This is a genomic window from Streptomyces sp. NPDC042638, assembly GCF_040647235.1.
GTDB classification, from domain to species: domain Bacteria; phylum Actinomycetota; class Actinomycetes; order Streptomycetales; family Streptomycetaceae; genus Streptomyces; species Streptomyces rameus.
In genome coordinates, this window is record NZ_JBEZBT010000025.1 from 1 (window position 1) to 43,847 (window position 43,847).

39 protein-coding genes are annotated in these 43,847 nt (G+C 72.7%); 12 read left to right on the top strand and 27 right to left on the bottom strand.

Going from position 1 to position 43,847, the window contains the following annotated elements; all coding sequences use genetic code 11:
- Positions 1-424 precede the first annotated feature (424 nt).
- Positions 425-601: a hypothetical protein gene (locus tag AB0B40_RS20750; protein ID WP_345056534.1), complete on the bottom strand. Its 177-nt coding sequence runs from the start codon at positions 599-601 to the stop codon at positions 425-427.
- A 627-nt stretch (positions 602-1,228) separates the two neighbouring features.
- On the opposite strand from AB0B40_RS20750, the gene AB0B40_RS20755 reads away from it, so the two are divergent.
- Positions 1,229-2,677, top strand: a complete 1,449-nt coding sequence (locus tag AB0B40_RS20755) for a protein kinase (protein WP_362264881.1) — start codon at positions 1,229-1,231, stop codon at positions 2,675-2,677.
- A gap of 173 nt (positions 2,678-2,850) precedes the next feature.
- Here the strand turns inward: AB0B40_RS20755 and AB0B40_RS20760 are convergent, their stop codons facing one another.
- The 9 genes from AB0B40_RS20760 to AB0B40_RS20800 all read right to left on the bottom strand — a co-directional run bounded on the left by AB0B40_RS20760 (position 2,851) and on the right by AB0B40_RS20800 (position 16,037).
- Entirely contained in the window at positions 2,851-3,669 is an 819-nt protein-coding gene (locus AB0B40_RS20760; protein ID WP_345056538.1) for an RNA methyltransferase, read from the bottom strand.
- Between the two features lie 73 nt (positions 3,670-3,742).
- Positions 3,743-4,975, bottom strand: a complete 1,233-nt coding sequence (gene cobA, locus AB0B40_RS20765) for a uroporphyrinogen-III C-methyltransferase (RefSeq protein WP_345056540.1) — start codon at positions 4,973-4,975, stop codon at positions 3,743-3,745.
- A 143-nt stretch (positions 4,976-5,118) separates the two neighbouring features.
- Complete coding sequence (cobT, locus tag AB0B40_RS20770) at positions 5,119-9,816, bottom strand: nicotinate-nucleotide--dimethylbenzimidazole phosphoribosyltransferase (protein WP_362264883.1); 4,698 nt, start codon at positions 9,814-9,816, stop codon at positions 5,119-5,121.
- 343 nt (positions 9,817-10,159) lie between these two features.
- On the bottom strand, positions 10,160-11,380 hold the full coding sequence (gene cbiE / locus AB0B40_RS20775) for a precorrin-6y C5,15-methyltransferase (decarboxylating) subunit CbiE (protein WP_345049489.1): 1,221 nt from the start codon (positions 11,378-11,380) through the stop codon (positions 10,160-10,162).
- A gap of 102 nt (positions 11,381-11,482) precedes the next feature.
- The gene (locus AB0B40_RS20780; protein WP_345049487.1) at positions 11,483-12,121 is read right to left on the bottom strand and encodes a GNAT family N-acetyltransferase; all 639 of its coding nucleotides are present in this window, start codon (positions 12,119-12,121) and stop codon (positions 11,483-11,485) included.
- Positions 12,122-12,326: 205 nt separating this feature from the next.
- Complete coding sequence (locus AB0B40_RS20785) at positions 12,327-13,157, bottom strand: MetQ/NlpA family ABC transporter substrate-binding protein (protein WP_345049484.1); 831 nt, start codon at positions 13,155-13,157, stop codon at positions 12,327-12,329.
- A 65-nt stretch (positions 13,158-13,222) separates the two neighbouring features.
- Positions 13,223-13,960 (bottom strand): methionine ABC transporter permease, encoded by a 738-nt coding sequence (locus tag AB0B40_RS20790; RefSeq protein WP_345049483.1) that lies wholly within the window; start codon positions 13,958-13,960, stop codon positions 13,223-13,225.
- Positions 13,957-14,991 (bottom strand): ATP-binding cassette domain-containing protein, encoded by a 1,035-nt coding sequence (locus tag AB0B40_RS20795; protein ID WP_345049480.1) that lies wholly within the window; start codon positions 14,989-14,991, stop codon positions 13,957-13,959. The genes AB0B40_RS20790 and AB0B40_RS20795 overlap by 4 nt, the downstream gene beginning before the upstream one ends.
- Before the next feature lie 395 nt (positions 14,992-15,386).
- Positions 15,387-16,037 (bottom strand): HAD family hydrolase, encoded by a 651-nt coding sequence (locus tag AB0B40_RS20800; protein ID WP_362264886.1) that lies wholly within the window; start codon positions 16,035-16,037, stop codon positions 15,387-15,389.
- 69 nt (positions 16,038-16,106) lie between these two features.
- On the opposite strand from AB0B40_RS20800, the gene AB0B40_RS20805 reads away from it, so the two are divergent.
- Complete coding sequence (locus tag AB0B40_RS20805) at positions 16,107-16,466, top strand: hypothetical protein (RefSeq protein ID WP_362264888.1); 360 nt, start codon at positions 16,107-16,109, stop codon at positions 16,464-16,466.
- A gap of 1 nt (position 16,467) precedes the next feature.
- Positions 16,468-16,887, top strand: a complete 420-nt coding sequence (locus tag AB0B40_RS20810) for a hypothetical protein (RefSeq protein WP_345049471.1) — start codon at positions 16,468-16,470, stop codon at positions 16,885-16,887.
- 69 nt (positions 16,888-16,956) lie between these two features.
- On the opposite strand, the gene AB0B40_RS20815 is transcribed toward AB0B40_RS20810, so the two are convergent.
- The 3 genes from AB0B40_RS20815 to AB0B40_RS20825 all read right to left on the bottom strand — a co-directional run bounded on the left by AB0B40_RS20815 (position 16,957) and on the right by AB0B40_RS20825 (position 19,273).
- Positions 16,957-17,454, bottom strand: coding sequence for a GNAT family N-acetyltransferase (locus AB0B40_RS20815; protein ID WP_362264961.1), 498 nt, complete (start codon positions 17,452-17,454; stop codon positions 16,957-16,959).
- 44 nt (positions 17,455-17,498) lie between these two features.
- Positions 17,499-18,005, bottom strand: coding sequence for a sigma-70 family RNA polymerase sigma factor (locus AB0B40_RS20820; protein WP_345049468.1), 507 nt, complete (start codon positions 18,003-18,005; stop codon positions 17,499-17,501).
- 92 nt (positions 18,006-18,097) lie between these two features.
- Positions 18,098-19,273, bottom strand: a complete 1,176-nt coding sequence (locus tag AB0B40_RS20825; protein WP_362264891.1) for a glycerophosphodiester phosphodiesterase — start codon at positions 19,271-19,273, stop codon at positions 18,098-18,100.
- 351 nt (positions 19,274-19,624) lie between these two features.
- Here AB0B40_RS20825 and AB0B40_RS20830 point away from each other — a divergent pair, with 351 nt between their 5' ends.
- Both AB0B40_RS20830 and AB0B40_RS20835 read left to right on the top strand, forming a co-directional pair.
- Positions 19,625-20,296, top strand: a complete 672-nt coding sequence (locus AB0B40_RS20830; RefSeq protein ID WP_345049502.1) for a lysophospholipid acyltransferase family protein — start codon at positions 19,625-19,627, stop codon at positions 20,294-20,296.
- A gap of 124 nt (positions 20,297-20,420) precedes the next feature.
- Positions 20,421-22,049 (top strand): multicopper oxidase family protein, encoded by a 1,629-nt coding sequence (locus AB0B40_RS20835; RefSeq protein ID WP_362264892.1) that lies wholly within the window; start codon positions 20,421-20,423, stop codon positions 22,047-22,049.
- A gap of 195 nt (positions 22,050-22,244) precedes the next feature.
- On the opposite strand, the gene AB0B40_RS20840 is transcribed toward AB0B40_RS20835, so the two are convergent.
- The 5 genes from AB0B40_RS20840 to AB0B40_RS20860 form a co-directional block, all read right to left on the bottom strand.
- Positions 22,245-23,768 (bottom strand): MFS transporter, encoded by a 1,524-nt coding sequence (locus AB0B40_RS20840; RefSeq protein ID WP_362264894.1) that lies wholly within the window; start codon positions 23,766-23,768, stop codon positions 22,245-22,247.
- Positions 23,769-23,782: 14 nt separating this feature from the next.
- On the bottom strand, positions 23,783-24,331 hold the full coding sequence (locus AB0B40_RS20845) for a TetR/AcrR family transcriptional regulator (RefSeq protein ID WP_345049456.1): 549 nt from the start codon (positions 24,329-24,331) through the stop codon (positions 23,783-23,785).
- An 82-nt stretch (positions 24,332-24,413) separates the two neighbouring features.
- Positions 24,414-25,385, bottom strand: a complete 972-nt coding sequence (locus AB0B40_RS20850) for an aldo/keto reductase (protein WP_345049451.1) — start codon at positions 25,383-25,385, stop codon at positions 24,414-24,416.
- A gap of 160 nt (positions 25,386-25,545) precedes the next feature.
- Positions 25,546-26,979 carry an argininosuccinate lyase gene (argH, locus tag AB0B40_RS20855; RefSeq protein WP_345049447.1) on the bottom strand — a complete coding sequence of 478 codons (1,434 nt, stop codon included), beginning with the start codon at positions 26,977-26,979 and terminating at the stop codon, positions 25,546-25,548.
- A 140-nt stretch (positions 26,980-27,119) separates the two neighbouring features.
- Positions 27,120-28,313, bottom strand: a complete 1,194-nt coding sequence (locus AB0B40_RS20860; RefSeq protein WP_345049445.1) for an argininosuccinate synthase — start codon at positions 28,311-28,313, stop codon at positions 27,120-27,122.
- 124 nt (positions 28,314-28,437) lie between these two features.
- Here AB0B40_RS20860 and AB0B40_RS20865 point away from each other — a divergent pair, with 124 nt between their 5' ends.
- The 5 genes from AB0B40_RS20865 to AB0B40_RS20885 all read left to right on the top strand — a co-directional run bounded on the left by AB0B40_RS20865 (position 28,438) and on the right by AB0B40_RS20885 (position 32,824).
- Positions 28,438-29,025: a pyridoxamine 5'-phosphate oxidase family protein gene (locus tag AB0B40_RS20865; protein ID WP_345049442.1), complete on the top strand. Its 588-nt coding sequence runs from the start codon at positions 28,438-28,440 to the stop codon at positions 29,023-29,025.
- Between the two features lie 3 nt (positions 29,026-29,028).
- Positions 29,029-29,733 (top strand): L,D-transpeptidase family protein, encoded by a 705-nt coding sequence (locus AB0B40_RS20870; protein ID WP_345049439.1) that lies wholly within the window; start codon positions 29,029-29,031, stop codon positions 29,731-29,733.
- A gap of 121 nt (positions 29,734-29,854) precedes the next feature.
- Complete coding sequence (locus AB0B40_RS20875; RefSeq protein WP_345049437.1) at positions 29,855-31,237, top strand: ferredoxin reductase family protein; 1,383 nt, start codon at positions 29,855-29,857, stop codon at positions 31,235-31,237.
- 17 nt (positions 31,238-31,254) lie between these two features.
- The gene (locus AB0B40_RS20880) at positions 31,255-32,028 is read left to right on the top strand and encodes an FMN-binding protein (protein WP_362264898.1); all 774 of its coding nucleotides are present in this window, start codon (positions 31,255-31,257) and stop codon (positions 32,026-32,028) included.
- Complete coding sequence (locus tag AB0B40_RS20885) at positions 32,021-32,824, top strand: FAD:protein FMN transferase (RefSeq protein WP_345049430.1); 804 nt, start codon at positions 32,021-32,023, stop codon at positions 32,822-32,824. Before AB0B40_RS20880 ends, AB0B40_RS20885 begins: the two co-directional genes overlap by 8 nt.
- Before the next feature lie 78 nt (positions 32,825-32,902).
- Here AB0B40_RS20885 and AB0B40_RS20890 read toward each other — a convergent pair whose 3' ends face one another.
- From AB0B40_RS20890 to AB0B40_RS20925, 8 genes are read right to left on the bottom strand one after another with little or no spacing between them, the layout of a single operon-like run.
- Entirely contained in the window at positions 32,903-33,448 is a 546-nt protein-coding gene (locus AB0B40_RS20890; protein WP_345049427.1) for an arginine repressor, read from the bottom strand.
- Between the two features lie 7 nt (positions 33,449-33,455).
- Entirely contained in the window at positions 33,456-34,655 is a 1,200-nt protein-coding gene (locus AB0B40_RS20895) for an acetylornithine transaminase (RefSeq protein WP_345049424.1), read from the bottom strand.
- Positions 34,652-35,578 (bottom strand): acetylglutamate kinase, encoded by a 927-nt coding sequence (gene argB, locus AB0B40_RS20900; protein ID WP_345049420.1) that lies wholly within the window; start codon positions 35,576-35,578, stop codon positions 34,652-34,654. Before argB ends, AB0B40_RS20895 begins: the two co-directional genes overlap by 4 nt.
- Positions 35,575-36,750 (bottom strand): bifunctional glutamate N-acetyltransferase/amino-acid acetyltransferase ArgJ, encoded by a 1,176-nt coding sequence (gene argJ / locus AB0B40_RS20905; RefSeq protein WP_362264901.1) that lies wholly within the window; start codon positions 36,748-36,750, stop codon positions 35,575-35,577. The genes argB and argJ overlap by 4 nt, the downstream gene beginning before the upstream one ends.
- Complete coding sequence (gene argC / locus AB0B40_RS20910; RefSeq protein ID WP_345049415.1) at positions 36,747-37,775, bottom strand: N-acetyl-gamma-glutamyl-phosphate reductase; 1,029 nt, start codon at positions 37,773-37,775, stop codon at positions 36,747-36,749. The genes argJ and argC overlap by 4 nt, the downstream gene beginning before the upstream one ends.
- 45 nt (positions 37,776-37,820) lie before the next feature.
- Positions 37,821-38,201 (bottom strand): GtrA family protein, encoded by a 381-nt coding sequence (locus AB0B40_RS20915; protein WP_345049412.1) that lies wholly within the window; start codon positions 38,199-38,201, stop codon positions 37,821-37,823.
- Complete coding sequence (locus AB0B40_RS20920; protein ID WP_362264903.1) at positions 38,201-39,151, bottom strand: glycosyltransferase family 2 protein; 951 nt, start codon at positions 39,149-39,151, stop codon at positions 38,201-38,203. Before AB0B40_RS20920 ends, AB0B40_RS20915 begins: the two co-directional genes overlap by 1 nt.
- Before the next feature lie 21 nt (positions 39,152-39,172).
- A complete protein-coding gene (locus AB0B40_RS20925; RefSeq protein ID WP_362264905.1) occupies positions 39,173-41,722 on the bottom strand; it encodes a YfhO family protein in 2,550 nt (849 codons plus the stop codon).
- Positions 41,723-42,047: 325 nt separating this feature from the next.
- On the opposite strand from AB0B40_RS20925, the gene AB0B40_RS20930 reads away from it, so the two are divergent.
- Together AB0B40_RS20930 and AB0B40_RS20935 are read left to right on the top strand one after the other, a co-directional pair.
- A complete protein-coding gene (locus AB0B40_RS20930; protein ID WP_345049403.1) occupies positions 42,048-42,500 on the top strand; it encodes a carboxymuconolactone decarboxylase family protein in 453 nt (150 codons plus the stop codon).
- A 237-nt stretch (positions 42,501-42,737) separates the two neighbouring features.
- Positions 42,738-43,181, top strand: a complete 444-nt coding sequence (locus tag AB0B40_RS20935; RefSeq protein ID WP_345049401.1) for a DUF6314 family protein — start codon at positions 42,738-42,740, stop codon at positions 43,179-43,181.
- Here AB0B40_RS20935 and AB0B40_RS20940 read toward each other — a convergent pair.
- Complete coding sequence (locus AB0B40_RS20940; protein ID WP_345049399.1) at positions 43,163-43,756, bottom strand: histidine phosphatase family protein; 594 nt, start codon at positions 43,754-43,756, stop codon at positions 43,163-43,165. The two genes, AB0B40_RS20935 and AB0B40_RS20940, sit on opposite strands and share 19 nt — an antisense overlap.
- Between the last annotated feature and the right edge of the window lie 91 nt (positions 43,757-43,847).

Below are 43,847 nucleotides of genomic sequence, written 5' to 3' on the forward strand. Positions count from 1 at the left end.
CCGCCCGCGGTGGTGCGGGGTCGGGGCCGCTCGTCCGCCGGGCAGGACCGCCCGCCGTGGTGCGGGGTCGGGCACCGCGCGGCGCGGCCGCATCCCGGCGCGGCCGTTTCGGGGTGGGTGACGGCGGTACGACGCACGGACGCACGGCTGCCCCCTCGGCCACGACGGCCGGGGGCTCCCGGTGCCGCTCCCGGCGCACGTGCCGCAACGACTGACGCCTGGTAGGGACACTGCTCTCGACGCACGTACCGGAACGGCCGACCCGATGCGGGCACTGCTCTCGACAGACGCGCCGGAACGGCTAATGCCGGCGCAGCTCCCCAGCTGCGCCGGCATTGTTGCCGTCCGCCGCACCCCCGTCCCCACGGGGTTTCATGGACCGATGTCCCCGCCCGGACCGCTCTTCCGGGCCTGGGGTCGCCGCTCAGCGCCCCAGCATCGCACCCACGGACGACGCCTGTGTGGCCACCGTCTCCCAGCCGTCGAAGACGAGCAGGAGCAGGGCCGCCAGGGGAAGGGCCATGAGCGTCGCCACCAAGGGGTGGCGACGGCCTGTCCGGCGGGTGGCGAACGCGGTGCGTCGCGATGCCGTCCGGGCCATGGTCCCTCTCCTGACCGATTCGGTTGTCATGGGCAAGCGGCGGGTGTCTGACCTCGGGGGACGAGTGCTGTCACCCGCCGCTTGCCCTCAAATCTAGGCGCGCGGGCCACCAGGGGCGTCATGCCCTCGTACCGATTGCCGGGCCTCCGCGAGGATGAGCCATGACCTGCGGACTACTCCCCTGGGTGGAGACGCGGGCCCGCCTCTCGGGGTCTTCCCTGAGGGGGCGCCCGCTCTGTCCGCCCTTGTCCGGCGTGTCCCGCGGGCATGTCCGGCGTGTCCCGCGGGCCGGACGGAGTGACTTCGATCACTCCGGGCGGGTCCGGCGGGGGGCCCGCGGGTGGCACGCGCTCCCTGGCACGACCGGGCCCGCGGGCCGACGGCGACCGCCGGGCAACGGACGTACGCCCCCGCGCGCCGCGCCCTCATCCCGGCCCAACCCCCTTGCCATGATGGCTGGTTGACGCCCCTGTCGGCCTGAAGTAGCCGTACGGCAGGGCTTCCTGACCGCGTTTCACCTCCCCCGGACGGCCCACACAATCCGTCCGGCCGAGAGGGCGCGGCCTCTGCGCGCAGGCGGCCGTGGAAACGTAAGCTGTGCCTCGTCACAGGGACCGGGCAGCGGGGATGAACATGGCGATGATGCGCCTGAGGCGCGAGGACCCGCGCGTCGTCGGCTCGTTCAGGCTTCACCGACGGCTCGGCGCGGGCGGGATGGGCGTGGTCTACCTCGGCTCCGACAAGAAGGGGCAGCGGGTCGCGCTGAAGGTGATCCGGCCGGACCTGGCGGAGGACCAGGAGTTCCGGTCGCGGTTCGCGCGCGAGGTGTCCGCGGCCCGGCGGATCCGGGGCGGGTGCACGGCCCGGCTGGTCGCGGCCGACCTGGAGGCCGAGCGGCCCTGGTTCGCCACCCAGTACGTGCCCGGCCCCTCCCTGCACGACAAGGTCGCCGACCAGGGTGCTCTCGGCGCGGCGGACACGGCGGCGGTCGGCGCGGCCCTGTCCGAGGGGCTGGTCGCCGTGCACGAGGCCGGTGTCGTCCACCGGGACCTGAAGCCCTCCAACATCCTGCTGTCCCCCAAGGGGCCGCGGATCATCGACTTCGGTATCGCCTGGGCCACCGGCGCGTCCACCCTCACACACGTGGGCACCGCGGTCGGTTCCCCCGGTTTCCTCGCTCCGGAGCAGGTGCGCGGGGCAGCGGTCACCCCGGCCACCGACGTCTTCTCGCTGGGCGCGACCCTGGCGTACGCCTCGACCGGTGACTCGCCCTTCGGGCACGGCAGTTCCGAGGTGATGCTGTACCGGGTGGTGCACGAGGAGCCGCAGCTGTCCGGCGTACCGGACGCGCTCGCCCCGCTGATCCGGGCCTGTCTGGCGAAGGACCCCGACGAGCGGCCCAGCACCCTTCAGCTGTCGCTGCGGCTCAAGGAGATCGCGGCCCGGGAGGCGCAGGGGCTGGACGGCGTACGGCCGCCCGCGCCACGTGCCGCCGAGGCGGACCGGCCCACCGGCCGGCTCGTCGACACCTACCCCGAACAGCAGCGCACCCAGCGGCGTACCGCCCCCGGTACGCCGCTGCCGCGCGGGGGCACGCCGGCCCGGGGCGGCGTGCCGTCCAGGGGCGGGGTCCCGGCGCGCGGCGACATGCCGTCCCGTGGCGGGCTCTCCCCGCGTGGCGGCAGCGGCGCACGGGGCAACGGTGCCGCCTCCTCCCGGCCGGGTACGGCACGGCCCACTCCGGCCCCGCGGGGCGGCGGCGCCCGCTCCAGCGGCGGCCGGCCCGCTCCGCGCGGCGGTTCCGGGCGACCGGGGCAGCGCCCCACGGGGTTCGGGCGGCGGCCGGCCAATCCGCGGCTGCTGCGGCAGCGCCTGTTCGTTTTCGTGGTGGTGACGCTGCTGGTGGCGCTCGGCATCGCGGTGGCCCAGGGCTGCCAGGGGCCGGCGCGCGGACTCGGCGACGACCGCGGCGTCCAGCAGCACCTGCACACGCGGCCGGGCTATCCGCCGCCGGGCGACGGCGGGCTCCCGTCGGACCCGCGTCCGTCGGTGCTGAGCAACGACGCCGGTAACTGAGCGACGGACCCGACCCGGAGACCGGGAAGCGCGGAAGGTGCCGCGCTCCCGCCCGCTCAGGTTTCCGGCCGGTCAGGGGTCCGCCCGCTCAGGCTTCCGGCCGGTCAGGGGTCCGGTCGGTCAGGTTGCCGGTCGGCCCGCTCAGGCTTCCGCCCGCTCCGGTTTCCGGTCGGTCAGGTTGCCGGTCGGCCCGTGGCCACCGCGTAGAACGCGACCGCGGCCGCCGCCCCCACGTTGAGCGAGTCGACGCCGTGGGACATCGGGATGCGGACCCACTCGTCGGCGGCGACCAGGGCCTGCGTGGACAGCCCGCCGCCCTCCGCGCCGAGCATGAGCGCCACCCGCTCCATCCGGTGCGGGGCGGCCTCGTCCAGGCTGCTGGCCTTCTCGTCAGGAGTCAGCGCGAGCAGGGTGAAGCCCGCCTCGCGCACCGAGTCCAGGTCCCGCGGCCAGGTCTCCAGACGGGCGTACGGCACCGAGAACACCGCCCCCATGGAGACCTTGACGCTCCGCCGGTACAGCGGGTCGGCGCAGTCGGGCGACAGCAGCACCGCGTCCATGCCGAGGGCCGCGGCGGAGCGGAAGATCGCGCCGATGTTGGTGTGGTCGTTCACCGACTCCATGACCACCACGCGGCGGGCGGAGCGCAGCAGTTCGCCGGCCGTCGGCAGCGGCTTGCGCTGCATGGACGCGAGAGCACCGCGGTGCACGTGGTAGCCGGTGACCCGTTCGGCGAGTTCGGGGGTGACGGCGTACACCGGTGCCGGGAGTTCGTCGATGACGTCGCGCATGACGTCGATCCACTTGGCCGACAGCAGCATCGACCGCATCTCGTAGCCGGCTTCCTTGGCTCTGCGGATGACCTTCTCGCCCTCGGCGATGAACAGGCCCTCGGCGGGCTCCCGCTTGCGTCGCAGCTCGACGTCGGTCAGGCCTGTGTAGTCGGCCAGGCGCGGGTCGTCGGGGTCCTCGACGGTGATGAGATCGGCCACAGGGTGATACTGCCTTGTCCTGGGTGTGGTGCCAACGGCTCGGAAGGGGTGCGTTACCCCGGGTTACTGGTGATCAAGCGGCCGGCTCGGGGCCGACCCGTACGACCTCGCCGACGACGATGACCGCCGGCGGCCTCACGTCCTCGGCCCGTACGGTCTCGGCGACCGTCGCCAGGGTGGCGTCCACACGGCGCTGGGCGGCCGTCGTCCCCTCCTGGACCAGGGCCACCGGCGTCTGCGGCGACCTGCCGTGTGCGACGAGCGCCTCGGCGATCTTGCCGATCTTGTCGACGCCCATCAGGATCACCAGGGTGCCGGTGAGCCTGGCCAGCGCGGGCCAGTCGACCAGGGACCGCTCGTCGTCGGGCGCCACATGCCCGCTGACCACGGTGAACTCATGGGCGACCCCCCGGTGTGTGACCGGGATGCCGGCCGCGCCGGGCACCGAGATCGAGCTGGAGATGCCGGGGACCACCGTGCACGCGATGCCCGCCTCGGCGAGCGCCTGGACCTCCTCCATGCCCCGGCCGAAGACGAACGGGTCGCCGCCCTTGAGCCGGACGACCGCCTTGCCCTGCTTGGCGTGCTCGATGAGCGCGTCGTTGATGGCCTCCTGGGCCATGAACCGGCCGTAGGGGATCTTCGCCGCGTCGATCACCTCGACGTGCGAGGGCAGCTCGGCGAGCAGATCGCGCGGGCCCAGCCGGTCGGCGATGACGACGTCCGCCTCGGCGAGGAGGCGCCGGCCGCGGACCGTGATCAGGTCGGGGTCGCCGGGGCCGCCGCCGACCAGGGCCACCCCGGGTGTGCGGGGGCGGTGGTGCGGGACGACGAGGGTGCCGTCGCGCAGGCCCGCCACCACCGCGTCCCGGATGGCGGCGGTGTGGCGCGGGTCGCGGCCACGCGGGTCCCGGGAGAGTACGGCTACGGTGACGCCCTCGCTGTGGCCGGTCGCCGGGGTCCATGCCGTGGCCTGGTCGGCGTCGTCGGAGCGGACGCACCAGACGCGGTGCCGCTCCGCCTCCGCGGAGGCCCGGGTGTTCGCCTCGGGGTCGCTGGTGGCGACGAGGGCGTACCAGGCGCCGGTGAGGTCACCGTCCTCGTATCCGCGCCGGACCCAGGTGATCTCGCCCGCGTCCGCCATGGCCTCGACGGAGGGGGTCGCCTCGGGGGAGACCAGCACGATGTCCGCACCCGCGGCGATGAGCGCGGGCAGACGCCGCTGGGCCACCTGACCGCCGCCGACGACGACCACGCGGCGGCCGGAGAGGCGAAGACCTACGGGGTAGGCGGGGTGTTCGGCCATGAGGTACGGCTCCTCGTGCAGCTGTGAGCTGGGCGCGCTGCACCTTCGGAGCGGCCCTGACGTGCGGATTTTATGCCGTGGACGCGGCAGGGGGCACGGGAGGTCCGGCAGTCGGGCACCGGACCTTCCCGCCCCCGCTGCGGCTACTTCTCGGTGACCCCGGCCGAGTCGAACGTCGCCACCTCGTGCATGGCGCGCGCGGTGCTCTGCACCAGCGGCAGCGCGAGCAGCGCGCCGGTGCCCTCGCCGAGACGCAGGTCGAGGTCGACCAGCGGGCGCAGCCCGAGCTTGTTGAGGGCCGCCACATGGCCGGGCTCGGCGCTGCGGTGACCGGCGATGCAAGCCGCGAGCACCTCGGGGGCGATGGCCCGGGCGACGAGGGCCGCGGCACCGGCGCTGACCCCGTCCAGGATCACCGGCGTACGCAGCGAGGCGCCGCCGAGCAGCAGGCCGACCATGGCCGCGTGCTCGAAGCCGCCGATCGCGGCGAGGACGCCGATCGGGTCGGCCGGGTCCGGCTGGTGGAGTTCGAGGGCGCGGCGGACCACCTCGGTCTTGCGGGCCAAGGTCTCGTCGTTGATGCCGGTGCCGCGGCCGGTCACCTCGGCCGGGTCGGCGCCGGTGAAGACGGAGATCAGCGCGGCGGAGGCGGTGGTGTTGGCGATGCCCATCTCACCGGTGAGCAGCGCCTTGTTACCGGCCGCCACCAGGTCGCGGGCGGTCTCGATGCCCACCTCGATGGCCGCCTTGGCCTCCTCGCGGGTCATGGCGGGCCCGGTGGTCATGTCGGACGTGCCACCGCGGATCTTGCGCGGCAGCAGGCCCGGGGTGGCCGGCAGGTCGGCGACCACGCCCACGTCCACGACGCACACCTCGGCGCCGACCTGGGCGGCGAAGGCGTTGCAGACGGCTCCCCCACCGAGGAAGTTGGCCACCATCTGGGCCGTCACCTCCTGCGGCCAGGGGGTGACGCCCTGGGCGTGCACACCGTGGTCGCCGGCGAAGATCGCGACGGCGGCGGGTTCCGGGATCGGCGGCGGGCACTGCCGGGACAGCCCGGACAGCTGTGCGGAGATGATCTCCAGCATGCCGAGCGCGCCGGCCGGCTTGGTCATGCGCTTCTGGCGCTCCCATGCCTCGCCGAGCGCCTTGGCGTCGAGCGGGCGGATCTGTGCGACGGTCTCGGCGAGCAGGTCGTGGGGTTCCTCTCCGGGCAGGGCGCGGCGGCCGTACGTCTCCTCGTGCACCACCCAGGACAGGGGGCGTCGCTTGGACCAGCCGGCCTGCATCAGCTCCGGCTCGTCCGGGAACTCGTCGACGTACCCGACACACAGGTAGGCGACGACTTCCAGGTGCTCGGGCAGGCCGAGCGCGCGGACCATCTCCCGCTCGTCGAAGAAGCTGACCCAGCCGACGCCGAGTCCTTCGGCGCGGGCGGCGAGCCAGAGGTTCTCCACCGCGAGCGCCGAGGAGTAGGGCGCCATCTGCGGCTGGGTGTGACGGCCGAGCGTGTGCCGGCCGCCGCGGGTGGGGTCGGCGGTGACGACGATGTTGACCGGGGTGTCGAGGATGGCCTCGATCTTCAGTTCCTTGAACTGCTTCGCCCGGCCCTTCGGCAGCGACTTGGCGTACGCCTCGCGCTGCCGCATCGACAGTTCGTGCATCGTCCGCCGGGTCTCGGCGGACCGGATGACGACGAAGTCCCAGGGCTGCGAGTGGCCCACGGACGGCGCGGTGTGCGCCGCCTCCAGGACCCTGAGCAGCACCTCGTGCGGGATGGGGTCGCTGCGGAAGCCGTTGCGGATGTCACGGCGTTCGCGCATCACCCTCAGGACGGCCTCGCGCTCCGCGTCGGCGTATCCGGGCGCGGCTGGGCCGGCGGACTGTCGTGCTTCCGCCATCGCGGCCGTGCTCTCTTCCTGGTCGGCGACCCTGGTGCGCAGGTCCTCCGCGTGCTGTACGACGCCGGGGATGTGCTCGGCGTCCGGTGCGGCCGGTACTCCGGCCGGCTCGCCCTCGCGCGGCGCGGGCACGGTGGCCACCGGCTCCGGCTGCTCCTGCGGGCCCTGCGGAACCTGCGGAACCTGCGGGCCCTGCGGGACCTGGGTGTCCGGGCCGGGGCCCTCCAGGGGCAGGACGAGTGGCTGTGGCGGGGTGGGCGCCAGGTGCGGGCTGGTGGGCACCTGTCCCTCCACCGGCACGAACTGCCCGAGCGGCTGCTCCGGGTGCGGCTCTCCCGGCAGGCCGGAGGGCAGGAACTGCTCAGCGTGGTGGGCCTGCGGGTGCTGCGGGGCCACCGCGGGGCCCGCCGCGGCGGCGTCCGGCACCTGCGGCTGGAGCTGCGGGCCGTCGGCCTGGCCGGCCGCGCCCGGGTCACCGTCGTCCGCCGCCTGCGGCTGCGTCTGGGCCGCGGCGGGCACGGCCGGGACACCGGCGTCGTCGGGTGCGTTCTCCGCGGGCTGCGGTCCCGGCGCCCGGAGCACGGCCGGCTCGGACGCCTCCAACGCCTCGGGGCTTTCAGCGGCGGGCGGCGCGGGGACGGCGTCGGGGGTCAGGGGCTGGGGGTGGGGCTGCGGCTGGGACTGGAGCTGAGGCGCCTCCGGCGCGGGGGCGCCGGGCTGCTGGGCCTGCGCGGCGGCGGGGTCCTGCGGGGCGGCGGGCTGGGCGGCCGGTACGACATCGCCCGCGCCGGAGGGGTCCACACCCGGCTGAACCGGAACGCCGGCGTCGGCGGTCCCGGCGGTGGCCTGCAGGGCACCAGCCTCGGCGACGGCAGCGGGCGGCACCTCGGCGGGGACCGGACCGGCGGTCGCGGAAGCGGCGGCATCCTGGACGGCTGCCGGGTCGACGGCCTGCGGCACACCCTGGACGGCAGCCTGGCCAACAGGCTGGACCGCGCCCACGGCGGGGGCCGCGTCTACGGCGGGGGCCGCGTCTACGGCGGGGGCCGCGTCTACGGCGGGGGCCACGTCTACAGGCTGGGGCACGCCCTGGACGGCAGCCGGGTCGACAAACTGGACCGCACCCACGGCGGGGGCCGGGTCGACAGGCTGCGGTACGCCCTGGACGGCGGCCGGGTCGGTCGCCCGGGCCGCGTCCTGGGCGGAAGCCGGATCGCCGGGCGCGACCGCGGCCTGGGCGGCGGACGTGTCAACAGCCTGGACCGCACCCACGGCGGGGGCCGCGTCGACGGCCTGGGCCACACCCTGGACCGCGGACGGGTCAGTGGGCTGGACCACACCCTGGACCGCGGACGGGTCAGTGGGCTGGACCACACCCTGGACCGCGGACGGGTCGACGGGCTGGACCGCACCCTCGGCGGAAGCCGGGGCGGCGGACGCGACCGCGGCCTGGGCGGCCGTGGGGTCCGTGGCCTCGACGGGAACCTGCGCCTGCGCGGAGTCGGCGACCTGCGCGGGGGCGGCGAGGTGCGCGGCGTCGCCCGTCTGCCCGGCGTCGGCGACCTGCCCGGCGTCGGCGGCCTGCGGGACGTCGACGGCCGACGCGACCGCGTCCGGCTGCGCGCCTTGCGCGGCCTGCACGCCTTGGACGGGGTCGCCGGGAGCGGTCGGCCGGCCCGTCTCGGCGACCGCCGCCTGCGCCACGACCGGCTCCGCCGCCACCGGGGCGGCCTCGGCCGATTCCACGGGACCGGCGGTCTCCGCGCTCCGCGCGGTCGCCTCGGCCGGCTCCGCCTGCGCGTCGTCCGGCGTCCGGGCGGGTACGGCCTGGGCCGGCGCCGAGGCGTCCGGTACGGCCTGTGCCACCGCCTCCGCCACGCCCTGGGCGGCGTCGGCCTCGGATCCCCGGCCGGCGGCGGCGACGGTTCCGTCGGCGAGTGTCGCGTCCTGGGCTCCGGCCGGCACCTCGGCGCCTCCGGCGGCCTCGGCGGGCGCCCGCCCGGGCTCCCCGCCCTCGGGTACGACGGCCAGGGCATCCTCGGCGGCGGGTACGGCCATGGCACCGCCGTCACCGGCGGCCACGGAAGCCTGCGCGTCGTCGGCGACCCACGCGCCCTCGGCGCCTTCGCCCGGCGGAACCGGCGCGCCCTCGCCGGCGGCGCCGTCCTGTGCCGCCGGGGCCGGAACGCCCTCGGCGCCCTGATCCGGCGACGGGGAGTACACCCCGTCGTGGCCGTGTACCGGCTGCATCCCGTCGTGGCCGTGCACGACGTGCACCTGGCCGGTGTCGCCTGCCGCGCCCGGGGCCGCCGCCTGGTGCGCGAGGCGGGCCATGGCGGCCTGGGCGGCGTCGGCCGACTCGGTGTTCAGGGACGGACCAACCGTTTCGGCGGCCGGCGCCGCGCCCCAGGGGGCCGCGCTCTGCGGTGTCATCTCGCCCAGCGGCTGGACGTCGAGGTACTCGGGGCCGGTGACCGGCGGTCCGGGCTGGCGCACCGGCGCTCCGGCGGGGCCGCGGTCGGCGAGGGAGCGGACCGGGCTCGCGGAGGCGTCGGGGATCGGCGGGCCGAGGTGCAGCGGGCGACGGGGCGGCTGGGGGGCGGCCGCCGGGTCGTGCGGCGCGGAGAGGATGGGGGACGGCGGTACCGATGCCGGACCGGTGTCGGGCAGGCGGACGCCGCTGAGGTCGACCGAGCCGCTGTCGCGGCCGGCCGTCTCGTGCGGGCCGGGCTCGTGCACGGCTTCCACCACCGGTTCCGGAGCGGGTGGCGGCACCTCGTTGCCCCACGCTCCCTGGGCACCCGGCAGCAGCAGGTCTTCGTCCTCGGCGGGCGCCTCGGAGAGGTAGGTGTACGCGCCGTGCGCGGAGGCGCCCGGCTGCTCCACCATGCCTGCGCTCTCCGGCAGCCCCTCGCCCGGGACCTGGCCGGTGTCGGTCATGCGTACCCCTCGCCCATCGGTTAGTGCTCCTACGACCAGCTCACCCGGAACGGCGCACCGACCGCCCCGCAGTGAAGAACGAGCGTCCGTGCCCAGCGGCACGAACGACCCGCCGGAAAAGGCGACAAAGCCATTCAGTGGCATTGTCCCGGCCGTTGCGCCGTCGCGACAGCGTGATCCGCGACAGCCCGCTGTGGACTGCGCCACGTTGCGCGTCCTCAGGTTCCGCCGTACCACACCCACCCCAAAACGGGCGTGCGTTCCGGACATTGGCGAACGAAGTTCGGGCCACCGGTGCGGTACAACGATCGGCCAGCCTACCGCGCGCGGTACGACAACCGGATCACGGGGCGCGATCGGGCAGTACCCCGCTGAGCAGGAACGCTACGTTCCGCTCGGTCTCGGTCCAGGCCCTGGTGTCGAGTTCGACGGATTGGAGCAGGGCGCACTCGACCCGGTAGCCGTGCTCGGTCAGGTCGCGGCCGACGCGTTCGGCCGCGTCCCGGGTCGCGGCGTGGGTGACGATGCGCTGCGGGCGCCGGTCGGCGACCGCGGAGACGACGGCCGCTCCCCCGCCGCCGACCCGTACGACGTCCGGCTCCGGCAGGTATTCGAGGACGTGCGGGGCACTGCCGTGGACGACCTGGAGCTGGACGCCGGAGCGGCGCGCGGCCCCCTCGGCGCGGGCGCAGGCGGCCGGGTCGTGGTCGACGGCGATGACGGCCGCGCCCGCGAGCGCGGACTCGGCGGCGAACGCGCCCGAGCCGCAGCCGATGTCCCACACGAGGTCGCCGACCCGGGGGCCGAGACGGGCGAGTTGGGCGGCGCGCAGCAGTTCCGTCTCGCCCTCGCCGAGCCCGCCGCCCGGCCCGGCCTCGTAGGTCTCGTCGGGCTGCACCCAGCCGCGCGGTCCGGCCGGGTCGCGTCCGGCGATCCAGCCGCCGCCCTCGGCCGCGCCGGCCGGCCCGCCGATGACGATCACCACGTTGGGGTCGCGCCAGGTGTGGTCGGCGGCCTTGTCGGAGGTGACGACGGCGACCTGTTCGTGTTCGGTGCCCAGTTCCTCGCAGATGACGAAGGTGCGGTGGACGCCTTCCAGGAGGAGGCCGAGTTCGGCGGGGCCGGCGCCCGGCGAGGTGAGGACGGCGACCTTGGTGTGGGCGCGGCAGACGTTCACGGCCCGGCGCAGGGTGCGCGGGTGGGCGACGACGACCTGGGCGTCGTCCCAGGGCATCCCGGCGCGGGCGAAGGCGGCGGCGACGGCGGAGACGGCGGGGACGACCTCGACCTCCAGACCGAACTCGGGGGCCCGCAGGGTCCGTACGACGCCGAAGAAGCCGGGGTCACCGTCGGCGAACACGACGGCGGTGCCGCGGTGGGCGGCGATGCGGCGGGCGGCCAGGGCCACACTGCCGAGGCGGATGCGTTCGGCGGTGGGCGGCACCTCGGGCAGCGCCAGATGGTGGGCGGCACCGGCCACGAGGGTGGCGGCGCCGAGAGCGGCCCGTGCCGCGTCGGTCAGCGGCGAGCCGTCCCAGCCGATCACCGTGACCCGGTCGGCCATCGTCGTCAGTCTCCAGGGGTTCTGCTCAGGTCTTCGGGGGGAAAGCCCGAGGCGGGCACCGTGAGGGTACCCGGTGAGGCTGGGGGCTTCTCGCCCGCGGGCTCAGTTCCAGTCCGAGTACGAGGTGAAACCGTCCGTGTCCGCCAGTTGCTCGCTGACTCCGGCCAGGTCCTCCGGCAGCAGGCTCCAGACGATGACGTCCGTGCGCACCTCGGTCCAGGACTCGTCATCGGTCCTGGCGCGCGCTATCCAGGCGTTGCGCAGCACGCCCTCACTGATGCAGCCGATCTTCTGCGCCACCTGCTGGGAGGCGGTGTTGTCGGCGGCGGTGCGCAGTTCGAGCCGCTCGAACTTCTGGTCGTGGAAGAGCCACTGGGCGATGGCCAGGGCCGCTTCGGAGGCGTAGCCCTCGCCGCGGGCCCAGGGGGCGATGACGTAGGCGAGCTCGCTGGAGCGGACACGCCAGTCCGTGTTCCTCAGATGCACGACGCCGACGAGCCGCTGGGTGAGGAACTCGGTGACGGCGAGGACGATGCCGCGGCCCCCGGTGCGTTCGTCCGGGGCGAGCCGGGTGATCCAGTGGCGGGCGTCGGCCTCTGTGTAGGGGTGGGCCACGGTGGTCCAGGCGACGACCTGTTCGTCGTTCATCATGTCGGCCAGGGCGGGCACGTCGTCCTCGTCGAGGGGACGCAGCACCAACCGCTCCGTGCTGATGGAGATGTTGGGGAAGGTGCTCGTCATGCGCCGCTCCGTAACCTTCGGAAAGTGCTCGAAAGACCGTCAGGGCCGTCAGGCCTGCTGAACTGCCCAGCATGCAGCATGAAACCACCGGACCGCACAACGGGGTCCACAGCCGGTGATGGTGTGGACCCCGTGCGTCGCGAAACGCCGTATACGTGCCGCCGGGCACCGGCAGGGCGCGGGCCGTGACGGCGGTGCGTGCGGATCAGAAGGAGGGGATGACGGATCCCTGGTACTTGTCCTCGATGAACTTCTTGACCTCGGGCGAGGTGAGGAGCTTGGCGAGCTTCTTGACCCGCGGGTCGTTCTCGTCGCCCTTCTTCACGGCGAGGAAGTTGCCGTAGGGGTTGTTCTTCGGGGACTCCAGGACCAGGGCGTCCTTGGCCGGCTTCAGGCCCGCGGAGATGGCGTAGTTGCCGTTGACCACGGCCGCGTCCACGTCGTCCAGGGAGCGCGGGGTCTGGGCCGCCTCGACCTCCTTGAACTTGAGGTCCCTGGGGTTCTTGGTGATGTCCCGCGGGGTGGCCTCGTTGCCGGCGCCGTCCTTGAGGGTGATCAGCCCGTTGGCGGCGAGCAGCTTCAGGGCGCGGGCCTCGTTGACGGCGTCGTTGGGGACGGCGACGGTCGCACCGCTCTTGAGGGCGTCGGCCTTCTTGACCTTGTGGGAGTACAGGCCGAGCGGTTCCAGGTGCACCGTGACGACGGGCACGATGTGGGTGCCGCGCTTGGCGTTGAAGTCGTCGAGGTACGGCTGGTTCTGGAAGTAGTTGGCACCGACCGAGCCGTCTTCGGTCGCCGTGTTCGGCGTGATGTAGTCGGTGAACTCCTTGACCTCCAGGTCGAGGCCCGCCTTCTTCGCCAGCTTGTCCTTGACGAAGTTGAGGATCTCGGCGTGCGGGGTCGGGCTGGCGGCGACGACGAGCGGGCCGCTGGTGTCGGAGGAGGCGGAGTCCTTGCCGGAGCCGCAGGCGGTCAGCCCGAGGGTGAGGGCTCCGGCGGCGAGGACGGCGGTGGTGAGCTTGGCGGTGTTACGCACGAAAAGTGCCTTTCCTTAAGGGTGGTGCGACCCCGTGTACGGGTGGACGGGGTGTCTTGGGGTGCTTACGCGACCTTGCTGATGTCGGCCGCCGCGGGTTCCCCGGCCTTGAGCAGGCGGAGCTTGGGTGCGGGGCCGGAGCGTGCGCCGCGGCCGTGCAGGGCGCGGGCGGCGAAGTCGCCGGCGAACTGGATGAGGGAGATGACGACGGCGAGGATCGCCACCGTGATCCACATCAGCTGGGTCTCGAAGCGCTGGTAGCCGTAGCGGACGGCGAGGTCGCCGAGGCCGCCGCCGCCGACCGTGCCGGCCATGGCGGAGTAGCCGATGAGGGCGATGATCGTGGTGGTGGTGCTGGCGATCAGCGAGGGCAGGGCCTCGGGGACGAGGACCTTGCGGACGATCGTCCAGGTGTTGCCGCCCATGGACTGCACGGCCTCGACGAGCCCGTGGTCGACTTCCCGGACGGCCGTCTCGACCAGGCGGGCGAAGAAGGGGATGCCGCCGATGGCGAGCGGCACGATCGCCGCGGTGGTTCCGATCGTCGTCCCGGTGACCCAGCGGGTGAAGGTCATCAGCGCGACCATCAGGATGATGAACGGCATGGACCGGCCGATGTTCACGACCTGGCCGATCACCTTGTTGGCGACGACGTTCTGGAGCAGGCCGCCGCGGTCCGTGAGGACGAGGAGGATGCCGAGCGGAAGGCCGGCGACAACGGCGATCAGGGTGGACCAGAGCACCATGGTGAACGTCTCGGAACACGCCTGCGACAGCAGTGGCTGCATCTCCGACCAGGTCACTTGGCACCTTCCTTCACCAGCGGGGCCTCCTGGCCCAGTACGTCGATCTGCAGGCCCTGCTCGCGCAGGAATCCGACCGGCACCACGTTGTCCTCGTACCGGCCGGGCAGTTCGATGCGCATCCGGCCGACCTGGAGTCCGCCGACGGTGTCGATGGCGGCGCCGAGGATCGAGATGTCGATGTTGTAGGTGCGCGCGAGCTGGGAGATGACCGGCTGGGTGGCGGCCTCGCCGTGGAAGGTGACGTCGAGGACGGTCCGGTCGGCGCCGGTGGCCTCGCCGCCCACCGGGAACAGCGCGGCGGCCAGCTCCGAGCCCGGGGTGGCCAGCAGCTCGCTGACCGTGCCGGACTCCACGATCCGGCCCCGCTCCATGAGGGCGGCGGAGTCGCAGACCGACTTCACGACGTCCATCTCGTGGGTGATGAGCAGGACGGTCAGGCCCAGCTGCCGGTTCAGGTCGCGCAGCAGCTGGAGGATGGAGCGGGTGGTCTCCGGGTCGAGGGCGCTGGTGGCCTCGTCGGAGAGCAGCACCTTGGGGTCGCCGGCGAGGGCGCGGGCGATGCCGACGCGCTGCTTCTGACCGCCGGAGAGCTGGGCGGGGTATGCCCCGGCCTTGTCGGCGAGGCCGACGAGGTCCAGCAGTTCCAGCGCCTTGCGGGAGCGCGCCTTGCCGGACTTGCCGAGGATCTCCAGCGGCAGCTCGACATTGTCCTGGACGGTCCGCGTGGACAGCAGGTTGAAGTGCTGGAAGACCATGCCGATCCGGCTGCGGGCCCGGCGCAGTTCCCGCCCGGCGCGCGGGGACCGGCCGGCCAGGGCGGTGAGGTCCTGCCCGGCGACGGTCACGGTGCCGGCGGTGGGGCGCTCCAGCAGGTTGACGCAGCGGATCAGGGAGGACTTGCCGGCACCGGACTGGCCGATGACGCCGTAGACCTCGCCTTCGCGGACGTGCAGATCGACGCCGTCGAGGGCGGTGACCTCACGGCCGCGGGAGCGGTAGACCTTGGTCAGGCCCGAGGTGGTGATCACGTGGGTTTCCGTCACTGTCGAGTGCGCGGGCGTGGGTGTGCCCGGGCACGGTGCGTTTCGTGCGTTCGTTCAGGGACGCGGCACGGTTCTCGGGTGGCGGTGGTACCGGGGAGAACGTCGTGTGCGCGGCGGCCTTCGGTCGCGTACGGCCGGGGTCGGACGCCGGGCGGGCCGCGGCTCTCGCTTCGGGGCGCGAGGCTCAGTTGGTGCGGGGGCCCTCTAGAAGGCGCACATTCGACACGGACACATACAACGAGCACCGGGCGTGTGGGTCGCCTCGGTCGCAAGGGTGCGGCTGCTCGTCGTGGTCATGCGATCAGTAAACCAGACCGACGGTGCTGACCGGCCGCCGCTGTCCGCATCGTGGACAGCGGCGGACAGCGGTGACCGGGGGTTCAGCCGCGCACGCCTATCTCCACTGCCGCGCCGGTGACCAGTGCGGACAGGGCCGACAGGTCCCTCACCACCAGGTCGGCGTCCAGGTCGGCCGCCTGGTGGGTTGTGGCCAACGCCACGGTGGTCATGCCGGCCGCGCGGCCCGCCCGCAGTCCGGCGGGGGCGTCCTCGAAGACGACGCAGCGGGCGGGGTCGACGCCGAGCTGCCGGGCGGCGAGCAGATAGGGCTCGGGGTCGGGCTTACCCCGGGTGACGTCGTCGGCCGTGACCAGGGCCTTCGGGGTGATGCCGACGGCACCCAGGCGCGCCTCGGCCAGGCGCCGGGTGGCGGAGGTGACCACGGCCCAGCGGTCGGCCGGCAGGAGGTCCAGGAACTCACGGGTCCCGGGCAGCAGACGCACGCCGCCGTTCGGCACGTCCTCGACCTCCAGCTGCTCGACCCGGGCGACGGCCTCCGGTACCAGGCGGGCGGGCAGCAGGTCGCCGACGATCTCGACGGCCGTGCGTCCGTGCAGTTCCACGCGTCCGAACTCCTCGGCGGTGATCCCGTACTCCCCGGCCCAGCGGGTCCAGCAGAGCTCGACGGAGTCGAGGGAGGAGACGAGGGTGCCGTCGTTGTCGAAGAGGAGGGCGTGTGCGTGGATCGTCATGGTCTAGACCCTACGGGGTACGGCGGGGGCGGCGGCTCCCGCCCGTTTCGGCCGTAATAAGGTCACGGCATGCTCAATGCCCTGACGCTGGTGACCGGTGTCGCCGCGCTGCTGCTCGCCGCCTGGTGCGGCTGGGCGGCCTATCGTGACCAGCCGACGAAGGACTGGCACTTCATCGGCATGGCCGTGGTGTCGCTGCTGGCCGTGGTCCAGCTGGTGATCGGGGTCGTGCTGCTGGCGCGGGGCGAGAAGCCGGAGCAGGGTACGACGATCTTCGTGGCGTATCTGCTGGGCGCGTTCGCGTGCGTTCCGGCGGCGGGCATGATGTCGCTGGCCGAGCGGACCCGCTGGGGCTCGGTGACGGCCGCGGCGGGCGGCGTGGTGCTGGCCGTCCTGGAAGTACGGCTCTACGACATCTGGGGAGGCTGAGGTGACGGCGGTGGAGGAGAAGCCGGCCCGGCTGATCAGCGGGCCGGGCGTCCTGCTCGTCTGGCTCTACGGCGTGATGGTGGTCGGGGCGGTGTCGCGTTCCGCCTACCAGATCGCCACGGACTTCCAGCGGGCGCCGCTCGCCTACTCCTTGTCGGCCGTCGCCGGCGTGGTGTACGGGTTCATCACGTACGCACTCGTCCGGGGCGGAGAGTCGGCCCGGCGAGCGGCACTGGTGTGCTGCGCCGTCGAACTGACGGGCGTGCTGATCGTCGGGACGTGGACCCTGGTCGAGCCGTCGGCCTTCCCCGACTCGACCGTGTGGTCGGACTACGGCATGGGCTACCTCTTCATTCCCGTGCTGCTGCCCCTGTCCGCGCTCTACTGGCTGCGCAGGGCGCGCGACGGCAGGGGCGCCTGAGGAACACCGGCGGCCGCCGGGCCGCCGTGGCTCCCCTCGCCCCGGCCCGGGGCGTTCCTCGCGCGCCCCTCAGGCCGTGGCCACGAAGGCGCCGGCCGGCTTCTCCAGGATGATCAGTTCCACTCCGTCCGCGCCCTTGGAACGGCCGACCGTCTCGTAGCCGGAGCGGCGGTACAGGCGGAGGTTGCCCTCGCTGCGGTGGCCGGTGAGGAGACGGAACAGAGTGGCACCGCGCTCCTCGGCCAAGGCCGCTTCGGCCGCGCGCAGCAGCCGCGCGCCGATGCCGTGACCCTGCAGGCGCGGGTGGACGCAGAGCCTGCCGATGGCCGCCGCGCCGTCCTCGGTGACCTTTCCGCGCACCGAGCCGACCACCTCGTCCCCGAGCCGGGCGACGAAGACGCAGTCGGAGGCCACTTCCTGACGGACGGACTCCAGGCTCTGCACGAGCGGGTCGATGCGGTAGTTGCCGTACAGCGCCGCCTCCCCCTGGAAGCACAGGTACTGGAGCCTGAAGATCTGCTCCGCGTCCTGGTCGGTCGCCACCGAGATGGTCACGCTCATGCCCATGTGCGCACGCCTCCCGCTCACCTGATCACCTGTCGTCCCCACTCCTATCCCCGTGCTTCGCGCGGTGCAACCTCCGGTGTGAGCAATCGACGCAGACATCCCAGACATCGGGAGCGTTCCGGGCCGAGACTGCCCTGTGAGATACCCAACTCCCCCGCGATTTCCCGGTATGTCAGGTCCCGCGGTGAGAGCAGCGCCTCCATGAGACGGGGACAGCGTCCGGGCAGGCGGCGCACCGCGTCCCGCAGGGCGCGGTACCGCGCGGCGGTCAGGGCGTGCTGTTCGGGCCCGGGGTGGAGGTCGTCGGCCGGTTCACCGCCGTAGGACCGTTCGAGCCGCGCGGTGCGGCGGCTGCGGCGGGCCTCGGCGCGGACCGCCTTGCGCAGCCAGCCGGGCGGGTCCGGTGGCGGCCCGTCGGTCCGGAGCCGTTCCAGGAGCCGGAGCCACACGGCCTGTTCCAGGTCGCCCGGCTCGCTTCCGGAGGCATATGCCTCGGCCGAGGCTTCGGCGGTGAGCAGGGGGCGCAGGGTGACTACCAGGTCGTACGTCATATGCGGAACGACGAGCCGCCCCGGCGGCGGGTTGCCGGGGCGGCGCACAGTCACCCCGAACGGGGTGCCGGGCGGCGCGGTGGTTGACGCCGTCAGCCGTTCAGGAAGTCCGCGCGGGCGAGCAGTCCGGTGTCGGCGTTGTCCGTGAAGACGCCGTCGATGCCGGTCGCGAAGTACGTCTTGAAGGCGCCGAAGGCATCTCCGTAGGCGTCGGCGGCGCTGCCCTTGCGGTACTCGGCGGGCAGGAAGGGATTCTCGTTGCGCATGGTGTACGGGTGCAGGACCAGCCCCACCTTGTGGGCGTCGGAGACCAGGGAGGTCGGCTCGGCCAGGGTGCCGTCCGCCTTCCTCGGGATGACCAGGTCCAGGGTCGGGCCGATGCCCTGGGCGTAGCCGGCGATCTCACGCAGGCCCCTGGGTGTGATGAGGTCGGCGACCGTACGCGGGTCGTTCGCCTCGACGAAGTCGTACGGGCGGCTGCCGGCCGAGGAGAGCAGCACGACGAGCGGGTTGTCGACCAGCTGGTTCAGCCGCTGGATGCTGGTGGGCTCGAAGGACTGGAGGATGACCGGGGAGTTCCGGCCGTCCTTGCCGTACTTGCGCAGCAGCTTCGCCACCCGCTCCTCCAGGCCGAGGCCCAGCTTGCGGAAGTAGGTGGGGTGCTTGGTCTCCGGGTAGATCCAGACCTGCTTGCCCCGCTTGCGGGTCTGCTCGTCCTGCCACTTGAGGACCTCTTCGAAGGTGGGGATCTCCCAGCGGCCGTCGTAGAGGGTGTTGTGCGGCCGGTTGGCGGGGATGCGCTCGACCGCGCGCAGCCGCTTCAGCTCGGCGAGCGTGAAGTCCTCGGTGAACCATCCGGTGGTGGGGACGCCGTCGAGCACCTTGGTGGTCCTGCGGCCGGCGAACTCGGGCCGGTCGGCGACGTCCGTCGTACCGCCGATCTCCGGCTCGTGACGGCACACCAGATGGCCGTCCCTGGTGGGCACCAGGTCACCCGCCTCGACCACGTCGGCGCCCAGGTCCAGGGCCAGGTCGTACGAGCCGAAGGTGTGTTCGGGGCGGTAGCCGCTGGTGCCCCGGTGGCCGATGATCGTCGGCACCGGCAGGCTCTTCAGGCCGCGGCCCCCGTGCCCGGCCGTCCGGGCGCCGGCGGCCCGGGCCGCGCCGGGCAGTCCGAGGACCGCTCCGCCCGCGCCGAGCACCGCGGCGCCGAGGAGCGCCCGCCGTCCCGTTGTCTGCCTCTGCCCGTTCGCCTGGTCGCCGCCCATGAGCGCCCTCCTGCCGCTTGCGTCTTGTCGGTGCGCGCCGATCGTAGGGGCGTGCACATGACCGGGGGGAGGCTCCCGTCCGAACACCCGGGTTATGCCGTGTGTCCGGTGGGCACCCGTGGGTGACGGCCCGTCGGGGCGGAGCGGGCGGCCCTGTTCCACGCGATGTCCGTCACATCACCGCAAGGCCGTTACGCGCCGTCCTCCGCACGCCACCGCAGGTAAACCCACGTCAACACTTCGTAAGACCTCGGTGAACCGGACGTCCCCGATGTGCGCGCGGACCGGCGCCGCGAGTAATGTCCTCACCTGCACAGACTCATATCGCCCCCCTTGACATCGGAGGACCCGTTGTCCCGCTTCGCGCTCATCAAGGCAGTGCTCGGACCGATCATGCGCCTGATGTTCCGCCCACAGGTGGAGGGCGCGGAGCACATCCCGGGAGACGGACCGGTGATTCTGGCCGGTAATCACCTCACGTTCATCGACTCGATCGTGCTGCCGGTCGTCACCAAGCGCCAGGTGTTCTTCATCGGCAAGGACGAGTACGTCACCGGCAAGGGCTTCAAGGGCCGGCTGATGGCGTGGTTCTTCACCGGCGTCGGCATGATCCCGGTGGACCGGGACGGGGCGAACGGCGGCGTGGCCGCGCTCATGACCGGGCGTCGGATCCTCGAGGAGGGCAAGGTCTTCGGGATCTACCCGGAGGGCACCCGGTCGCCCGACGGCCGGCTGTACCGGGGGCGCACCGGTATCGCGCGGCTGACGCTGATGACCGGCGCGCCGGTGGTGCCGTTCGCCATGATCGGCACGGACAAGCTGCAGCCGGGCGGCCGGGGCATCCCGCGGCCCGGCCGGGTCACCGTGCGGTTCGGTGAGGCCATGGAGTTCTCGCGGTACGAGGGCATGGACCGGGACCGGTACGTGCTGCGCGCGGTGACCGACTCCGTCATGGCCGAGGTCATGCGTCTGTCGGGCCAGGAGTACGTGGACATGTACGCCACCAAGGCCAAGGCCGCCTAGAGCCGTCCGACGGACGGCCGCCCAGGGGGTGTCCGTCCGCCTGCCGGTGGAATCTGCCGCCGACACATCGAGCATTCGGCCCTATAAAGGGGCCATATGACCACGCAACATGTCTGATTCAGACATGTACAAACCTTCTCGGCGTACTCTGCTCCGTACCCCCATCGCCGCGGCCGGCGCGGGATTCCTGGCAGCCTGCACCAGTTCCGATTCCGAGCCCAGCTCCGGACCCCAACACGCGAGCGACCGAGAGAGGTTCGTCCCGGCCGGGCCCAAGGGCTACGTCAACCCGTCGGACCCGGAGGTCCTCGCCGCCGAGCGGAAGCGCGGGGCCGGCCGCGTGCGCACGTTCAGGTTCACCGCCCAGGAAGCCAAGCTGGACCTGGGCGGGCGGTCGGTCCGCACCTGGGCGTACAACGAGGAGGTGCCGGGCCCGCTGGTCCGGGTCACCGCCGGAGACGTGCTCGACCTGACGCTCGCCAACCGGCTGCCCGCCATGACCACGCTGCACTCGCACGGGGTACGGCTGCGCTGCGACATGGACGGCGTCCCGGACCTGACCCAGCGCGCCATCCGCTCCGGGGACGACTTCCGCTACCGCTTCACCGTCGCCCACCCGGGAACGTACCTGCTGCACTCCCACGTGGGGATGCAGCCCGACCGGGCCCTGTACGCGCCGCTCGTCGTGGAGGACCCCAAGGAGCCCCTCTCCTACGACAAGGAGTGGGTCGTGCTGCTGGACGACTGGCTCGACGGCGTCGAAGGCTCCACCCCCGACAACGTCCTGGAGCAGCTCAAGCCCGGCGGCTCCACGGACATGGGGGGTATGGCCATGGGGCCGGGCCACCACAGCCCCAGCCCGAGGCGGTCGGCGGACACCCACTCCTCGGCGTCCGGGAAGTCCTCGGGCCCCAACCGGGTGCTGCACGACTCGCACAGCCGCATGCTCCACGGGGAGGGCGGCAGCGTCGCCTACCCGCACTACCTGGTCAACGGGCGCCTGCCCGGCAATCCCTCGGTGTTCCGCTGCCGTCCCGGCGACCGCGTGCGGCTGCGCATCATCAACGCCGGTTCGGAGACCGCCTTCCGGGTCGCGCTCGGCGGCCACAAGATGACCGTCACGCACACCGACGGCTACCCCGTGAAGCACAAGCAGACCGACGCCCTGCTCATCGGGATGGCGGAGCGGTACGACGTCCTCGTCACCGTCGGGGACGGGGTCTTCCCCCTGGTGGCCCTCCCGGAGGGGAAGAAGGGCAGGGCCCTCGCCGTGCTGCGCACCGACAAGGGGAACCGGAACCTGCCCCCGGCCGACGTCCGCCCGGACGAACTCGACGGCAACACCGTCCCCGCGCGCCGCCTGCTGCCGGCCGACTCCGTGGCCCTGCGCGAGCGTGACCCCGACCGCGAGATGCGCATCAGGATCACCGGCAGCATGGAGAAGTTCGACTGGGGGTTCGACCACAAGGCCTACTCCGCGCAGCAGCGCCACCCGGTCCGCGCCGGTGAACGGGTACGGCTCACCCTCATCAACGCCACCAGCATGTGGCACCCGATGCACCTGCACGGCCACACCTTCTCGGTGACCGGGCTGGACTCCGTGGGCGCGCGCAAGGACACCGCGCTGGTGCTGCCGCACCGGAAGCTGGTGATCGACTTCGACGCCGACAATCCGGGGCTGTGGATGCTGCACTGTCACAACCAGTACCACTCGGAGAGCGGGATGATGACGGTGCTCGGCTACAAGAAGTGACCTACGGGAAGCGGCCGACGGGAATCGGTCTACGGGAAGTGGCCTAGGGGAAGTGATCTGGCAGGCGTGACCTACAAGACGTGACCTACGGGGTGGCCTCCTGGTGCGGCGCGGCCGGGCCGCGGCATGACGCGCCGGCGCTGCCCGGCCGCACGGCGGACGCGGTCCCGCGCCCACCGCCCCGCGGAGACCTCCTCAGCCGGCGCTGTCCAGTTTCTGGTCGCGCAGCAGGAACCACGCCACCGCCGAGGCGGCCAGCAGGACCACCGCGCCCGCTCCGGAGGCCAGGTGGAGGCCGTGGACGAAACTGTCCCGGGCCGCGTCGAGGAGCGCCTGCCCCTGGTGCGGTGGCATGTCCGCCGCGGTCTCCACCGCCGCGCCCAGGGACTCGTGGGCCATGGCCGGGGTGCTGGCCGGGCCCGTGAAACCGCGGTAGGCGCCGGTCACGATGGAGCCGAGCAGGGCGATGCCGAGGGCCGCGCCCAGCTCGTACGCCGTCTCGGAGACCGCCGAGGCCGCTCCCGCCTGGTCCTTCGGGACGCTGGAGAGGATGACGTCCGCGGTCACCGTGAAGGAGAAGCCCGCGCCGACGCCGACGACCAGCAGTGCGGCGCCGAGGACCGGGTAGCCGGTCGACTGGCCGAGCGCCGTCAGGGCGGCCAGGGCGACACCGACCGCGGCCAGACCGCCCGAGACCACCGTACGGACCGAGAAGCGCCGGGCGGCACGGCCCGCGATCAGACCGGCCGTCACCGCGCCCACCGCCGCGGGAACTTCGGCCAGGCCGGCCTCGAACGGGCGCCGCCCCTGGACGAGTTGCAGGTACTGGGAGAGGAAGAACACCAGCCCGGACATGCCGAGGACGGTCAGCAGGTCGGCGAGGACCGCTCCGCTGAAACCGCGGCTCCGGAACAGCCGCATGTCCAGCAGCGGGACCGGCATGGTGAGCTGGCGGTGGACGAAGCCGTACAGGGCCGTCGCGCCCAGCAGGCCGGTGCCGAGGGTCGTCCAGGTGAAGCCGTGGGTGGCCGCCTCCTTGACCGCGTAGACGAGGGCGATCATGCCGACCAGCGACAGCAGGACGCTGGCCAGGTCCCACGGGCCGGGGTGGGGGTTGCGGGACTCGGGCAGGGTGCGGATGCCGACCAGGACCAGGACCGCCATCACGGGCAGGTTGATCAGGAAGACCGAGCCCCACCAGAAGTGTTCGAGGAGGAATCCGCCGGCGATCGGGCCGACGGCCGTGCCGGCGGAGGCGGTGGCCCCCCAGATGCCGACGGCCAGGCTGCGCTCGCGCGAGTCGTGGAAGATGTTGCGGATCAGGGCCAGGGTGGCGGGCATCAGGGTCGCGCCCGCGACACCGAGCAGCGCCCGGGCCAGGATCATCAGCTCGGGTGTCGTCGCGTAGGCGTTGAGCACGGAGACCGCGCCGAACGCCGTCGCGCCGACGAGCAGGATCCGCTTGCGGCCGATGCGGTCGCCGAGGCTGCCCATGGAGACCAGCAGACCGGCGATGACGAACGAGTAGACGTCGCCGATCCACAGCAGCTGGGTGCCGGAGGGGTTGAGGTCTTCGCTGATGTAGGGGGTCGCCAGGCCGAGGACGGTGGCGTCGACGGCCACCAGCAGCACGGCCAGGACGAGGACGGACAGCGCCAGCCAGCGGCCCGGGCGCTTCACCGCCTCGGTCGCGTGTGCCGGCCGCAGGGTGCTGGTCATGGTTCCTCTCTTCGTCACGCGTGGGTGCGTCGGGCGCCGCCGAGCAGCAGCTCGACGATCATGTAGGTGAAGTCCTTGGCGGCCACCCGGCCCTCGCTCACGGCCCAGGCGCCGGAGGCCAGCAGGCCGAACAGGGCCTCGGTGAGCCAGGCGGGGGTGAGGTCGATCCGGAACTCGCCGGTCTCCTGGCCGCGCCGGAACAGGGCCGTGAGGCGTTCGTCGATGCGGGCCCAGCCCTGGTTCTGCTGCTCGCCCTCGAACAGCTGGTTCTCGGTGTAGAGGAAGGCGAGCAGTCCGGCGGCGGGTTCCATCGCGCGGACGAGGCGGTGTACGGCCTCGCCCGCCGGGCCCTCGTCCGGCCGGGCCGTCTCCACCGCCGCCTCGCACTCGGCGATGCCGAGGGCCTCCAGTGCCCGGACGAGCGCGTCACGTCCGGCGAAGTGGCGGTGCAGCGTGGCCCGGCTGATCCCGGCGGCCTTGGCGACCTCGTCCATGGTCGCGGTGGACTTTCGGGTCAGCAGGGCGGCTGCGCTGCGCAGCACGTGGTCACGATCCAGAGCCATGAGACAAGGATAGACCACATGAGACATTTTTGTCTCATAATAGGCGTGCGTGACTCATCACCGCTGGTCAGCGCGGTGGTCGTCAGTGCCAGGAGAGCTCCCCGCGCCGCGCCCAGTAGGCGCCCGGCTCCTCCTTCAGCGTGGCGAGGCGGGTCAGCTGGTCCACGTCGAGGTCCACGGCGGGAGCGTGCAGGTTGGACAGGAGCTGCGGGACGGTGGCGGCGCCGGAGAGGACCACACCGGTCCACGGCTGGCGCAGGATCCAGGCCAGGGCCACGGCGTCACAGCCGAGGGAGGTCTCCCCGGCCACCGCCTTCAGCGCGTCCGGAGCGTGCGGTTCGGCCAGCCGGCCGTTGGCCATGCCCTCCTTGACGATCACGGTGAGCCCGGCGTCGTGCGCCTCCGCGAGGGCGGGGCCGGCCGAGGTCTCCAGGACGTTGTACGTCGACTGGACGGTGCGGAAGAGGGGCTCGCCGCCGACCGTGACGGCGAGGGCGGCACGGATCGCGTCGGCCTGGGCGGGGCCGCTGGTGGAGAAGCCGACGGTCAGACCGCCGGCGGCGGCTTCGGCCAGCCTGGCGTGCAGGTCTTTGTCCGTGAGCGCCGGGCTGTCCGGGGTCACCGAGTGGATCTGGTAGAGGTCGAGCCGGCCGCCGAGCAGGGCGTCGGTCTCGGCGCGCTGCCGGTCGTAGGTGGCGAGGCTGTGGTCCTTGACCTCGTGCCGTTCGGCGTCCGTCGACCAGCCGGCCGTGTAGGTGTAGCCCCATTTGCTGCCGACGACCACGTCGTCCGCGTCGGGGCGGCCCTTCAGCCAGTCGGCGAGGAACTCCTCGGAGCGGCCGTAGGAGCGGGCCACGTCGAAGTAGCGCACGCCCTGGGCGTAGGCGGCGTCGAGGAGGTCGTGGGTGCGGGTGCGCAGGGCGTCCGCGCTGCGGTCCTCACCGAGGTCTCTGTCCCGGCCGAGGTTGATGTAGCCGGGGCGGCCGACGGCGGCCAGGCCCAGCCCGATGTGGCAGGTGGGCGTGGTTGCTGCTGCGAGGCGGGCGAAGGGCATCGCGGGCTCCGTTGGTCGGACCGGTACGGCTCGTGACCAACGTAACCCGCGACGGCCCCGCCGCCGTCACCTTGGCGCCCGGGGCTCGCCGTGCGCCGGCGGGTACCGGCGCCCGGTGGCTGCCCGTGCCGTTCCCCGTGTCGCCGACGGGGCGTCCGGCTCAGCTCTTCTTCCTGGCCTCGGCCCACCGGTGCTGAGCCGCCACGTCCGCCTTCACCTCCGCCAGCTGCACGGCGACCGCGCTCGGTGCCGTGCCGCCGCGGGCGTTGCGGGAGGCGAGGGCGCCGGGGACGTTGAGGACCGTGCGGACCTCGGGGGTGAGGTGGACGGAGATCTTCGCGAACTGCTCGTCCGTGAGCTCGTCCAGTTCCTTGCCCTCGGCCTCGGCGACCTTGACACACTCCCCCGCGACCTCGTGCGCCACCCGGAACGGCACGCCCTGCCGGACCAGCCACTCGGCGATGTCGGTGGCGAGCGAGAAGCCGGCCGGGGCCAGCTCCTCCATGCGCTCCCGGTGGACGGTGAGCGTGGCGATCATGCCGGTGAAGGCGGGCAGCAGCACCTCCAGCTGGTCACAGGAGTCGAAGACCGGCTCCTTGTCCTCCTGGAGGTCCCGGTTGTAGGCGAGGGGCAGGGCCTTCAGGGTCGCCAGCAGGCCGGTCAGGTTGCCGATCAGGCGGCCGGACTTGCCCCGGGCCAGCTCGGCGATGTCCGGGTTCTTCTTCTGCGGCATGATCGACGAACCCGTGGAGAACGCGTCGTGCAGGGTGACGAAGGAGAACTCCTTGGTGTTCCACAGGATGATCTCCTCGGCGATCCGGGAGAGGTTCACCCCGATCATCGCGGTGATGAAGGCGAACTCGGCGACGAAGTCGCGGGAGGCCGTGCCGTCGATGGAGTTGCCGACGCTGCCGTGCTCGAAGCCGAGGTCCTCGGCGACCGCCTCCGGGTCCAGGCCGAGCGAGGAGCCCGCGAGGGCGCCGGAGCCGTACGGTGACACGGCCGTCCGCTCGTCCCACTGGCGCAGCCGCTCGGCGTCCCGGGACAGGGACTGCGCGTGCGCGAGGACGTGGTGGGCGAAGAGCACCGGCTGAGCGTGCTGGAGGTGGGTGCGGCCGGGCATCGCGACGTCCGGGTGGGCCTCGGCGAGACCGGTCAGCGCGTCCTGGAGGTCGGCGATCAGGCCGCCGATGATCCGGGCGTGGTCCCGCAGGTACATCCGGAAGAGGGTCGCGACCTGGTCGTTCCTCGACCGGCCCGCGCGCAGCTTGCCACCGAGGTCCGGGCCGAGGCGCTCCAGCAGACCGCGCTCCAGGGCGGTGTGCACGTCCTCGTCGGCGATGGTGCCGGTGAAGGAGCCGTCGGCGACGTCCGCCTCCAGCCGGTCCAGCCCGGCGGTCATCCGCTGCAGTTCGTCCTCGGTGAGGAGCCCCGCCTTGTGCAGCACGCGCGCGTGGGCGCGGGAGCCGGCGATGTCGTAGGGCGCGAGCCGCCAGTCGAAGTGGACGGACGCGGACAGCTTCGCCAGGGCCTCGGCGGGACCGTCGGCGAAACGGCCGCCCCAGAGCCGTACGTCACCACTGTTGCTGCTCACTTGCGTGCTCCTCGGAAGAAGTCTTCGGAAGGTGTCCTCGTGCCACGTTCGTGCCACGGACGGCTGTGTGCGACCGCCTCCCCACCCTTGCAGGCGGGGAGGCGGCGGTCAGGTGATGCGTGCGAGGTGGCCCCGGGCCCCTACGCGAGGTCCCGCTTGGCGGCGATCTTCGAGGACAGGCTGTAGATGTCGATGAAGCCCTTGGCCGCGGCCTGGTCGAAGGTGTCGCCGGTGTCGTAGGTGGCGAGGTTGAAGTCGTACAGGGACGACTTCGAGCGCCGACCGGTGACGACCGCGCGGCCGCCCTGCAGGGTCATCCGGATGTCGCCGGTGACGTGCTGGCTGGCCTCGTCGATGAAGCCGTCCAGGGCCCGCTTGAGCGGGGAGAACCACTGGCCGTCGTAGACCAGCTCGCCCCAGCGCTGCTCGACCTGCCGCTTGTAGCGGGCCAGCTCGCGCTCGACGGTGACGTTCTCCAGCTCCTGGTGCGCGGTGATGAGCGCGATCGCGCCCGGGGCCTCGTAGACCTCGCGGGACTTGATGCCCACGAGGCGGTCCTCGACCATGTCGATCCGGCCGATGCCCTGGGCGCCGGCGCGCTCGTTGAGCTGCTGGATGGCCTGCAGGACGGTGACGGGCTTGCCGTCGATCGCGACCGGGACGCCCGCCTCGAAGCTGATGACCACCTCGTCGGCCTCGCGCGGGAGGGCCGGGTTGGAGGTGTACTCGTAGATGTCCTCGATCGGGGCGTTCCAGATGTCCTCCAGGAAGCCCGTCTCGACCGCGCGCCCGAAGACGTTCTGGTCGATGGAGTACGGGGACTTCTTGGTGGTGGCGATCGGGAGCTGCTTGGCCTCGCAGAAGGCGATCGCCTTGTCCCGGGTCATCGCGTAGTCGCGGACCGGGGCGATGCACTTCAGGTCGGGGGCGAGGGCGACGATGCCGGCCTCGAAGCGGACCTGGTCGTTGCCCTTGCCGGTGCAGCCGTGGGCGACCGTGGTGGCGCCGTGCTTCTTGGCGGCGGCGACGAGGTGCTTGACGATCGTCGGCCGGGAGAGCGCGGAGACCAGCGGGTAGCGGTCCATGTAGAGGGCGTTGGCCTTGATCGCCGGGAGGCAGTACTCGTCGGCGAACTCGTCCTTGGCGTCGGCGACCTCGGCCTCGACCGCGCCGCACGCGAGGGCGCGCTTGCGGATGACGTCCAGGTCCTCGCCACCCTGGCCGACGTCGACCGCAACGGCGATGACCTCGGCGCCCGTCTCCTCGGCGATCCAGCCGATGGCGACGGAGGTGTCCAGACCGCCTGAGTAGGCGAGTACGACGCGCTCGGTCACGGGTTTCTCCTCACAGTGCATTCGCTGACATGCATGAGTATGCAGCAGTCTGCATGATTCGTCAATGAGCCTCTGCGGAGAATTCCTTAGACAGGCGAAGGATTGTCGTCAATAATCGTTAGACATGGGAAAGACCTATGAGCGCATAGACGGCAGACTCCGTAGGTTCATCGAGGAGCAGCCCCTCTTCTTCACCGCGACCGCCCCGCTCTCCGCCGACGGCACGGTCAACCTCTCCCCCAAGGGCCTCAGGGGCTCGTTCGCCGTGCTGGACGAACACACCGTGGCCTACCTGGACTTCGCCGGGTCCAACGCCGAGACCATCGCGCACCTCAGGGAGAACGCGCGGATCACCCTGATGTGGTGCGCCTTCCAGGGGCCGCCGAACATCGTCCGCGTGCACGGCCGCGGCGAGCCGGTCTTCCGCGACGACCCGCGCTTCGGCGAACTGCTCGGCCGCTTCCCGGACATCGACCCCGGCGCACACGGACTTCGCGCGGTCATCGTCGTCCACGCCGAGCTGGTGCGGGACACCTGCGGGTACGCCGTCCCCTACATGGCGTACGAGGAGGAGCGCGACCTGCACGCCAGACGGTTCGCCCGCGAGGACGACGCCTCGCTGAACGCCTACTTCACCAAGAAGGAGTACATCGCGACCAGCCTGGACGGACTGCCCGGGCTGCCGCTGCCGCTGCCGCCGTCTACCGTCTGAGCCATGCTCCCCGGTGTGGTCCCCGCCCTCGTCTCCGCCGCCGTCCTCGCCCTGCCCGGCGCCGCGCCCGCTCCCGGCCCTGAGCCGTCGCCGGCGGGGATGGCGGACACCGGCGGCGGCAGCCAGCTGATCCTCGCCCAGGCCCCGGACACCACCGCCACCGACGGCACGGTCAGCTGGTGGGACCTGCGGGACGGGCGGTGGACCCAGGCCGGATCCGCCCCGGCCCGCTTCGGGTCCGGCGGACTGGTGGCCGGCGACAGCCGGAAGCAGGGCACGAACACGACGCCGACCGGGCTGTACGACCTCCCCTTCGCCTTCGGGACCGAGGCGGCGCCGGACGGAACGGCGGTCGCCTACCGGGCGGTCCAGGACACTTCCTGGTGGTGCCAGGACAACGACTCCACCTCGTACAACCGCTGGGTCGACCCCCTGCCCGCCGACTGCCGCGCCGCCGAGTCCGAGCACCTCGTCGACTACAAGGCTCAGTACGCCCACGCCCTGGTGATCGGCTTCAACTACGACCGGCCGGTCCGCGGGCGCGGAGCCGGCATCTTCCTTCACGTCAACGGCAAGGCGTACACCGCCGGCTGCGTGTCCGTGCCGGAGGACGCGATGCGGCGGATCCTGACGTGGGCCGACCCCGGGACGAAGCCGCACATCGCGATCGGGACGGAGGACGGGGAGACGGCGCTCAGCCGCTACTGAGACCCCCGAGGACGTCGCGCTCCCGGCACGGCGGGAGCGGCCGGGGCCGTACGCCGCGCTGAACGCTCCCGCGGCGGCACACGTATCTGTGGGCCAAGGGTCAAGTCCCCCCGGAGGAACCGTGACCACCACGCTCGCAGGCGGACGTGCCGCCCGCCGCCAGACGATGCGCCGCATCCGCCCGCGCCGCTCCCCGGCCGTCCCGCTGCAGCTCGCCGTCTGGGCGGGCGCGGCGGCCGTGCTGTGGCTGTGGTGGCACAACACCCCCTCCATCGCCGACGACACCGGCCGGATCCTCAACGCGGGCCGGATCACCGGCCTGCTGGCGGGCTATCTGATGGCGTTGGTCGTCCTGCAGATGGCGCGCGTCCCGGCCCTGGAGCGGCGCGTCGGCTCCGACCGGGTGGCCCGCTGGCACGCGATGAGCGGCCGGTACACACTCTGCCTGATCGTGGCGCACGTCTTCCTCACCATGTGGGGGTACGCGCGCCAGGCCGGCAAGTCGCTCGGCGACGTCGTCCAGCAGACGGTCGACTCCGTCGAGCAGCTGCCGGACATGGGGAAGGCGGCGATCGGCGCCGGGCTGTTCGTGGTCATCGGGCTGACGTCGGTCGGGCCGGTCCGCCGCCGGCTGCCGTACGACGCCTGGTACCACGTCCATCTGCTGACGTACGCGGCGGTGTTCCTGACGTTCTGGCACCAGATCACGACCGGCAACGACTTCGCCGTCGAGCCCGCCGCCAAGACCTTCTGGTACGGCCTGTACGGCGCGGTCACCGCACTGGTGGTCTGGTACCGCGTCCTCACCCCGATCCGCCTGAACCTCCGCCACCGCATGCGGGTGGAGGCGGTCGTCGAGGAGACGCCGGGCATCGTCTCGGTGCTGATCAGCGGCCGGAGGCTGCACCGGATGGGCGCGGAGGCCGGCCAGTTCTTCCGCTGGCGCTTCCTCGCCCCGGGGATGCGCTTCAGCTCCCACCCGTACTCCCTGTCGGCCGCCCCGCGGCCCGGCATGCTGCGGATCACGGTGAAGGCGATCGGCGACCACAGCGCCCGGCTGCGGGAGCTGACGCCCGGCACCCGGGTGTGGGCGGAGGGCCCGTACGGCGCGCTGACCGCACAGCGCCGCAGCCGCGGCAAGGTGCTGCTGGTCGCGGGCGGGGTGGGCATCACGCCGATGCGCGCGCTGTTCGAGACGCTGCCCGGGGCGGCCGGTGACATCACCCTCCTCTACCGGGCCAACACCACCCAGGATCTGGCGCTGTGGGGCGAGCTGGCGGCGATCGCCGAGGAGCGGGGCGCGCGGCTGATGTACGCCGTGAACAGCCCGGAGGGTGAGCGGCCCGACATCTCCGCGGAGAACCTCCAGCGGAAGATCCCGGACGTCGACCGGCACGATGTCTTCATGTGCGGTCCGCCCGGGTTCGCGCAGTCGGTGTACGAGGCACTGCGCGGTGCGGGGGTTCCCGCCCGCCGTATCCACCACGAGTCGTTCGAGATGTGAGCGGAGCTGCGAAAGCGATGAGGAAGAGCCAACCCGTCCGGAGGGTCGTACTGGCCACCGCCGCGACCGTGTCCGGTGTCGTGCTGCTGCTGGCGCTGAAACCGGCCTCGGACCCGGGCGCGGCGTCGGCGGCGGGCGCGGCCCCGCAGCAGACGGCGGCGGGGCGCGAGTCGCCGCAGGGCGGCGCCCGGGCCGGCTCCGGGACGGTGACCGGTGACACGGTGCGGACGCAGTACGGCGCCGTGCAGGTACGGCTGACCGTGAACGCCGGGAAGATCACCCGGGCGGAGGCCGTCCAGGCGCCCAAGGGCGGCCTCAGCGACCAGAAGACCCAGCTCGCCGTCCCCCGGCTCAACCAGGAGGCGGTGGCCGCCCAGAGCGCGACGATCGACACGGTGTCCGGGGCGACGTACACGAGCGAGGGCTACAAGAAGTCCCTGCAGTCCGCGCTGGACAGGGCGAAGGCGGCGGCTTCCCCCTCCCCCGGCCCGGACTCGGGTTCCGCCGGCCGGGCGCAGGCGCGTACGGTCACCGGCAAGGTGGCGCAGACCCAGTACGGCCCGGTCCAGGTGCGCATCACCGTCAGCGCCGGGAGGATCACCCGGGCGGAGGCCGTCCAGGCGCCCAAGGGCGGCCTCAGCGACCAGAAGACCCAGCTCGCCGTCCCCCGGCTCAACCAGGAGGCGGTGGCGGCGGGGAGCGCGGACATCGACGCCGTCTCCGGAGCCACCTACACCAGTACCGGCTACCGGCAGTCGTTGCAGTCGGCCCTGGACCAGGCCGGTGGCTGACACCGTGACCGAGCCGTCGAAGGCGCCCGCCGCGGTGCGTCACGCGGAGGAGGCCATGGGCACGGTCTTCTCCTTCGACGTCCGCGGCGGGGAACCGGCCGCGGTACGGGCGGCGCTCGCCGAGGCCGTCGCGGGGCTGCACCGGGCGGACGCCGTCTTCAGCACCTACCGGGAGGACAGCGAGGTGTCGCGGCTGGCCCGGGGGGAGCTGAGCCTCGCCCGGTGCGCTCCCGACGTGGCCGAGGTGCTGGAGCTGGCGGCCGAGGCGGAGCGGCTGAGCGAGGGCTGGTTCAGCACCCGGTACCAGGGCTCGCTGGATCCCACCGGCATCGTCAAGGGCTGGGCGGCCGAGCGGGCGGCGCGGGCGGTCCGGGCGGTCGAGGGCGTGCACGGGGTCAGCGTCAACGGGGGCGGGGACGTACAGCTGCTGGGCGCGCCGGAGCCGCACCGGCCCTGGCGGGTGGGGGTGAGCGATCCGCTCCGGCCCGGCGGGCTGGCGGCGGTGATCTCGGCGGCGGGCACGCGGGAGCTGGCGGTCGCCACGTCCGGTACGGCGGAGCGGGGAGCGCACATCGTGGATCCGCGCACCGGCCGCCCCGCGGTGACGGACCTGGTCGCCGTGACTGTGGTGGCACCCCGGCTGACCTGGGCGGACTGCTGGGCCACGGCCGCCTTCGCGATGGGTTCACGGGCGGGGCTCGCGTGGCTGGAGTCCCTGCCGGACGTGGAGGCCCTGCTGATCACGGCGGGCGACGAGGTACGGTGCACGGGCGGCCTCCCGGCCCGCCTCGGCTGACCCGCGCACCCCGCGCCCCGCACCCCAAAGCGCCGCGGGAAACCCCGCCCCCCTCAGCCGTCACCCCGCCGGAAGGCGTCAGTGCCCGTTCTGGGCCAGCCGCAGCAGATGGTCCGCCAGTGCCTGCCCCCCGCTCGGCTCCCGGCTGATCAGCAGCAACGTGTCGTCGCCGGCGATCGTGCCCAGGATGTCGTGCAGCTCCGCCTGGTCGATGGCGGAGGCCAGGAACTGGGCCGCCCCGGGAGGGGTCCGCAGGACGACCAGGTTCGCCGAGGCCTCCGCGGAGATCAGCAGCTCCTGCGACAGCCGCCGCATCCGCTCCTCTTTCGCCGACTCCCCCAGCGGGGCGCGCGGCGTACGGAACCCGCCCTCGCTCGGCACCGCGTAGATCAGGTCACCGTCGTTGTTGCGGATCTTCACGGCGTTCAGCTCGTCGAGATCCCGGCTGAGCGTCGCCTGCGTGACGGTCAGCCCGTCGTCGGCGAGCAGCTTGGCCAGCTGGCTCTGCGACCGCACCGGCTGCCGGTTCAAGATGTCCACGATCCGGCGGTGCCGTGCCGTGCGGGTCTGCGGTACGGCCGGCCCGGCCCCCGCGGCCTGCTCGTGCTCCTGCGCCTCGCTCATCGTCGTCTCATTCTCCGGATCGTCCGTCCCCGTTCACTGCGTCGAGGATGCCGGGCAGCGCCCGGAGCAGCGCACCCGCCTCGTCGTCGCGGAGATTCAGCGGCGGCATGAGCCGTACGACGTCCTGGGCGGGCGCGTTCACCAGGAACCCGGCCTCCTGGGCCGCCTGCTGCACCTGTGGCGCGCGCGGCCCGGTGAGCACGATACCCAGGAGCAGGCCCGCACCCCGGACATAATCGATCAACGGGTGGTTCAGGGCCTCGATTCCCGCCCGCAACCTCTCGTTCTGCCGCTTGACGTTGTCCAGCAGGCCCTCGGCCTCGATGGTGTCGAGCACGGCGAGCCCGGCGGCGCAGGCGACCGGATTGCCGCCGAAGGTGGTGCCGTGGTGACCCGGCCCGAGGAGTTCGGCGGCCCGGCCGAAGGCCACGGTCGCGCCCAGCGGCAGCCCGCCGCCCAGCTGCTTGGCGAGGGTGACGACGTCGGGCAGTACGCCCTCGTGGGCCTGGTACTCGAACCAGGTCCCGGTCCGGCCGATGCCCGTCTGTACCTCGTCCAGGACCAGCAGCGCGCCGGTGGCGGCGGTGATCGCGCGGGCCGCCTTGAGGTAGCCGGCCGGGGGCACCACCACGCCGTTCTCGCCCTGGATCGGCTCGATCACCACGAGCGCCGTCTCCTCGGTGACGGCGGCGGCCAGCGCCTGCGCGTCGCCGTAGGGGACGTGGGTGACCTCACCGGGCAGCGGCAGGAAGGGTTCCTGCTTGGCCGGCTGGCCGGTGAGCGCGAGGGCGCCCATCGTGCGGCCGTGGAAACCGCCGTCGGTGGCGACCATGCGGGTGCGCCCGGTGAGCCGGCCGATCTTGAAGGCGGCCTCGTTCGCCTCGGCGCCGGAGTTGCAGAAGAAGACCCGGCCCTCGCGGCCGAAGAGCGACAGGAGCCGTTCGGCGAGGGCGACGGTGGGCTCGGCCATGAAGAAGTTGGAGATGTGGCCGAGGGAGGCGATCTGCCGGCTCACCGCCGCCACGATCGCGGGGTGGGCGTGGCCGAGCGCGTTGGTGGCGATGCCGCCGACGAAGTCCAGGTACTCCCGGCCCTCGGCGTCCCACACCCTGGTGCCCTCGCCCCGGACGAGGGGCAGGCGCGGGGTGCCGTAGTTGTTCATGAGGGCGCCCTGCCACCGCTGGGTCAGCTCCTGGTTGCCGGTCACTGCGCGTCCCCCTCGTACTCGTCGGGCACGACCATCGTGCCGATGCCCTCGTCGGTGAAGATCTCCAGCAGGATGGAGTGCTGGACCCGGCCGTCGATGACCCGGGCGGTCGTCACACCGCCTCGCACGGCGTGCAGGCAGCCCTCCATCTTCGGCACCATGCCGGAGCTCAGCTCCGGCAGGAGCTTCTCCAGCTGGGACGCGGTGAGCCGGCTGATCACCTCGTCGGAGTTCGGCCAGTCCTCGTAGAGGCCCTCGACGTCGGTGAGGACCATGAGGGTTTCGGCGCCCAGTGCCGCAGCGAGTGCCGCAGCCGCCGTATCAGCATTGACGTTGTAGACATGTCCGTCGTCCTGGGACCGGGCGACCGAGGAGACCACCGGGATGCGGCCGTCGGCCAGCAGGGCCTCGATCGCTCCCGTGTCGATGGCGGTGATCTCGCCGACCCGTCCGATGTCGATCCGTTCCCCGTCGATCTCGGGGGTGTGCTTGGTGGCGGTGATGGTGTGCGCGTCCTCGCCGGTGAGGCCGACGGCGAACGGGCCGTGCTGGTTGAGCAGGCCGACCAGTTCGCGCTGGACCTGCCCGGCGAGCACCATCCGTACGACGTCCATGGCCTCCTCGGTGGTGACGCGCAGGCCCGCCTTGAACTCGCTGACGATGCCGTGCCGGTCGAGGGCGGCACTGATCTGCGGGCCGCCGCCGTGCACGACGACCGGCTTGAGGCCGGCGTGCCGCAGGAAGACGACGTCCTGGGCGAAGGCGGCCTTCAGCTCCTCGTTCACCATGGCGTTGCCGCCGAACTTGATGACGACGATCTTGCCGTGGTGCCGGGTCAGCCAGGGCAGCGCCTCGATGAGGATCTGGGCCTTGGGCAGTGCCGTGTGTTTCCGCGTGGTGCCGCTCGTGCTGGGGTCGCTCATGAGGAGTAGGCGCTGTTCTCGTGGACGTACTCGGCGGTCAGGTCGTTGGTCCAGATGGTGGCGGTCTCGGAGCCGGCCGCGAGGTCGGCGACGATGTGGACCTCGCGGTAGCGCATGTCGACCAGCTCGCGGTCCTCGCCCACCGAGCCGTTCTTGCAGACCCACACGCCGTTGATGGCGACGTTGAGCTGGTCCGGCTCGAAGGCGGCCCGCGTGGTGCCGATCGCGGAGAGCACACGGCCCCAGTTGGGGTCCTCGCCGTGGATCGCGCACTTCAGGAGGTTGTTGCGGGCGATGGAGCGGCCCACCTCGACGGCGTCGTCCTCGCTCGCCGCGTTGATCACCTCCACCTTGATGTCCTTGCCGGCGCCCTCGGCGTCGCCGATGAGCTGCCGCGCGAGGTCGGCGCAGACCAGCCGTACCGCCTCGGCGAAGTCGTCGTACGGCGGGGTGATGCCGGAGGCGCCGGAGGAGAGCAGCAGGACGGTGTCGTTGGTGGACATGCAGCCGTCGGAGTCGACGCGGTCGAAGGTGACCTTGGTGGCGGCGCGCAGGGCCCGGTCCAGCACCTCGCCGTCCAGCTCCGCGTCGGTGGTGAGGACGACCAGCATGGTGGCGAGGCCCGGCGCGAGCATGCCGGCGCCCTTGGCCATGCCGCCGACCGTCCAGCCTCCCCCGGACTCCGTCCGGGAGGACCCCCGGGTGACCACGGAGGTCTTGTGGACGGTGTCGGTGGTCTTGATGGCGATGGCGGCCTTCTCGCCGCCGTGCTCGGACAGCTGGGCGGCGGCCGTCTCGATGCCCGGGAGCAGCTTGTCCATGGGCAGCAGGACGCCGATGAGCCCGGTGGAGCAGACGGCGACCTCGACGGCGCCCCGGCCGAGCACCTCGGCCGCCTTCTCGGCGGTGGCGTGGGTGTCCTGGAAGCCCTTGGGGCCGGTGCAGGCGTTGGCGCCGCCGGAGTTGAGGACGACGGCCGAGACCTGGCCGCTCGCCAGGACCTGCTCGGACCAGAGCACCGGGGCGGCCTTGACACGGTTGGAGGTGAAGACGCCCGCGGCGGCACGGCGGGGCCCGTCGTTGACCACGAGGGCCAGGTCGGGGTTGCCGTTCTCCTTGATCCCGGCGGCGATGCCCGCCGCCGTGAATCCCTTGGCTGCCGTGACGCTCACGGTGCGACTCCGATCGTGGAAAGTCCTGTGGTCTCGGCGAGACCCAGGGCGAGGTTCATGCTCTGGACGGCACCGCCGGCGGTGCCCTTGGTCAGGTTGTCGATGGCGCTGATCGCGATGATGCGTCCCACGGCGGCGTCGTACGCGACCTGCACCTGAACGGCGTTGGAACCGTGGACGGACGCCGTGGCGGGCCACTGGCCCTCGGGGAGCAGCCGGACGAACGGCTCGTCGGCGTAGGCCTTGTCGTAGGCGGCGCGGACGGAGTCCGCCGTCACCCCGGCGACGGCGGACGCGCTGCACGTGGCCAGGATCCCGCGCGGCATCGGTGCGAGCGTCGGTGTGAAGGAGACGGAGACCCGCTCCCCCGCCACCGAGCTGAGGTTCTGGATCATCTCCGGGGTGTGCCGGTGGCCGCCGCCGACACCGTACGGCGACATGGAGCCCATGACCTCGCTGCCGAGCAGGTGCGGCTTGGGCGCCCTGCCCGCGCCGGAGGTGCCGGACGCGGCGACGATCACGGCCTCGGGCTCGGCCAGGCCGGCCGCGTACGCCGGGAACAGGGCGAGGGAGACGGCGGTGGGGTAGCAACCGGGCACCGCGATGCGCTTGGACCCCTCCAGCGCGGAGCGGGCGCCCGGAAGTTCGGGGAGGCCGTAGGGCCAGGTGCCGGCGTGCGGGGAGCCGTAGAACGTCTCCCAGTCGGCCGGGTCCTTCAGCCGGAAGTCGGCGCCCATGTCGACGACCAGGACGTCGGGGCCGAGCCGCTCGGCGACGGCGGCGGACTGCCCGTGCGGCAGCGCCAGGAAGACGACGTCGTGCCCGGCGAGGGCCTCGGGCGTGGTCTCGGTCAGCACGCGGTCGGCCAGCGGCAGCAGATGCGGCTGGAGCGCGCCGAGCCGCTGTCCGGCGTTGGTGTTCGCGGTCAGGGCACCGATCTCGGTCTCCGGGTGCGCGAGGAGCAGGCGCAGGAGCTCTCCGCCCGCGTATCCGCTCGCTCCGGCCACCGCCGCACGTACTGCCATGTCCACCCTCCTCTGGATGGCATGACTATACGTATCGCTGCACGTTTATGCAATGGTCTCGCTCTCGGCCCCGGGGAGCATCACCCAGCGGGACACGACGAAGGTGATCGGGATGGCCGCGGCGGAGGCGAGCAGCGGGGCGAAGCGGCTGCCGGCGTGCAGGACGTCGACGATCAGGTACACCCCGGCCGTCGTGATCACGAAGTTCGAGAGGTTCGTGAGCGGGAACAGCAGGAATTTCCGCCAGGTGGGACGCGTCCGGTAGGTGAAGCGCGCGTTCAGGAAGAAGGACCCGAACATGCTGAGCACAAACGCCAGGACGTGGGCGGCCAGGTAAGGAAATGCAGTGAGAAAAAGAAGGTAAAGAACGTAGTAGGTCGCCGTGTTGACCACGCCGACCGCCGCGAAGGTAAGAATCTGCCGCATCAGGGGATGAGATCTTTCGTCCGTTCCACATTGGTCGCCTTCACCAGGAAGTGCGGGCGCCCCTTCACTTCGTAGTAGATGCGGCCGGTGTACTCCCCGATGACTCCCAGCATGACCATCTGAACGCCCGCGAGGGCCGTCACGGCGGTGATGATGGTCACATAGCCGGGGGTCTGGACGCCGTTGACGAGCGCGGCGCCCACGATCCAGGCGGTGTAGAGGCCCGCGCACAGGAGCAGGCCCACGCCGAGCCAGAGCGCGGCGCGCAGCGGGCGGTTGTTGAACGACAGCAGGCCGTCGAGGCCGTAGTTGAGCAGGCCGCGCAGGTTCCAGGAGCTGCGGCCGGCCTCGCGCACGGCGTTCTGGTACTCGAAGGTGGTGCTTGGGAAGCCCACCCAGGCGAACAGCCCCTTGGAGAAGCGGTTGTACTCGGTCAGGCCCAGCACCGCGTCCACCACCCGGCGCGACATCAGCCGGAAGTCCCCCACCCCGTCCACGAGTTCCACGTCGACCAGGCGGTTGACGAGCCGGTAGTACAGGCGGGCGGTGAGGGTGCGGGTGAGCCGGTCGCCCGTGCGGGTGCGCTTGGCGATGACCTGGTCGTAGCCCTGTTCGCGCAGGTCGATCATCCGCTTGATCAGCTGCGGCGGGTGCTGGAGGTCGGCGTCCATGACGATCACCGAGTCGCCCGAGGCGTGCCGGAGGCCGGCGAGCAGGGCCGCCTCCTTGCCGAAGTTGCGGCTGAAGGAGACGTAACGCACCCGGGGGTCGCCGTCCGCCATACGCTTCAGGACGGCGAGCGTACGGTCCCGGCTGCCGTCGTCGACGTACACGAACTCCATGTCGTGACCGAGGGGCAGCAGTTCGTCGGCGACCTGCTGCACCTCCTCGTGGAAGCGGGCGACGACGTCCTCTTCGTTGTAGCAGGGCGCGACGATCGATATCAGCATGGTGGGCCCCCCTGGGCACGGTCAGACAGCGGCGGTCACGCGCTCGCGCGGTGAGGTGGTCGAGGACGGCGCCGGGTCGCGCCGGCGGCGGACGGCGGTGAAGGCGGTCAGCACGACGAGGGTCAGCAGCGAGCCGGCCCCGACAGTCGCGCCCAGCCGCAGACCGGGTGGATGGAAGGTGCAGGTCAGGCTGGTCGAAGCGGCGTCGAGGGGAACGGCGATCAGGCCGTGGTAGTCCCCCGCCGGCCGGGCGGGTCCGTCGCCCGTCGCGCACCGCCAGCCGGCGATCCGGGGTGCGGCGAGGACCGCGATCCCCTTGCTCCCGGCGGGCAGCCGCGCGTGGACGGTGCCGTCGGAGACGGTGACGGCCGTGGCTCCGGTGGCCTTGAGGTGCGCGGCGGCGGTGCGCAGCCGGTGGGTGTCGAGGCAGCCGATCGCGTCGGGCGGGATGCTGCCGGGGCGGGTCGGGGTCAGTCGGATCCGCACCAGCCCGGAGGCGGGTGCCGTACCGAGCGGTGCCACGGCCGCGCGGTTGCGGGAGGCCCTGGAGTTGAAGTAGGCGGTGGGGCCGTCGCCGAGCCGGGCGCCGCCCGCGTAGTGCGCGGCCCACAGGTTGACCTGGGTCCCCGCCGGGCAGCGGGCGGTGATCGTCGGCCGGGTCAGGGCGCTGCCGGAGCCGGTCCGGCGCTTCGGGAGCGGCTTGCCGGAGTCGTCCTGGACGGCGAGGCGGGGCACGGTGTAGACGCGGCTGCCGAGCAGGATCTCCTGGTTGCGGTAGGGCGAGGTGCCGAAGGGGCGGGTGTCCGGGGCGGGCCGCACCGTCACCAGGGGCGGTACGTCCCGCCGGGTCACGCTCACCGGGCGCTCGGCCGGGGGCGCGTGCCGGGGGTGCTGGTCCGGCGGGGAGTGCACCCGGGCGCCGACGGAGAAGATCACGTCCGTGACGGCGTTGTCCAGGCTCTGCACGCTCCGCCCGCGCGAGGTCCAGCCGTCGCCGAGCGCGGTCAGGGTACGGCTGAGGACGTCGGAGGTGAGGGAGCTGTAGTACTGGGCGCCCTCGCCGCCCACCAGCAGCGGGTCGTTGCCGACGGTCTGTTCCCGGCCCGGGTCGGTGCGGTACCGGGGCCAGTCGTCGGCCTGGGCGATGAGCGCCGACTGCCGCTCCTGCCGCTCGCCCCAGGGCGCGTAGTCGTCCATGTGCGCGAGGCGCAGCCGGGTGGCCACGGCCGAGGTGGCGGCGCTCTCCCCGATCTGCGCGCCGAGCAGGAGTACGACGGCCAGCCCGGCGAGTCTGCCGCGGTGCCCGGCGCGGGCCAGCAGGACGAGCCCGCCCAGCGCCCCGGCGACGGCGAGCAGCAGCACGGGCCAGGTGAAGAACCGGATGACGGCGCTGCGGCCGGCGAAGGCGGTGATCAGGGCGAGCAGCGCCGCCGCCACGCCGAGGGCCCGCAGGTCGAGCGGGCCGTACGACAGTGTCTGCCAGGCGGCGATGACGAGCAGCCCGCACACCACGAAGGTCTGCCGGTAGGGGCTGCCCTGCGGGGTCGCGAAGGCGTGCCAGACCAGGTGCGTGGGCGCCCACTGGAGGGACAGGGCCGCCGCGAGCACCAGGGCGGTCCAGCCGGCGCGGACCCGGCCGGGGACCGCCCGGTGGAAGGGCAGGGCCAGGGCGAGCAGCAGGGCGGTGGTGCCGACGTAGAGGGCCGGCGAGCCCCAGCCGTACGCCGTCGGCAGCAGCCGGCCCAGCATGTCCTCGGCCGGTACCGGGCTGAACGTGCTCACCCGGCCCGGATAGGCGTGCCGGGTGCCGAAGTAGACGACCGTGACCAGCGGGGCGGCGAGGCCCACGCCCAGGGCGACGGTGAGGACGGCACGCCCGGCCGCCGCGAGGGCCTGGCGGCGCGGCGGCCGGGTGAGCACCAGCCGGAGCAGCAGCACCAGGGCGGCGCCGAGGGTGGCCATGTAGGCGGTGTAGAAGTTGGCGGTCCAGGCGAGGGCGACGATCAGCACCCCGGGCAGGCGCCGGCGTCCGGTGAGGGCCCACTCGCCGACCAGGCAGAGCAGGGGCAGGGCGAGCAGCCCGTCGAGCCACATGGGGTTGTAGTCGGCGTCGGCGAGGGTCCAGCCGCACAGCGCGTACGAGGCACCGAGCATCCCCGCCGCCCACCAGCGGCCGGGACGCAGGGTGAGCAGCAGCCAGGCCATGGCCGCGGCGGCGGAGGCGATCTTCAGGACGGTGACCACGTACACCGCGAGGTCGATGTCGTCCCGGGGGAAGAGGGCGACCAGCAGGGCGAACGGGCTGCCGAGATAGGTGCCGAGGTCGGGCAGGAAGCTGGAGCCGTAGCCGGACTGCCAGTTGACGTAGAGCCCGCCCTCGGCTCTGCCGTGCAGCAGGTCCCACAGGTGCGCGTGGAAGGGCACGAACTGGTTGCCGAGGTCGTTGACGCTGCGGGTGCGGGGACCGAAGGGATAGCAGCGCGCGAGTACGTCACCGGCGCACAGGGCGACGACCGTGACGGCCGCGGCGAGCAGGGCGGCGGCCTGCCTCGCCCGGGATATCGCTTTCACACCCTGTTCCTGTCCGGGTGTCACCGCGAGTTCCCGTGGACATTGCCCTGTGCGCCGGGCGGAGTACTGCGCTGCATTTTCGGCGGTCCTCACAGAATGTGTGCCCCATCTATTCGCCGACTTAGACGGGGAGCGTTTCCGGATGGTTGTGCGCGCACCGGAAAGTGACGCAACTTCCCTCTGGTACGGGAAACACCGCATGAATTTGATGACCTACCGGAGAACTCTGGATTTCCGGATGGTGTTCTTGAGGTGAATCGGTGTCACGGCACGCGCAACAGGCAGCGCTTGACCTTGAGCACGCTCCGGCTCCTACCGTTCGGGTATGAGCAACGAGCAGAGCACCACCCGTGAGGAACGTTTCGCCCGAGGCCTGGAGGTGCTGCGGTCCGTCGACGGTGAGGCGGGGCAGCGGGTCATCGACTCGCTCGCCGACATCAGCCCCGAGCTGGGGCACCAGATCGTGGCCTGGGGCTTCGGCGAGATCTACGCCCGGCCCGGGCTCGTGCCGCGGGACCGCCAGCTGGTCACGCTGGGCATGCTGACCGCGCTCGGCGGCTGCGAGCCCCAGCTGGAGGTGCACGTCAACGCGGCACTGAACGTGGGGCTCACCCCCGGGGAGATCGTGGAGGCGCTGCTGCACTCGGCCGGGTACTGCGGTTTCCCGAAGGCCCTGAACGCCACGTTCGTGGCGAAGAAGGTGTTCGCCGAGCGCGGGCTGCTGCCGCTCGGGGAGCAGCCCGCGCAGGAGCCCCCGGCCACGTCCGCCGGTTCCTGAGGAGGGTGGCGGGGTCCGCCGGGCGGGTGCGGGAGAGCCGGTCGGCGGCGTCGGTGAGAGCGTGCGCGTCGGGCCCGGGCGAAGCGGGCGTCGTTCCGCGGGACCGGGGCCGGGCCCCGGCGCCTCGCGGTGCCGCGGGACACTGGCGGGAGACTGGCCGCCCGCGACCACACGCGGTCCGCTCCCGGCGGACGGGCCCGCGGAGCATGGCGGACGCCGACGACGAAAGGCGCGGGGATGGACGAGTACTGGCCGGTGCCCGACGTGCTGGACCACCTGGCCGGACGCTGGCGGGTACGGCGCAGCGTGCGTGACCTCGCGGGCGGGACCGCGGGGCACTTCACGGGGGTGACCGTCTTCGGCCCGCTGGACGGCGGCGGACTGCTGCACGAGGAGTCCGGGTCCTTCACCTGGCAGGGCGTGGCGCGGCCGGCCACCCGGACGCTGCGGTTCCTGCCGGGGCCCTCGCCCAGCCGGGCGGACGTGCGGTTCGCCGACGGGCGGCCCTTCCACGCACTGGACCTGGCCACGGGACACTGGGTCGCCGACCATCCCTGTGCGGCCGACCTCTACCGGGGCGAGTTCACCGTGCGGGACGCGGACCGCTGGCGCTCGGTGTGGCGGGTCGGCGGCCCGGCGAAGGACCTCCTCCTCACCACCGACTACGTGCGCGAGGACTGAGCCCGCACCCCGTCGAAGCGGAGGTTCCAGCGGCCGGTGCGACCGGTGACGGTCGTCGTGGAGAGCGGGCGGACGTCGAGGTTCCAGTAGGTCGCGGGGGGAGCCTTCAGGACGTAGACCAGGGCCGCCCGGATCACCGAGGGCTCGGCCACCGCGACGATCCGGCCGCCGTCGTCCGCCGGCCGGGTGTCCAGCCAGCCGCCGACCCGGGAGATGAACGCCAGCAGGCACTCGCCGCCGTGCGGAGCGGACCGCGGGTCGGCGAGCCAGGAGTCCACCGCCTGCGGCTCGCGGGCCATCGCCTCGCCCATCGTCAGCCCGCGCCAGCGGCCCATGTCGCAGTCCCGCAGCGCGAGCTGGACCAGCGGGGCGTATCCCAGCGCGTCGCCCGTGGCCCGGCTGCGCGGGGTCGGCGAGCAGTAGCGCAGCTCGGCCGCGGCCAGCGGCAGCAGGTCCCCGGCGACGCGCTGCACCTCGTCCCAGCCGGCCTGGTCCAGCGGCCGGTCGTCCTCGAAGCGCTCGCCGGGCGGCGAGGCACCGCGCGCGGCGGCGACGAACGTCACCCTCAGTGGCATGCCGTGATGGTGGGCCGTGCCGGGATGCAGGTCAAGGGGAGCCGCCCGCCGGTCACGGGCAGCGTGCGATCACTCACGGACCGCATGCCCA

Bases quoted from the DNA above. Each gene is read 5' to 3' on its own strand.
- AB0B40_RS20805 (WP_362264888.1), top strand. From the start codon at position 16,107: ATGCTCAATGCCCTGACGCTGGTGACCGGTGTCGCCGCGCTGCTGCTC.
- AB0B40_RS20800 (WP_362264886.1), bottom strand. From the start codon at position 16,037: ATGACGATCCACGCACACGCCCTCCTCTTCGACAACGACGGCACCCTC.
- AB0B40_RS20825 (WP_362264891.1), bottom strand. From the start codon at position 19,273: ATGGGCGGCGACCAGGCGAACGGGCAGAGGCAGACAACGGGACGGCGG.
- cbiE (WP_345049489.1), bottom strand. From the start codon at position 11,380: ATGGCCGACCGGGTCACGGTGATCGGCTGGGACGGCTCGCCGCTGACC.
- AB0B40_RS20870 (WP_345049439.1), top strand. From the start codon at position 29,029: ATGCTCCCCGGTGTGGTCCCCGCCCTCGTCTCCGCCGCCGTCCTCGCC.
- AB0B40_RS20750 (WP_345056534.1), bottom strand. From the start codon at position 601: ATGGCCCGGACGGCATCGCGACGCACCGCGTTCGCCACCCGCCGGACA.
- AB0B40_RS20835 (WP_362264892.1), top strand. From the start codon at position 20,421: ATGTACAAACCTTCTCGGCGTACTCTGCTCCGTACCCCCATCGCCGCG.
- AB0B40_RS20940 (WP_345049399.1), bottom strand. From the start codon at position 43,756: ATGCCACTGAGGGTGACGTTCGTCGCCGCCGCGCGCGGTGCCTCGCCG.
- AB0B40_RS20915 (WP_345049412.1), bottom strand. From the start codon at position 38,201: ATGCGGCAGATTCTTACCTTCGCGGCGGTCGGCGTGGTCAACACGGCG.
- argC (WP_345049415.1), bottom strand. From the start codon at position 37,775: ATGGCAGTACGTGCGGCGGTGGCCGGAGCGAGCGGATACGCGGGCGGA.
- AB0B40_RS20930 (WP_345049403.1), top strand. From the start codon at position 42,048: ATGAGCAACGAGCAGAGCACCACCCGTGAGGAACGTTTCGCCCGAGGC.
- cobT (WP_362264883.1), bottom strand. From the start codon at position 9,816: ATGACCGACACCGGCCAGGTCCCGGGCGAGGGGCTGCCGGAGAGCGCA.
- AB0B40_RS20850 (WP_345049451.1), bottom strand. From the start codon at position 25,385: ATGCCCTTCGCCCGCCTCGCAGCAGCAACCACGCCCACCTGCCACATC.
- AB0B40_RS20935 (WP_345049401.1), top strand. From the start codon at position 42,738: ATGGACGAGTACTGGCCGGTGCCCGACGTGCTGGACCACCTGGCCGGA.
- cobA (WP_345056540.1), bottom strand. From the start codon at position 4,975: ATGGCCGAACACCCCGCCTACCCCGTAGGTCTTCGCCTCTCCGGCCGC.
- argB (WP_345049420.1), bottom strand. From the start codon at position 35,578: ATGAGCGACCCCAGCACGAGCGGCACCACGCGGAAACACACGGCACTG.
- AB0B40_RS20880 (WP_362264898.1), top strand. From the start codon at position 31,255: ATGAGGAAGAGCCAACCCGTCCGGAGGGTCGTACTGGCCACCGCCGCG.
- AB0B40_RS20815 (WP_362264961.1), bottom strand. From the start codon at position 17,454: ATGGGCATGAGCGTGACCATCTCGGTGGCGACCGACCAGGACGCGGAG.
- AB0B40_RS20820 (WP_345049468.1), bottom strand. From the start codon at position 18,005: ATGACGTACGACCTGGTAGTCACCCTGCGCCCCCTGCTCACCGCCGAA.
- AB0B40_RS20865 (WP_345049442.1), top strand. From the start codon at position 28,438: ATGGGAAAGACCTATGAGCGCATAGACGGCAGACTCCGTAGGTTCATC.
- AB0B40_RS20845 (WP_345049456.1), bottom strand. From the start codon at position 24,331: ATGGCTCTGGATCGTGACCACGTGCTGCGCAGCGCAGCCGCCCTGCTG.
- AB0B40_RS20920 (WP_362264903.1), bottom strand. From the start codon at position 39,151: ATGCTGATATCGATCGTCGCGCCCTGCTACAACGAAGAGGACGTCGTC.
- AB0B40_RS20755 (WP_362264881.1), top strand. From the start codon at position 1,229: ATGAACATGGCGATGATGCGCCTGAGGCGCGAGGACCCGCGCGTCGTC.
- AB0B40_RS20780 (WP_345049487.1), bottom strand. From the start codon at position 12,121: ATGACGAGCACCTTCCCCAACATCTCCATCAGCACGGAGCGGTTGGTG.
- AB0B40_RS20840 (WP_362264894.1), bottom strand. From the start codon at position 23,768: ATGACCAGCACCCTGCGGCCGGCACACGCGACCGAGGCGGTGAAGCGC.
- AB0B40_RS20890 (WP_345049427.1), bottom strand. From the start codon at position 33,448: ATGAGCGAGGCGCAGGAGCACGAGCAGGCCGCGGGGGCCGGGCCGGCC.